This window comes from Streptomyces sp. NPDC014991 (assembly GCF_043080665.1).
In the GTDB taxonomy this organism is placed as follows: Bacteria; Actinomycetota; Actinomycetes; order Streptomycetales; family Streptomycetaceae; genus Streptomyces.
The window spans coordinates 18,874-72,709 of sequence record NZ_JBIBVY010000034.1 but is presented as its reverse complement, the minus strand read 5'-3'; the positions used below and the strand labels follow the sequence as shown (position 1 = coordinate 72,709).

51 protein-coding genes and 1 pseudogene are annotated in these 53,836 nt (G+C 72.8%); 14 read left to right on the top strand and 38 right to left on the bottom strand.

From position 1 onward, the window contains the following. Positions 1-91 precede the first annotated feature (91 nt). Positions 92-1,621, bottom strand: coding sequence for an aldehyde dehydrogenase (NADP(+)) (locus tag ACF1BE_RS33545; protein WP_392202771.1), 1,530 nt, complete (start codon positions 1,619-1,621; stop codon positions 92-94). A gap of 130 nt (positions 1,622-1,751) precedes the next feature. Here ACF1BE_RS33545 and ACF1BE_RS33540 point away from each other — a divergent pair, with 130 nt between their 5' ends. The 6 genes and pseudogenes from ACF1BE_RS33540 to ACF1BE_RS33515 all read left to right on the top strand — a co-directional run. Beyond that, positions 1,752-2,522, top strand: coding sequence for an IclR family transcriptional regulator (locus ACF1BE_RS33540; RefSeq protein WP_373910974.1), 771 nt, complete (start codon positions 1,752-1,754; stop codon positions 2,520-2,522). Positions 2,523-2,599: 77 nt separating this feature from the next. Then, the gene (locus ACF1BE_RS33535) at positions 2,600-3,070 is read left to right on the top strand and encodes a GNAT family N-acetyltransferase (protein ID WP_392202770.1); all 471 of its coding nucleotides are present in this window, start codon (positions 2,600-2,602) and stop codon (positions 3,068-3,070) included. A gap of 109 nt (positions 3,071-3,179) precedes the next feature. Further along, on the top strand, positions 3,180-4,634 hold the full coding sequence (locus ACF1BE_RS33530; RefSeq protein ID WP_392202769.1) for a peptidoglycan D,D-transpeptidase FtsI family protein: 1,455 nt from the start codon (positions 3,180-3,182) through the stop codon (positions 4,632-4,634). Between the two features lie 209 nt (positions 4,635-4,843). Further along, entirely contained in the window at positions 4,844-5,413 is a 570-nt protein-coding gene (locus ACF1BE_RS33525; RefSeq protein ID WP_392202768.1) for a SigE family RNA polymerase sigma factor, read from the top strand. Further along, positions 5,410-6,264, top strand: coding sequence for a hypothetical protein (locus ACF1BE_RS33520; RefSeq protein WP_392202767.1), 855 nt, complete (start codon positions 5,410-5,412; stop codon positions 6,262-6,264). The genes ACF1BE_RS33525 and ACF1BE_RS33520 overlap by 4 nt, the downstream gene beginning before the upstream one ends. 179 nt (positions 6,265-6,443) lie before the next feature. After that, a pseudogene (locus tag ACF1BE_RS33515) lies at positions 6,444-7,478 on the top strand (glycoside hydrolase family 43 protein); the annotation flags it as partial. 25 nt (positions 7,479-7,503) lie between these two features. Here ACF1BE_RS33515 and ACF1BE_RS33510 read toward each other — a convergent pair. The 15 genes from ACF1BE_RS33510 to ACF1BE_RS33440 form a co-directional block, all read right to left on the bottom strand. Continuing rightward, entirely contained in the window at positions 7,504-8,301 is a 798-nt protein-coding gene (locus ACF1BE_RS33510) for an HAD family acid phosphatase (RefSeq protein WP_392202766.1), read from the bottom strand. 154 nt (positions 8,302-8,455) lie between these two features. Beyond that, positions 8,456-9,562 carry a pectinesterase family protein gene (locus ACF1BE_RS33505; protein WP_392202765.1) on the bottom strand — a complete coding sequence of 369 codons (1,107 nt, stop codon included), beginning with the start codon at positions 9,560-9,562 and terminating at the stop codon, positions 8,456-8,458. A gap of 73 nt (positions 9,563-9,635) precedes the next feature. Beyond that, the gene (locus tag ACF1BE_RS33500) at positions 9,636-10,973 is read right to left on the bottom strand and encodes a polysaccharide lyase family 1 protein (protein ID WP_392202764.1); all 1,338 of its coding nucleotides are present in this window, start codon (positions 10,971-10,973) and stop codon (positions 9,636-9,638) included. Between the two features lie 24 nt (positions 10,974-10,997). Beyond that, positions 10,998-11,798, bottom strand: a complete 801-nt coding sequence (locus tag ACF1BE_RS33495) for a rhamnogalacturonan acetylesterase (RefSeq protein ID WP_392202763.1) — start codon at positions 11,796-11,798, stop codon at positions 10,998-11,000. A gap of 101 nt (positions 11,799-11,899) precedes the next feature. Continuing rightward, complete coding sequence (locus ACF1BE_RS33490) at positions 11,900-13,240, bottom strand: ABC transporter substrate-binding protein (RefSeq protein ID WP_392202762.1); 1,341 nt, start codon at positions 13,238-13,240, stop codon at positions 11,900-11,902. A gap of 71 nt (positions 13,241-13,311) precedes the next feature. After that, the gene (locus ACF1BE_RS33485; RefSeq protein WP_392202761.1) at positions 13,312-14,892 is read right to left on the bottom strand and encodes a family 43 glycosylhydrolase; all 1,581 of its coding nucleotides are present in this window, start codon (positions 14,890-14,892) and stop codon (positions 13,312-13,314) included. Next, positions 14,889-15,734: a PmoA family protein gene (locus ACF1BE_RS33480; protein ID WP_392202760.1), complete on the bottom strand. Its 846-nt coding sequence runs from the start codon at positions 15,732-15,734 to the stop codon at positions 14,889-14,891. Before ACF1BE_RS33480 ends, ACF1BE_RS33485 begins: the two co-directional genes overlap by 4 nt. Then, complete coding sequence (locus ACF1BE_RS33475) at positions 15,731-16,873, bottom strand: Gfo/Idh/MocA family protein (protein ID WP_392202759.1); 1,143 nt, start codon at positions 16,871-16,873, stop codon at positions 15,731-15,733. The genes ACF1BE_RS33480 and ACF1BE_RS33475 overlap by 4 nt, the downstream gene beginning before the upstream one ends. A 58-nt stretch (positions 16,874-16,931) precedes the next feature. Continuing rightward, the gene (locus tag ACF1BE_RS33470) at positions 16,932-17,813 is read right to left on the bottom strand and encodes a carbohydrate ABC transporter permease (protein WP_392202775.1); all 882 of its coding nucleotides are present in this window, start codon (positions 17,811-17,813) and stop codon (positions 16,932-16,934) included. After that, positions 17,813-18,748, bottom strand: a complete 936-nt coding sequence (locus ACF1BE_RS33465) for a carbohydrate ABC transporter permease (RefSeq protein ID WP_392202758.1) — start codon at positions 18,746-18,748, stop codon at positions 17,813-17,815. Before ACF1BE_RS33465 ends, ACF1BE_RS33470 begins: the two co-directional genes overlap by 1 nt. Positions 18,749-18,868: 120 nt before the next feature. After that, positions 18,869-20,602: an L-arabinonate dehydratase gene (araD, locus tag ACF1BE_RS33460; protein ID WP_392202757.1), complete on the bottom strand. Its 1,734-nt coding sequence runs from the start codon at positions 20,600-20,602 to the stop codon at positions 18,869-18,871. Next, complete coding sequence (locus tag ACF1BE_RS33455) at positions 20,599-21,510, bottom strand: dihydrodipicolinate synthase family protein (RefSeq protein WP_392202756.1); 912 nt, start codon at positions 21,508-21,510, stop codon at positions 20,599-20,601. Before ACF1BE_RS33455 ends, araD begins: the two co-directional genes overlap by 4 nt. Then, complete coding sequence (locus ACF1BE_RS33450) at positions 21,507-22,163, bottom strand: GntR family transcriptional regulator (RefSeq protein ID WP_392202755.1); 657 nt, start codon at positions 22,161-22,163, stop codon at positions 21,507-21,509. Before ACF1BE_RS33450 ends, ACF1BE_RS33455 begins: the two co-directional genes overlap by 4 nt. A gap of 132 nt (positions 22,164-22,295) precedes the next feature. Then, entirely contained in the window at positions 22,296-23,057 is a 762-nt protein-coding gene (locus ACF1BE_RS33445; protein ID WP_392202754.1) for an MBL fold metallo-hydrolase, read from the bottom strand. 300 nt (positions 23,058-23,357) lie between these two features. Further along, positions 23,358-23,939, bottom strand: a complete 582-nt coding sequence (locus ACF1BE_RS33440) for a TIGR03086 family metal-binding protein (RefSeq protein ID WP_392202753.1) — start codon at positions 23,937-23,939, stop codon at positions 23,358-23,360. Positions 23,940-24,077: 138 nt separating this feature from the next. Here ACF1BE_RS33440 and ACF1BE_RS33435 point away from each other — a divergent pair, with 138 nt between their 5' ends. Next, positions 24,078-25,310, top strand: coding sequence for an MFS transporter (locus ACF1BE_RS33435; protein ID WP_392202752.1), 1,233 nt, complete (start codon positions 24,078-24,080; stop codon positions 25,308-25,310). On the opposite strand, the gene ACF1BE_RS33430 is transcribed toward ACF1BE_RS33435, so the two are convergent. Continuing rightward, positions 25,247-26,410 carry a hypothetical protein gene (locus ACF1BE_RS33430; RefSeq protein ID WP_392202751.1) on the bottom strand — a complete coding sequence of 388 codons (1,164 nt, stop codon included), beginning with the start codon at positions 26,408-26,410 and terminating at the stop codon, positions 25,247-25,249. The genes ACF1BE_RS33435 and ACF1BE_RS33430 overlap by 64 nt on opposite strands. Before the next feature lie 34 nt (positions 26,411-26,444). Next, positions 26,445-27,386, bottom strand: a complete 942-nt coding sequence (locus ACF1BE_RS33425; RefSeq protein ID WP_392202750.1) for a 5-dehydro-4-deoxyglucarate dehydratase — start codon at positions 27,384-27,386, stop codon at positions 26,445-26,447. 238 nt (positions 27,387-27,624) lie between these two features. Between ACF1BE_RS33425 and ACF1BE_RS33420 the strand changes: the two genes are divergently transcribed. Then, positions 27,625-28,434, top strand: coding sequence for an NAD-dependent epimerase/dehydratase family protein (locus ACF1BE_RS33420; protein ID WP_392202749.1), 810 nt, complete (start codon positions 27,625-27,627; stop codon positions 28,432-28,434). A gap of 116 nt (positions 28,435-28,550) precedes the next feature. Continuing rightward, positions 28,551-29,699 carry a TerD family protein gene (locus tag ACF1BE_RS33415; protein ID WP_392202748.1) on the top strand — a complete coding sequence of 383 codons (1,149 nt, stop codon included), beginning with the start codon at positions 28,551-28,553 and terminating at the stop codon, positions 29,697-29,699. A 112-nt stretch (positions 29,700-29,811) separates the two neighbouring features. Here the strand turns inward: ACF1BE_RS33415 and ACF1BE_RS33410 are convergent, their stop codons facing one another. The 3 genes from ACF1BE_RS33410 to ACF1BE_RS33400 all read right to left on the bottom strand — a co-directional run bounded on the left by ACF1BE_RS33410 (position 29,812) and on the right by ACF1BE_RS33400 (position 33,635). After that, on the bottom strand, positions 29,812-30,390 hold the full coding sequence (locus ACF1BE_RS33410; RefSeq protein WP_392202747.1) for a TetR/AcrR family transcriptional regulator: 579 nt from the start codon (positions 30,388-30,390) through the stop codon (positions 29,812-29,814). A 179-nt stretch (positions 30,391-30,569) separates the two neighbouring features. Then, positions 30,570-32,021, bottom strand: a complete 1,452-nt coding sequence (locus ACF1BE_RS33405; RefSeq protein WP_392202746.1) for an alkaline phosphatase PhoX — start codon at positions 32,019-32,021, stop codon at positions 30,570-30,572. 186 nt (positions 32,022-32,207) lie between these two features. Then, positions 32,208-33,635 carry a hypothetical protein gene (locus tag ACF1BE_RS33400; protein WP_392202745.1) on the bottom strand — a complete coding sequence of 476 codons (1,428 nt, stop codon included), beginning with the start codon at positions 33,633-33,635 and terminating at the stop codon, positions 32,208-32,210. Positions 33,636-33,901: 266 nt separating this feature from the next. Between ACF1BE_RS33400 and ACF1BE_RS33395 the strand changes: the two genes are divergently transcribed. Continuing rightward, positions 33,902-35,728, top strand: a complete 1,827-nt coding sequence (locus tag ACF1BE_RS33395; RefSeq protein ID WP_392202744.1) for an endonuclease/exonuclease/phosphatase family protein — start codon at positions 33,902-33,904, stop codon at positions 35,726-35,728. A 55-nt stretch (positions 35,729-35,783) separates the two neighbouring features. On the opposite strand, the gene ACF1BE_RS33390 is transcribed toward ACF1BE_RS33395, so the two are convergent. The 3 genes from ACF1BE_RS33390 to ACF1BE_RS33380 form a co-directional block, all read right to left on the bottom strand. Further along, positions 35,784-36,320: a DUF3618 domain-containing protein gene (locus ACF1BE_RS33390; RefSeq protein WP_392202743.1), complete on the bottom strand. Its 537-nt coding sequence runs from the start codon at positions 36,318-36,320 to the stop codon at positions 35,784-35,786. A gap of 302 nt (positions 36,321-36,622) precedes the next feature. Then, the gene (locus tag ACF1BE_RS33385) at positions 36,623-37,318 is read right to left on the bottom strand and encodes a hypothetical protein (protein ID WP_392202742.1); all 696 of its coding nucleotides are present in this window, start codon (positions 37,316-37,318) and stop codon (positions 36,623-36,625) included. Beyond that, positions 37,315-37,455 carry a hypothetical protein gene (locus tag ACF1BE_RS33380; RefSeq protein ID WP_392202741.1) on the bottom strand — a complete coding sequence of 47 codons (141 nt, stop codon included), beginning with the start codon at positions 37,453-37,455 and terminating at the stop codon, positions 37,315-37,317. The genes ACF1BE_RS33385 and ACF1BE_RS33380 overlap by 4 nt, the downstream gene beginning before the upstream one ends. A gap of 168 nt (positions 37,456-37,623) precedes the next feature. Here ACF1BE_RS33380 and dapA point away from each other — a divergent pair, with 168 nt between their 5' ends. Further along, entirely contained in the window at positions 37,624-38,547 is a 924-nt protein-coding gene (gene dapA, locus ACF1BE_RS33375; RefSeq protein WP_392202740.1) for a 4-hydroxy-tetrahydrodipicolinate synthase, read from the top strand. On the opposite strand, the gene ACF1BE_RS33370 is transcribed toward dapA, so the two are convergent. The 11 genes from ACF1BE_RS33370 to ACF1BE_RS33320 all read right to left on the bottom strand — a co-directional run bounded on the left by ACF1BE_RS33370 (position 38,548) and on the right by ACF1BE_RS33320 (position 48,194). Continuing rightward, the gene (locus tag ACF1BE_RS33370) at positions 38,548-39,771 is read right to left on the bottom strand and encodes a WD40 repeat domain-containing protein (protein WP_392202739.1); all 1,224 of its coding nucleotides are present in this window, start codon (positions 39,769-39,771) and stop codon (positions 38,548-38,550) included. Next, complete coding sequence (locus ACF1BE_RS33365) at positions 39,768-40,319, bottom strand: SigE family RNA polymerase sigma factor (protein ID WP_392202774.1); 552 nt, start codon at positions 40,317-40,319, stop codon at positions 39,768-39,770. The genes ACF1BE_RS33370 and ACF1BE_RS33365 overlap by 4 nt, the downstream gene beginning before the upstream one ends. 178 nt (positions 40,320-40,497) lie before the next feature. Continuing rightward, positions 40,498-41,484: a 2,3,4,5-tetrahydropyridine-2,6-dicarboxylate N-succinyltransferase gene (gene dapD, locus ACF1BE_RS33360; protein ID WP_392202738.1), complete on the bottom strand. Its 987-nt coding sequence runs from the start codon at positions 41,482-41,484 to the stop codon at positions 40,498-40,500. 131 nt (positions 41,485-41,615) lie between these two features. Further along, entirely contained in the window at positions 41,616-41,948 is a 333-nt protein-coding gene (locus ACF1BE_RS33355; protein WP_121789386.1) for a metal-sulfur cluster assembly factor, read from the bottom strand. Next, on the bottom strand, positions 41,945-42,412 hold the full coding sequence (gene sufU / locus ACF1BE_RS33350) for a Fe-S cluster assembly sulfur transfer protein SufU (protein WP_392202737.1): 468 nt from the start codon (positions 42,410-42,412) through the stop codon (positions 41,945-41,947). The genes ACF1BE_RS33355 and sufU overlap by 4 nt, the downstream gene beginning before the upstream one ends. A gap of 16 nt (positions 42,413-42,428) precedes the next feature. Then, entirely contained in the window at positions 42,429-43,685 is a 1,257-nt protein-coding gene (locus ACF1BE_RS33345; RefSeq protein WP_392202736.1) for a cysteine desulfurase, read from the bottom strand. After that, positions 43,682-44,446: a Fe-S cluster assembly ATPase SufC gene (gene sufC / locus ACF1BE_RS33340; RefSeq protein ID WP_361994860.1), complete on the bottom strand. Its 765-nt coding sequence runs from the start codon at positions 44,444-44,446 to the stop codon at positions 43,682-43,684. The genes ACF1BE_RS33345 and sufC overlap by 4 nt, the downstream gene beginning before the upstream one ends. A 7-nt stretch (positions 44,447-44,453) precedes the next feature. Next, complete coding sequence (locus tag ACF1BE_RS33335) at positions 44,454-44,771, bottom strand: bifunctional 3-phenylpropionate/cinnamic acid dioxygenase ferredoxin subunit (protein ID WP_392202735.1); 318 nt, start codon at positions 44,769-44,771, stop codon at positions 44,454-44,456. Continuing rightward, positions 44,768-45,988 (bottom strand): Fe-S cluster assembly protein SufD, encoded by a 1,221-nt coding sequence (sufD, locus tag ACF1BE_RS33330; protein ID WP_392202734.1) that lies wholly within the window; start codon positions 45,986-45,988, stop codon positions 44,768-44,770. The genes ACF1BE_RS33335 and sufD overlap by 4 nt, the downstream gene beginning before the upstream one ends. 53 nt (positions 45,989-46,041) lie before the next feature. After that, positions 46,042-47,463, bottom strand: a complete 1,422-nt coding sequence (gene sufB / locus ACF1BE_RS33325) for a Fe-S cluster assembly protein SufB (protein WP_392202733.1) — start codon at positions 47,461-47,463, stop codon at positions 46,042-46,044. Beyond that, a complete protein-coding gene (locus ACF1BE_RS33320) occupies positions 47,460-48,194 on the bottom strand; it encodes a helix-turn-helix transcriptional regulator (RefSeq protein WP_392202732.1) in 735 nt (244 codons plus the stop codon). Before ACF1BE_RS33320 ends, sufB begins: the two co-directional genes overlap by 4 nt. 390 nt (positions 48,195-48,584) lie before the next feature. Between ACF1BE_RS33320 and ACF1BE_RS33315 the strand changes: the two genes are divergently transcribed. The 3 genes from ACF1BE_RS33315 to ACF1BE_RS33305 are packed head-to-tail and all read left to right on the top strand — an operon-like array spanning position 48,585 to position 51,320. Further along, positions 48,585-49,508 (top strand): ABC transporter ATP-binding protein, encoded by a 924-nt coding sequence (locus ACF1BE_RS33315; protein WP_392202731.1) that lies wholly within the window; start codon positions 48,585-48,587, stop codon positions 49,506-49,508. Beyond that, positions 49,505-50,275, top strand: coding sequence for an ABC transporter permease (locus tag ACF1BE_RS33310; protein ID WP_392202730.1), 771 nt, complete (start codon positions 49,505-49,507; stop codon positions 50,273-50,275). The genes ACF1BE_RS33315 and ACF1BE_RS33310 overlap by 4 nt, the downstream gene beginning before the upstream one ends. Positions 50,276-50,309: 34 nt before the next feature. Continuing rightward, complete coding sequence (locus ACF1BE_RS33305; RefSeq protein WP_392202729.1) at positions 50,310-51,320, top strand: heme A synthase; 1,011 nt, start codon at positions 50,310-50,312, stop codon at positions 51,318-51,320. A gap of 29 nt (positions 51,321-51,349) precedes the next feature. On the opposite strand, the gene ACF1BE_RS33300 is transcribed toward ACF1BE_RS33305, so the two are convergent. The 3 genes from ACF1BE_RS33300 to ACF1BE_RS33290 form a co-directional block, all read right to left on the bottom strand. Continuing rightward, positions 51,350-52,087, bottom strand: a complete 738-nt coding sequence (locus ACF1BE_RS33300) for a nucleotidyltransferase (RefSeq protein ID WP_392202728.1) — start codon at positions 52,085-52,087, stop codon at positions 51,350-51,352. 39 nt (positions 52,088-52,126) lie between these two features. Beyond that, positions 52,127-53,233: an amidohydrolase family protein gene (locus tag ACF1BE_RS33295; protein WP_392202727.1), complete on the bottom strand. Its 1,107-nt coding sequence runs from the start codon at positions 53,231-53,233 to the stop codon at positions 52,127-52,129. 158 nt (positions 53,234-53,391) lie between these two features. Next, positions 53,392-53,736, bottom strand: a complete 345-nt coding sequence (locus tag ACF1BE_RS33290; protein ID WP_392202726.1) for a hypothetical protein — start codon at positions 53,734-53,736, stop codon at positions 53,392-53,394. Positions 53,737-53,836: the final 100 nt, after the last annotated feature.

Genomic DNA, 53,836 nt, shown 5'->3' with positions numbered 1-53,836 from the left:
CACCCGCTACGACAAACGCGCCCGCCACTACCAGGCGCTGGTCACCCTCGCCTGCCTACGACTCTGGCTGCCCTGACTTTGCGGACACGACCTAGCGCTCCAGGACCCCGTTGAACCGCCGGGGAAGTCCCTGAGGGTTGTCGTCGCGGAGTTCCGCGGGCAGCAGGGCCTCCGGCGCGTTCTGGTAGGCGACCGGCCGCAGCCAGCGTTCGACGGCCGTGCCCCCCACCGACGTGGATGTGGAGGTGGTCGCCGGGTACGGACCGCCGTGGTGCTGGGCCGGTGCCACGGCCACCCCGGTCGGCCACCCGTTGACCAGCACGCGCCCGGCCAGCGGGGTCAGTTCGGCGAGCAGCTCCGGCCCCCGGCCGTGGCCGGCGGCCTCCTGGGAGGACAGCTGGACGGTCGCCGTCAGGTTGCCCGGCAGCCGCGACAGCACCGCCGTCGCCTCGCCGTCGTCCTCGTACCGGACCACCACGGTGACCGGTCCGAAGCACTCCTCCAGCAGCAGGTCGTGCGCCCCCTCCTCGGTGAGCCGGCTCGCCGGCACGGTGAGGAACCCGGGGCTGACGGTGTGTTCGCCGCCCGGGCCCGGTGTCACCGGGGACTCCACGCCCTCCAGGCCGGCCCGCTCACGCACCCCGGCGACGAAGTTGTCCCGCATGCGGTGGTCGAGCAGCACTCCGGCCTCGGTGTCGCTGACGGCGTCGGCCAGGGACTTCACCAGCCGGTCGCCGCCCGTGCCGGACGGCACCAGCACCAGGCCGGGCTTGACGCAGAACTGGCCGGTGCCGAGGGTCATCGACCCGGCGAGTCCGCCGCCGATCTCCTCGGCCCGCTCGGCCGCGGCGGCCTCGGTCACCAGGACCGGATTGAGGGAGCCGAGTTCGCCGTGGAAGGGGATCGGCACGGGACGCGCGGCGGCGGCGTCGAAGAGCGCCCGGCCGCCCCGTACCGAACCGGTGAAGCCGGCCGCGGCGACCAGCGGGTGCCGGATCAGCTCGATGCCCGCGTCGAAGCCGTGCACGAGGCCGACGACACCCTCGGGGATGCCGTGCCCGGCGGCGGCCCGGCGCAGCACCCCGGCGACCCGTTCGGACAGGGCCGGGTGGTCGGGGTGCGCCTTGACGACGACCGGGCAGCCCGCGGCCAGCGCGCTCGCGGTGTCCCCACCGGCGACGGAGAAGGCGAAGGGGAAGTTGGACGCGGAGTAGACGGCGACGACGCCGAGCGGGACCTTGTAACGCCGCAGGTCGGGGACGGGCGGGGTCGCCGTGTCGTCGGGGTGGTTGATGATGACGTCGAGGAACGCGCCTTCGTCGACGATGTCGGCGAAGGCCCGCAGCTGGTAGGCGGTGCGGGCGAGTTCGCCGGTGAGCCGGGCCGGGCCGAGCGCGGTCTCGGCGTCGGCGGTCTCCACCAGGGCGTCGCCGGCCGCCTCCAGGCCCGCGGCGGCCGAGCGCAGGAAGGCGGCGCGGACCGCGCGGTCGGCGAGGGCGCCGCGCGCGGCGCATGCCGCCCGGACCGCCGAGTCCACCTCCTGGGCTGTGGCCTCCACCGCAACCTGTTCGCGCTGCTTCCCGGTGCGCGGGTCGACACTCCAGACTGGTGCTGCTGCCACCGCGGGTCCCTCCAGTTAAGGCCGCATTACGGGGTCAACCATCAGCCGCGTTCGATATACTGAACGCTGTCTCTGATGATGAATACGCTGCTCGGAGACTATTTCCCGGCGATTGAAGGGGTCAAGCGCGATGTCGGCTGGCGAGACAGGCGGGGCGCAGGTCAAGTCCGCGGTACGGACGGTCGAACTGCTGGAGTACTTCGCCGGCAAGCCCGGTATGCACTCCCTCGCGGCCGTCCAGGAGGCGGTGGGGTACCCCAAGTCCAGCCTGTACATGCTGTTGCGCACGCTCGTGGAGCTGGGCTGGGTGGAGACCGACGCGACGGGCACGCGGTACGGCATCGGGGTGCGCGCGCTGCTGGTCGGCACGTCGTACATCGACGGCGACGAGGTGGTGGCCGCCGCCCGCCCGACCCTGGACCGGCTCTCCGACGACACCACGGAGACCATCCACCTGGCCCGGCTCGACGGCACCAACGTCGTCTACCTCGCCACCCGCCAGTCCCAGCACTACCTGCGCCCCTTCACCCGCGTCGGCCGCCGGCTGCCCGCCCACTCCACCTCCCTGGGCAAGGCCATCCTCGCCACCTGCACCGACGAGCAGGTCCGCGCCCTGCTGCCGCAGACGCTGCCCGCGCTCACCGAACACACCATCACCGACCGGGAGAAGCTCATCGAGGAGCTGCACCAGGTCCGGGAGCAGGGCTTCGCGGTCGACCGCGAGGAGAACACGCTGGGCCTGCGCTGCTTCGGCGTGGCGATCCCGTACCGCACCCCGGCGCGGGACGCCATCAGCTGCTCGGTGCCGGTGGCCCGGCTGACGCCCGCCCACGAACAGCTGATCAAGGACGCGCTGTTCGACGCGCGGGACCGGCTGACGCTGGCGACCCGCAGGCTCTGAGCCCCGGCGCCGGGAACCCCGGGCCCGCGCCGCGTCCGTCGGCCCCGCGCGCCCGCGGGGTCGTAGGCTCGGGCCCCATGAAGATCGTGCTGCGCGCTGTCGAGGACGACGACCTGCCGGTGTTCTTCCGGCAGATGACCGACCCGGAGTCCCTCCGGATGGCCGCCTTCGGTCCCGCGGACCAGGGCGACCGGGCCGCCTTCGACGCCTGGTGGCAGCGGCTCCGGGCGTCCGATGCCGTGTCCCGCACGGTGCTCGCCGACGGGCGGGTGGCCGGCAGCGCGGTCGTCTACGGCGAGCCGGGCGGGCGCGAGGTGACGTACTGGATCGACCGCGCCGACTGGGGCCGGGGGCTGGCGACGGCGGCCCTGCGGGCGCTGCTCGCCGAGGTTCCGGAACGGCCGTTGTACGCGCGGGCCGCGGCCGACAACGTCGGCTCGCTGCGGGTGCTGGCGAAGTGCGGCTTCCGGGAGACGGCCCGGGCCCGGGAGTTCGCGAACGCGCGAGGCCACGAGATCGAGGAGGTCGTCCTCGTCCTGGAGAGCTGAGCGAGTTGGCCGCACAGGACGTGCCGGACCCGGTCCTCCAGGATGAGCGGGGCATGAGAAAACGGGGGTACGGGAACGACTGCCCCGTCCCGCTCGTCTTCCGGGCGGGATGAACAAGACGATCAGGCGGGCGTCCGTCTTCGCGCTGCTGCTCGTGCTCGCTCTGCTGGTCAGGGCGACCTGGGTGCAGTTCTACGACGGCAAGGCCCTCGCGGACGACAACGACAACCGGCGGAACGCGATCGAGACGTACTCGCGCCCCCTGGGGAACATCATCGTGGCCGGGAACGCGATCACCGGCTCGGCCCGGACGAGGGGAAGCGACCTCGCGTACAGACGGACGTACACGGACGGCAGGCTCTACGCGGCGGTGACGGGCTACGCCTCGCAGGCCTATGCCCCCACCCAGCTGGAGGGCATCTACCACGACCTGCTCAACGGCACGGACACCAAGCTGAAGACCGTGCTGGACACGGTCACCGGGAAGCGCGCCGATCCGGGCGACGTGCTCACGACGATCGACCCGGCCGTGCAGAAGGCGGCCTACCGCGCGCTCGGTGACAACAAGGGCGCGGCCGTCGCGCTCGACCCGAGGACCGGCAGGATCCTCGCCGTGGTCTCGACGCCGTCGTACGACCCTGCCGCCCTCACCGACGCCGACACCGCCGGTGCCGCCTGGAAGCGGCTCACCGCGGACAAGGGCAAGCCGCTCACCAACCGCGCGCTGCGCCAGCCGCTGCCGCCGGGCTCGACGTTCAAGCTGGTCGTGGCGGCGGCCGCGCTGGAGGACGGGCTGTACCGGAACGTGGACGAGCACACCGACAGCCCCGACCCCTACACGCTGCCCGGCACGGTGCAGGAGCTGAGGAACGAGAACAGGTCGGCTCCGTGCCGTGACGCCTCGATCCGTGTCGCCCTCCAGTACTCCTGCAACAACGTCTTCGGTCACATGGCCGTCCAGCTCGGGCAGGACAAGGTGAGGGCCATGGCCGAGAAGTTCGGTTTCAACGACGACCGGCGGGACGTGCCGGTGCGGACCTACGCCAGTGTCTACCCCACCGGCATGGACAAGGCGCAGACGGCGCTGTCCGGCATCGGCCAGTTCGACGTCACGGCCACCCCCCTCCAGATGGCCATGGTGTCGGCGACCATTGCCAACGGCGGCAAGCTGGTCTCGCCGCACATGGTGTCGCGGATCACCGACAGCGGCGGTGATGTGGTGAAGGACTACGACGACGACGCCGGCACCGAGGAGGTCATCGGCTCCGCCACCGCCGAGCAGCTCCGGTCGGCGATGGAGACGGTGGTGAAGGAAGGCACCGGAACGAACGCGCTGATCGACGGGGTGACCGTCGGGGGCAAGACCGGTACCGCCCAGCACGGGGAGAACAACAGCAAGACGCCGTACGCCTGGTTCACCTCGTACGGCAGGTCCGACGGCGACGGCAAGGAGGTCGCCGTCGCGGTGATGGTCGAGCAGTCGGACGCGGCACGCTCGGAGGTCAGCGGCAACGGGCTGGCGGCGCCGGTGGCGCGGGCCATGATGCGGGCGGCGCTGAAGTAGGTTCGCCCGCCCGGGGCGTGCGGCCCCCTCGATTCGGGCGGTCCTTCCGTGTCACAGTCGGGTTCGGCCGGCCATACGATGTCCGGCCCCCCGCACAAGGACACGAAACGATCACTGCTACGCTTCCGGATCTCCGTCCGGGCGCTCCGCCGGACCCTCGCATGTCATTCACATGACACTCACGAAGCCGCACCGAGAAGAGGTCACCCGTGGGCACAGTCGTGGACGACGCCGCCTCCGTGGAGTTCCGTGCCTTCTTCGAACGGCACTACGCCGAACTCTCCCGGCTCGCGCACCTGCTGACCGGTGAGGCGGACGCCGCCGACGACCTGGCGGCGGACGCGCTGCTGGCGCTGTGGCACCGCTGGGACCGGGTGCGCGCGGCCGACCATCCGGCCGCGTACGCCCGGGGTGTGGTCGCCAACCTGGCCCGCACCCGGATCCGCAGCGCGGTACGCGAGCGGCGGCGGATCGCGCTCTTCTGGTCGCGCGGCGAGGAGCGGACCGACGGCCCGGACGTCGCCGGTGTGGTGGACGTCCAGGAGGCGCTGCGCAGGCTGCCGTTCCGGAAACGGGCGTGCGTGGTGCTGCGGCACGCCTTCGACCTGTCGGAGAAGGACACCGCGCTGGCGCTCGGCGTCTCGGTGGGTACGGTGAAGAGCCAGACGTCCAAGGGCATGGCCGAACTCCAGCGGCTGCTCGGCCCGCGGCACGATCCGCGGCGGGTGCACGCGGCGATGGCCGCCCGGGGCGGCGAGAGCGGAGGAAGGAACCGATGAGGCAGCAGGACGTGCACGACGAGCTGCGCGCCCGGCTGCACGAGGCGGCCGGGGCCCACGAACCCGACCGCGCGCGCATCCTGGCGCGTGTGGAGCGGGGCATGGGCGCGCCGTCCCGGGCCGGCCGCCGGGCCGGACGGCCGCCGGCGTCCGGCTGGTTGCGGGTGGCCACCGCCACCGCGGCGGTGGCCGGGGTGCTCGCGGTCGGCGGGTACGCGGTGGCGTCCGCGGTGAAGGACGGACCCCCGGCGCGGCGGACCGTGGCCGCGTCGCCGTCCTCCGCACCGACCCCGTCCCCGGACGCGCCGGCACGGCCGTCCGCCCCGGCGCGCCCGACGCCCGGCGAGCACAGCACCGGACCGTCCCGCACGCCGGCGCCGCCCCCCTCCCGCACGCCGGGCGCCACCGCGCCGGCCCGGCCGCCGGCGGCGCGCGCCGAGCAGGACGGCCCGCTGTGGTCGGACGGTTCCGTGGACCCGCACAGCAACGACTTCTGGGCGCAGAGCAATCTGACCCTGAGAACGACGGAGCCGCTCACCGCCCTCACGGTCCGGCTGAGGATCGCGCAGACCGGCGGGGTGACGTCCGCGGGCGCCTGGCGCTCCCTTCCCGAGGCGGACTTCAGCCAGAGCGTCGAGGAGCGGGACGGTTTCCTCGTCTACACCTGGACCCTGAAGGAGGGCCGCACGGTGCCGGCGGGCCGGTGGGTGTTCGCGGGGCAGTACGACCACGCGCGCGGCGGCCGGGACGCGAAGGACGACTCGTACACCATGACGGGCACGGCGGACGGCCACGACCGCGCCGTGGCCGGTGACTTCGCCCCGCACGGCGACGGTGCCGGCGACTCCTGAGCCGGGTGCCCGCCCGGGACCGGGCGCGGCCACGGTGGCCGCGCGCGACGGACGGCCGGCACCGAAACTTTCGGCTGTCCTCGGGGGCCGCACACCGGTTGACGCCGTGTTCCCCCGCCGACCACACTCCGGGAGCGCACAGCACCGAACAGGATCCCCCACGCTCCCACAGGACTGTCATGCGTCTCAGAACTCCGTTGGTCCCGCTGCTCGCCCTCCTCCTCACCCTGGCGGCGGCCACGCCCGGCGTGGCGCACACCGCGCGCGCCCGGTACTCCGGCTATCTCTTCGTCTACTTCACCGGCGAGGGCACGGCCGACGGCGAACAGATCCGCTACGCCCTCAGCCGGGGCGACGACCCGTTGCACTGGCGGGAGCTGAACGGCGGGAAGCCGGTGCTGACGTCGGCCGTCGGCGAGAGAGGCCTGCGCGACCCGTTCGTCATCCGCTCCCCCGAGGGAGACCGCTTCTACCTCATCGCCACCGACCTGCGGATGTACCGGAACAGCAGCGGCAGCTGGGACGAGGTGCAGCGGCACGGCAGCAGGTCCGTCATGGTCTGGGAGTCCACCGACCTGGTGCACTGGACGGACGGCCGGCCGGCGAGGGTCGCACCCGAGAACGCGGGCAACACCTGGGCACCGGAGGCCTACTGGGACGACCGGCTGCACGAGTACGTCGTCTTCTGGGCTTCGAAGCTGTACGCGGACGACGACCCCGGCCACACCGGATCGACGTACAACCGCATGCTGTACGCGACCACCAGGGACTTCCGCACCTTCAGCGCGCCCAGGATCTGGGACGACCCCGGTTACTCGGTGATCGACTCGACCGTCGTCAAGGACCGGGGCACGTACTACCGTTTCACCAAGGACGAGCGCGACCCGTCCTCCGGCTCGCCCTGCTCGAAGTTCATCACCGGCGAGAAGTCGCGCGACCTGACCAGCACGTCGTACCGCCTCGTCGCCGACTGCATCGGGAGCGGCTCGGTCCAGCGCGGCGAGGGCCCGACCGTGTTCCGGTCCAACACCGGTAAGAAGTGGTACCTGTTCGTCGACGAGTACGGCCTGCGCGGCTATGTGCCCTTCGAGACCACGGACCTGGCGTCGGGGAAGTGGACTCCGTCCGCCGACTACGAGCTGCCCGCCAGCCCCCGCCACGGCACGGTGCTGCCGGTGACGGGGACCGAGTACGAGCGGCTGCTCAGGACCTACGGCTGAGCAGCCGGGGGACGAACCGTCAGGAGACGAAGTACGTCGGGTTCGGGAGCTTGTACGTGCGGTCCGCGTAACCGCCGTCCAGGTCCGAGTACTGGTCGCCGAAGTTGGCGATGATCTCGTACCCGAGGTCCTTCTCTATGTGCCTGCGGGTGCCCGCCTTGTACTGCACGGTCGTGCAGGTCCAGGTGCCCGGGGTGGCGCAGTCCTTCAGGTAGGCCGGCGGAGCGGCCTTGTCCTTGAGGAACATGTGGTCGGCGTCGAGGTTCACATCGGCGCCGACCTTCTTCAGGTTCGCCACGGCGGCGGTGCGCTGCGCCTCGCTGAGACCGGAGTTGTAGAACACCTCGACGCCCCGGGACGCGGCGTACCGCACCAGCTCCGGACTGCCGAAGACGGCCGGGCGGTCGGCGCGGTTCACGTAGTCGGCCCATGTGGTGCCGTCGTAGGTGTAGTTGTAGCGCTTCTCGTAGTCGAGGCTGAGCAGCAGCGTGTCGTCGATGTCGAAGACGACGGCCGGCTTCTCGCCCCGGTGGTGCGCCTTGCGGGCGGCCTTGTCGATGGCGGACCTGGCGTCGGCGTCGACGCGCGCCAGGTCCCTGGCGTACGGGCTGTCGGGGGACGCCTGGTAGACGCCGTGACTGTCCGCGGTGGTGCCGTAGTACGTGTCGATGTCCTTCACCAAGAGGCCCACGTTGTAGGGCTCATGGGTGGAGTTCGCCGTCGACTGACCGGCGGTTGCCGCGCCCGCGCCGTAGAGCGCCGCACCGGCGACGACACAGGCGGCGCCGGCGGCGGCCGCCTTGAGGGACTTCCTCATGAATTCTCCGGGTCTGGTGGATGAGAGTGATGTACCAGGTCACGGACTGTCTACGCGCATCACACTCGGACGGCGAGCCCTTTTACCCGATCGATATGCACTCACGGCGGATTGACGGACCGTCAGACTTGTCCGACTTGGGACTTCGGCCCGCTCAGCACTCCTTCCAGGGCGTCCAGTCCCCCAGCCAGGCCGCCCTGGTCGCCGACGCGGCCTGTTCCCGGGTGAGCTGGGGACGGTTCTCCGGCACCGTGATCACCGCGCCCGGCCCCCTGTCGCGGTACTCGGCGAACCGCTGCCGCTGCCAGGGATGGGCGGCCGACATGTCGGTGTAGGGGGCGGCCGTGTCGATGCCGGGACCGAGCCAGGTCTCGCGGACGGTGAGCATCGGGCGGGCGGTCGGGTCGGAGCTGGGCACCCAGGGGCGGGCCAGCTTGTAGCAGCCGTCCGGGGCCTCGCTGGTGACCCGCCCGCCGAGGACCAGGTAGCCGCGCGGGTTGGCGACGGCCGTGGAGGGCGCGAGGACGAAGCCGTACGGGGCTGAAGCGAGGTCGGTGCGGTCCAGGGTGCGGAAGCGGCAGTCCTCGTAGACGGCCGTGGCCCGGCCGAAGACGAAGTCGACGTCGCCCTCGACGTGACAGTGCGCGTAGTACTGGCGGGCGAAGACGCCGAGGGCGGTGGAGTCGGCGTAGAGGGTGTCCTGGTGGCCGAGGAAGCGGCAGTGCAGGAAGGCGCTGCGGTCGCCCTGCACCTTGGCGGCGACGGCCTGGGTGCCGGTGGTCTCCGGGTGGTCGGCGCGCAGCCAGTCGTTGGCGAAGGTGATCCAGCGGGCGGTGAAGCCGTCGGCCTGGACGGTCGTCGTCGCGGAGCCGGAGGTGCCGTACGTGCCGCCGCCCGGCTTGGGAGTGCCGGCCGCGTTGTCGTACACGATGACGACGTCGCGGGGGTTCTCCGAGGCACCGATCCAGGTCATCTCCGTACGGCCGGCGTCGACGGCGACCGTCTCCCGGTAGGTGCCGGGCGCGATGACCAGGGTCCGTCCGCTGCCGGTGGCGGCGGTCACCGCGGCCTGGACGGCGGTGAAGTCGCCCCGGCCGTACGGGTCGACGTACAGGGTGTCCGGGGTGAGGCGGCGGACCGGGGATCCGTACCGGCCGAACGGGCGCGGTGCGGCGGCGGCCCGGGCGGGCGCGGACGCGAGGCCGGGCGCGGCGGCGGCCACGGCGCCCGCGGTGAGGAAACCCCGTCGGGACAGGGGCATGGGTGTGCTCCTTCGGATGCGGCTCGGCCGGGAGGACGGGGGCTGGGGGCCGGGCCCGGCCCCCGGGGGGTGGTCAGCGCAGGCGTCCGGCGCCCGCGCGGTGGTCGACGAGTGGGGGCACGGCGCGCGGCCGGTCCACCCGGGTGCGCAGGACCGGCGTCCAGCCCGCCCCGGGCCGCAGGATCTCGCCGGGAACCTGGGCGTTGTGGGCGGCGATGAGGTCCGCCGGCGCGCCGTTGACGTAGTTGTCGGCGGCCGTGACCGGCGCCTCCTTCCACTTCTTCAGCACCGCCCCGGCCGTGACGCCGTCCGGCAGGGTGAAGGCGTTGTGCTCGGCGACGAGCTGGGACTCCATGCCGATGCCGTAGCTGTAGGAGTAGCCGTCGCCGGCGACGAAGTGGTTGTTGTACGAGTCCACCTGACCGAAGCGGACGCGCGGGGCCCGCTCGACCAGGTTCCGGAACAGGTTGTGGTGGAAGGTGGCCTTGAGGTGCCCACGGTCGACGGCGGCCGTGGCGGCGCTGTCGCTGTTGCCGACGAGGATCGTCTTGTCGTGGTCCCCGAAGACGTTCCAGGAGGCCGTGACGTAGTCGGCGCCCTTGACGATGTCCAGCTCGCCGTCGTGCTGTTCGTAGATCCGGCCGTAGTAGGACGGCAGGGTGCTGTCGGGGTGATCACCGTCGGTGAAGGTGTCGTGGTCGATCCACACATGGGCCGCCCCGTGGACGACGGCACTGTCGTACTCGGAGTTCCAGTTGCCGTCGGCGGTGTCGGTCGGATCCCACTGGGGGAAGCAGTCGAGGGGGCTCTCGAAGGTCAGGTTGCGGACGATGACGTTGTCGGCGTCCTTGATCTGGAGGCTGGCGCCCTGGAAGCCGGCGTCGCGGCCGATGCCGAGGATCGTCGTGTTGGCGGGGACGGCGGCCTTGACGAAGGCGTCCTGGCGGGCCGCGGAGGCGCGGCGCAGGCCCTCGGGGCTGTCGTCGGGCTCGTCGTCGAGGGTGCGCGCCCGCCCCCAGACCGCCGGGTCGTAGGTCTTCAGATAGGTGGCGAAGTCGTAGCCGGGGACGGCGAACGAGTCGCAGCCCGGCCCGTCGGCGTCGATCGTCCCCCTCACCCGGACGATCTTCGGCGCGCTGCCGCCGTCGGCGAGGGCGGCCTTGAACTGCTCCCAGGTGGTGACGGTGTACACGTGCGCGGAGTCGGCGGCGGCCCCGCCGGTGGTGCCGGTGCCGTAGGACGCCCAGCCGTCCCGGGCGGGCAGGACCTGGCGCTCCGGGCCGGTGTGGTGGGCGGTGCGGTGGCCGGTGGCCGTGCCGGACGCGGCGGCGGTGCCGGTGAGGGACAGCACGAGGGCCGTGCATCCCGCCAGCGCTGCTATGGCACGTCCATGACAGTTCGGTGTGCGCATGGTGCGGCTCTCCTCGATGACGGGTCAGGACCGTGGTGCGGGCGGCCAGGTGATCCAGGACGCCGGAACGTCCTCGTCCAGCCGGACGACGTCGCGCCGGGCCAGTACCCGGGTGCGCAGCAGCTCCCGCGCCACGAGCCGGGCCACGGCGATGGCGCCCGGCGGGTTGAAGTGGGTGTTGTCCTGTTCGGTGGCGGTCCAGTTGAAGTAGGTCTTCGTCTCCTCCACGCCGAGCCGCTGCCACAGCGCGAGCGAGAGCGCTTCGACGTCGAGCAGCGCCACCCCCTCCTCCCGGGCCAGCGCCCGCATGGCCGCCGGATAGTCGCCGTGGGTCGGCAGCGCGTTGCCGTCGGCGTCGAACCTGCGGCGCTCGACGGGGGTGGCGAGGACGGGGCGGGCCCCCCGGGACCGGGCGCCCGCGACGTACCGCCGCAGGCACTCCTGGTACGTCGTCCAGGGCTCGGTGTACCGGGCGGGGTCGGTGGCCTTCTCGTCGTTGTGCGCGAACTGGACGAGCAGCAGGTCACCGGGCCGGATCGAGGCGAGGACCGCGTCGAGCCGCCCCTCGTCCAGGAAGCTCTTCGAACTGCGGCCGTTCACCGCGTGGTCGGCGACGGCGAGACCCTTGTGGAGGAAGAAGGGGAGCGCCATGCCCCATCCGGTCTCCGGGGCCTCGCCGGCGTCCTTCGGGGCGGCCGTGGAATCACCGGCGATGTACAGGGTGCGGGTACGGCGCCCGGCGGCCCGGGCCGTACCCGTCGAGCCGAGGGCGAGGGGGGCGGCGGCGACAGCGGCGAGCCCGAGCTGTCTGCGTGTGAGGGACACGGGGGATGCCTTTCGGACGCGGGGAACCATCAGGGGTGCGGGGCGGTGTCCGGGCGCGGTTCCGGTCCGCTGCGGTCCGCCGGCCGGAACCGCCCGGGCGCTCAGTGGTTCTTCCTCCAGTCGGCCTGGGCCTTGTCGAGCTGGTCGGCCAGCGTGTCCAGGAACTCCTTCGCGCTCAGCTTGCCGAGCAGCACCTTCTGGAAGTTCGGCTCGTTGTCGGCCTTGGAGATGGTGTTCCAGTCCGGCAGGTAGTACGGCAGCTGCACGACCTTGGTGCTGGCGCCGTTCAGCGCCTCTGCGGCGAGCTTCGTCGGCTCCGACGCCCGCACCCACGCGTCCCGCGCCGCCTCGGTGTTCGCCGGCACCTGACCCGCGACCCGGTTCCACCTGCTGTTGGACTCGTGCGAGGCGGCGAACTCGATGAACTTCCAGGCGGCGGCCTTGTGCCCGCTGGACCTGAACAACGCGAGCCCGTCGACAGGGTTGGACACCTGCACCCGGGTGCCGTCGTCCAGGGTCGGGTTGGGCACCCCCTTGAACCTGCCCTTCAGCGCCTTCTCGTGGTCGGCGTAGGACCCCAGGTTGTGGCTCAGCATCCCGATGGTGCCGGAGTCCCACTGCGCGACCATCTTGGTGAAGTCGTTGTTGACGTCGGCGGACGGGGTGTCCTTCTTGTACAGGCCGGCGTACTTCTCCAGCGCGGCCACGTTCCTCGGGTCGTTGACGGTGGTCCGGTCGCCCTTCCAGAAGGACGTGATCCCGCTCTGCCCGTACATCGCGTCCAGGGCCTGCGCGATGGACCCCTCGCCGCCGCGGATGGTGTACCCGAACCGGTTGCGGCCCCGGTCGGTGAGCTTGCCGGCCGCCGCGTAGAACTTCGTCCAGGTGGTCGGCGGGTCCAGCCTGGCCGCCGCGAACAGGTCCGTGCGGTACCACAGCGTGCCGTTGTTGGCGGAGGTCGGCACGGTGTACGTCCGGCCGGCACCACCGGCGGCCTTCACGCTCTCCAGAAACTTCGCGTTGAGCCTGCCCTTCAGGGAGCTGCCGGAGATCCGGTCGTCGAGCGGCTCCAGCGCGCCCTGCGCGGCGACCTCTGCGAGCATGGCCGTCCCGACGCCGCCGACGTCGGGCAGGCCGCCGCCCTGGATGGCGGTGTCGTACTTGGACTGGACGCTCGCGGCGGGCACGCCGACGTACTCGACCTTGATGTCGGGGTACTTCTTCTCGAAGTCGGCGATGATCTGCTTCCACACGTCGGTGCGGACACCGCCGTTGTTGTCCCAGAACGTGATCGTGCCCTTGCCGGAGCCTTCGCCCCCCTTGTCCCCCGCGCTGCCGCTGCCGTCGTCGCCGCAGGCGGTGGCGGCCAGGGCGAGGACGCAGGCCAGGGCGGCGGCCGAGGCGGCGCGTCTGCCGGCACGGATACGGATGCTGCTCTTCATCGGTCGGCTCTCTTCTTCTCTTCTGGATCCAACGGAGGAATGAAACGGTGGGACGCGTGGCGGGACCGGGCCTACAGGGGGGTGATCCGGAACCGGGTGAAGGTCGCCGTGCCCGCGGGTCCCGGCCCCCCGGGCGCGGTGGCGAACAGGCCGAGCAGGGCGCCGACCCAGCGCCAGGGGGTGGCCGCGAAGACGGGCCCGGACGGGCGCGGGCCGTCCCCGAGGTCGTAGCGGAACCGGCAGCGCGCCCCGGCCCCGGCCTCGATCCGCAGCCGCGCCCGCCCCCCGGGCGCGGGGCACGGCACACCGGCGTCGCGTTCGCTCCCCCACGGCCCCGCGATGGGGGCGGGCACCGCGCCGGCGACCGCCTCCGCGAACCGGTGCACGAGCCGGACCGTCCCGTCGGCCCCCCGCTCCAGCCCGATCCAGGCGTACGCGTCCCCGAGCACCACCAGACCCGCCCGCGCGCCCGGCTCGGTGCCCTCCAGCCGCAGTTCGACCTCGACCGCGCGGGGCGGGCCGGGCAGCCGCTGGGTGAGGATGTTCGGCAGCCGGCGCAGGTCGTCGGCGTCGTCCGAGCGCACGCAGGTCAGCCGCAGGCCGTCCCCGGAGTGCTGGGTGGCCCAGCCGTCGCCGGGGTTGGCGGTCCACTGCCACTGCCGGCCGTACCGGCCACCGGGGAAGTCGTCGTCGGTGGCGGGCGCTGCGGGCGGCTGCGGCGGCAGGGCGGGCCGCCGGTGTACGGCGACGGGAGCGCCCTCCTCGCCCAGTACGGGCCAGCCTCCCCCGCTCCCGGCCCCGCTCGAGCGGGAGGTGCCCCCATCGTCCCAGCGCATCGGCTGGAGGTGGACGACCCTGCCGTACGCGCCGCGCTGCTGGAAGTGCAGGAACCAGTCCTCACCGGCCGCGGTGCGCACCCAGCCGCCCTGGTGCGGCCCGTTGACGTCGGTGTCCCCCTGCTCCAGGACGATCCGCTCCTCGTACGGGCCGAAGAACCCGCGCGAGCGGAACGCGCCCTGCCAGCCCGTCGCCACTCCCCCGGCGGGCGCGAAGATCCAGAACCAGCCGTCGTGCCGGTACAGCTTGGGCCCCTCCAGCGTGAACCAGCCGGGGATGCGGTCGCCGTCCACGATCACCTTGCCCTCGTCGAGCAGCGAGGTGCCGTCGGGGTGCATCCGGTGGCCGGTGAGGCGGTTCTTCACGCCGGAGCGGGACCTGGCCCAGGCGTGCACCAGGTAGGCCTCACCGGTCTCCTCGTCCCACAGCGGGCACGGGTCGATCAGTCCCCGGCCCGGCTGGACCAGGTGCGGACGGGTCCAGGGGCCTCTGACGTCGGGGGCGTTGACCTGGAAGATCCCCTGGTCGGGATCGCCCCAGAAGATCCAGAAACGGTCGTCGTGGTACCGCAGGGACGGTGCCCATACCCCGCAGTCGTGCCGGGGCGTCGCGACCTCCTCCTCGGGCTCCAGGCGATCAAGTGCGTGGCCGACGAGGGTCCAGTTGACGAGGTCCCGTGAGTGCAGCAGGGGCAGGCCGGGGACGCGGCCGAAGCTGGAGGCGGTGAGGTAGAAGTCGTCACCGGCCCGGACGACGTCCGGATCGGACCAGTCGGCGTCCAGCACCGGGTTCGTGTAGGTCTCCGGAGTGCTCACGGGCCGACCGCCTTCCGGACCAGGGCCGCCGCCTCGTCCCGTCGCAACCGGCCGTCGGCGACGACGGTGACGATCCGACGTACGACGGTCCCGCCGGGCGCGACGGCCAGCCGCTCGCCGTGCGCCAGGGAGGAGCCGACCCCGGGGTACTCGGCGGCCCGCACGAACCACGGGTCCCGCCGGGTCTCCTCGGTGGCCCCGGCGAAGACCAGCGTCCAGTCCGCGCCCGCCAGCGCCAGCCAGCCGGAGCGGGTGCCGTGCACCTCCGTCTCGCCCTCCCGGCCGGCGGTGAACACCCGTGGCGTCTCCTCCTCCTTGCGGGCCCGCCAGAAGAAGCCGCCGTAGGCCGCGCCGGGCCGCCCGTTGGTGGCGGGGCTGCCGATCGACACGGGGCCGGGGGTGACATTGGTGAGGGAGAAGGTGAAGTCCAGCGCCCACGCGGTGGCGGTGAGTCCGGTGGCGGCGACGGTACGGCGCTCGCGCAGCAGCTCCGTCCCGGCGGCGGTCCAGCGCAGCTCCTCCACGAAGCCGTCGGGGTCGCGGAGCTGGAAGCCGGTGTGCCGCTGGACGCCGTGGTTGTCCAGCTCGGCGGGCCCCCGGCCCCGGACGAAGGTCCGCCCGCCCCAGAAGTTGTGCCCCTCGACGTCGGGAACGGCGACACCGACGCCGAGGTGGTGGGCGTGGTCGGCGGGGGACACCTCGGTGACCGCCGTGCCGGCCAGGGTGGTGACGGGGTGCAGGTAGGGGCGCGGGGAGAGCCGGGCGGACAGCTCGGGCCGGGTGACGTACCGGCCGACCGGGCGGCCCGCGGCCCGCAGGACCAGGGTGTCGGTCGACGTCATCGGGTGCTCACCTCTTTCGGCGGCGCCCAGGAGGCGCCCAGTTCGGAGTAGAGGGCGAGACGGTCGGCCGCCGCCGCGACCAGGTCCTCGACGCCGGGCACGATCCGGCGCCGCTCGGCGGGCAGCAGCCGCCAGGCGTGTCCGGGCAGCGGCGAGGGGTCGGGGGCCGTCCGGACGGCCTCGACGACCCGCATGAAGGCGCCCGTCTCGGCCGGCGGCACCAGCAGGGCGTCGCCGCCGGCCAGGTGACCGGCCAGGTTCTCCAGCAGGTCGGTGCGGCCGTACGCCAGCTCCTCGGGGCCGTGGCCGGCCCGCTGGAGCAGCACCCGGTCCTGCTTGTACCAGAAGGTGATCCGGCCGGTGCTCCCGTGCACCACCACGTACGGCTCCCCGGGCCGTTCGGCGCACAGGGTCGCCGCGACCGTGACCGGGCCGCGCGGGGTGCGGACGCGGACGCAGGAGGTGTCGTCGGACTCGATGGCGTTGGCGCGCAGCAGCTCGGTCTCGATACCGGTGACGTCCTCGGCGCGGGTGGTGCCGAGCACGGCGAGGCCGGTGGCGACGGCGTGCGCGAGGGGGTTGGTGAGCACGCCGTCGACCACGTCGGTGCCGTGCAGGCGCCGCCGGCCCGCCCAGGGCGCGCGCCGGTAGTAGGCCTCGTCCCGGGCCCAGGCGCCGGCCCCGCCGACCCCGGCGACCTCGCCGATCGCGCCCTCCGCGACGAGGCGGCGGATCGCGGGCACGGCGTGCGAGCCGAGGGACTGGAAGCCGATCTGGCAGGCCACCCCGGCCTTCGCGAGCCCGTCGGCCATGCGGCGGAACTCGGCGTAGGAGGGCGCGGGCGGCTTCTCCAGCAGCACGTGCGCCCCGTGCCCGGCGGCGGTGAGGGCCAGGCCGGTGTGGGTGGGGATCGGTGTGCAGATGACGGCGATACGGGCGCCGGTGGCCTCCAGGAGTGCCCCGAGGTCGGTGGACTGTGCCGGTGTGCCGAGGCCGTCCGGGATCTCGTCGGCGGTGAGCGGGGTCAGTTCGCAGATCCCGGCCAGCCGGACGGCACCCCGGGCCTGGAGCCGGTGGATGTTGTCCAGGTGCCGGCGGCCGTGTCCGCGCGCGCCCGCCAGGACGACGGGTACGGTCATGGGGTCCTCCCCGCGCCCGCACGGCGGGCCGCCCGCCGGGAGGTGACCGGGTGGCGTGTCATCCCTTCACCGCCCCCGCGCTGAAGCCGGTGATCAGCCACTTCTGGATGAAGGCGAACACGATCACCACGGGTACGGCGGCGATGATGCCGCCCGCCGCCAGGGCGCCCAGGTCGACGCTGTCCGCGCTCATCAGGGTGTTGAGACCGACCGGGACGGTCTGCTTGCTCTGGTCGGAGAGGAACATCAGGGCGAACAGGAAGTGGTTCCAGGCGTGCACGAAGGCGAAGGAGCCGACGGCGATCAGCCCCGGCCGCAGCAGCGGCAGCACGACGATCCGGAAGGCGGTGAACCGGTTGCAGCCGTCCACCCAGGCGGCCTCCTCCAGCGCGTAGGGCACGTTCCGGATGAACCCGCTGATCAGGATCATCGACAGCGGCAGCTGGAAGACGGTCTCGGCGAGGACGACACTGCCGAGGGAGTTGATCATCGACAGCTCGGCGAAGATCTGGAACAGCGGCACCAGCAGCAGGGCGCCCGGCACGAACTGGGAGCACAGCAGGGCCAGCATGAAGCCGCGCTTGAGCCGGAAGTCGAAGCGGGCGAGGGCGTAACCGCCGGCCAGGGCGACCACGGTGGTCAGCAGCAGGGTGGCGACGCCGACGTAGACGCTGTTGACGAAGTAGGTGCCGAAGCCGCGTTCGGTCCACACCTTCTGGAAGTGCTCGGAGGTCATGGGCCAGGGCACGAGCGAGGTGGAGCCGGCCGGGCGGAGCGCGAAGAGCAGGATCCAGTAGAAGGGGATCAGGGTGAAGAGAAGGTAGATCCCCAGCGGGACGTAGATCCGCAGGCGCGGCACCTCGTCCCAGGCGCGCCGTTTCCGGCCGGCCGGCGCGGGCCCGGGCGCCACGCGCTCGGGTGCGGGAGCGATCTCGGTGATCACTTGGACTCACCTCCGAACTTGCTCAGCCGCAGATAGACGATCGAGCAGAAGAGCAGGATGACGAACGCCACCGTGGTCAGGGCGGAGGCGTAACCGAAGTTGTGGGCGTCGACGCTGGTCCTGGCGATGTAGAGCGGCAGCGTCGTGGTCTCGCCGGCCGGGCCGCCACCGGTCAGGGTGTAGAGCAGGTCGACGTTGTTGAACTCCCACACCGCGCGCAGCAGGGTGGCGAGGACGATCGCGTCCTTCAGGTGGGGCAGCGTGATGTGCCAGAACTGCTTGAGCCGGCTCGCCCCGTCGACCTCGGCGGCCTCGTACAGGTCCCGGGAGACGGACTGGAGGTCGGCGAGGATGAGGATCGCGAAGAAGGGGACACCGCGCCACAGGTCGGCGGCCACCGCCGCCGGGAAGACCGTGGAGGTGTCCGACAGCCAGCTGGTGCCGTAGGAGCCCAGGCCCGCGTCGGCGAGGTAACGGGTCACACCGGTCTGGGAGTTGTACAGGAGCACCCAGATCGCGGAGGTGAGGACGCCGGAGACGGCCCAGGGCGAGAAGACGAGGGCGCGGGCCACCGCCCGCCCCACGAAGGTCTGGTTGACGATGAGCGCCAGGGCGAGGCCGAACAGCAGCTGCAGCCCGACCTCCACCACGACCCACTTGGCGCTGAAGGTCAGCGTGTCCCAGAACTGCGGGTCGTGGGAGAAGGCCTGGGTGAAGTTGCCGAGGCCCGCGAAGCCGTTCCGCCACGGTTTGGTGGGGTTGTAGTCCTGGAGGCTGTAGTAGAAGACGTTGAGCACCGGGTAGGCGATGAAGCCCAGCATGAGCAGGGCCGCCGGGGCGATCAGCAGGTACGGCAGCCTGCGCGGGGTCGCGGAGGCACGGCGCCGCCGGGGTGGCGCGGGCGGTTTCGCCACGGCTGCGGCTTGGGCCATGACTGTTCTCCGTTCACAGGGGGCGGGTGCGGCGGGTGGACCGGGGTGGGCCGGGAACCCCGGCTGCAGGAAGCGCTTGCTACATACACATGGGTGAAGGCCTCCACCCGGGGTGGGGCGTCAGCCGGCGTACGGGTCCGGGACCGTCCCCGGACGGGCCAGGAACTCGAAGTCGCAGCCGGTGTCGGCCTGCGTGACCTGCTCCTCGTAGAGGGCGCCGTAGCCGCGCTCGAACCGGGCGGGCGGCGGGGTCCACGCGGCCCGCCGGCGCTCCAGCTCCTCGTCGTCCACGTGGAGGTGCAGACTGCGGGCCCCGACGTCGAGGGTGACGAGGTCGCCGTCCCGCACCAGGGCCAGCGGTCCGCCGACGTACGACTCCGGGGCGACGTGCAGGACGCAGGCGCCGTAACTCGTGCCGCTCATCCGGGCGTCGGAGATCCGGACCATGTCCCGCACGCCCTGCTTCAGCAGGTGGTCCGGGATCGGGAGCATGCCGTACTCGGGCATGCCCGGGCCGCCCTTGGGGCCGGCGTTGCGCAGCACCAGCACGCTGTCGGCGGTGATGCCGAGCGAGGGGTCGTTGATGGTGCGCTGCATGGTCCGGTAGTCGTCGAACACGACGGCCGGGCCCGTGTGCCGGAGCAGGTGCGGCTCGGCGGCGATGTGCTTGATGACGGCGCCGTCCGGGCAGAGGTTGCCGCGCAGCACCGCGACCCCGCCCTCGCTCGCGACCGGGTTGTCCCGGGGCCGGATGACGTCGTCGTCGTGGACCCGGGCGCCCGCGATCTGCTCGCGCAGGGTGTCGTGCGACACGGTCGGCCGGTCCAGGTGGAGCAGGTCGGTGATGCGGGAGAGGAAGCCGGGCAGGCCGCCCGCGAAGTGGAAATCCTCCATCAGGTACCGCTGCCCGCCGGGGCGGACGTCGGCGAGGACCGGGACCGTGCGGGCGACGCGGTCGAAGTCGTCCAGGGTGAGCCGTACGCCCGCCCGGCCCGCCATGGCGATCAGGTGGATCACGGCATTGGTGGAACCGCCCAGGCCCAGCACGGTGGTGACCGCGTCCTCGAACGCCTCCCGGGTGAGGATGTGGGACAGTCTCCGGTCCCGGTGGACCAGTTCCACGACGGCCAGGCCGGCCCTGGCGGCCATCCGGTCGTGCCCGGAGTCCACCGCCGGGATGCTGGACGCGCCCGGCACGGTCACGCCCAGCGCCTCGGCGGCGGCCGTCAGCGTGGACGCCGTGCCCATGGTCATGCAGTGGCCGGGTGAGCGGGCCAGGCCGCTCTCCAGCTCGGTCATCTCGCAGTCGCCGATGAGGCCGGCCCGCTTGTCGTCCCAGTACTTCCACATGTCGGTGCCGGAGCCCAGCACCTCGCCCCGCCAGTGGCCCGGGAGCATGGGCCCGGCCGGCACGAACACGGCGGGCAGGTCCACGGAGGCGGCGCCCATCAGCAGGGCGGGGGTGGACTTGTCGCAGCCTCCCATGAGCACCGCGCCGTCGACCGGGTACGAGCGCAGCAGCTCCTCGGTCTCCATGGCGAGCATGTTGCGGTAGAGCATGGGGGTCGGCTTCTGGAAGGTCTCGCTGAGGGTGGAGACCGGGAACTCCAGCGGGAAACCGCCCGCCTGCCACACCCCGCGCTTGACGGCCTGGGCGCGGTCGCGGAGGTGGACGTGGCAGGGGTTGATGTCGGACCAGGTGTTGAGGATCGCGATGACCGGCTTGCCGAGGTGTTCCTCGGGCAGGTAGCCGAGCTGGCGGGTACGGGCGCGGTGGCTGAAGGAGCGCAGTCCGTCGGTGCCGTACCACTGGTGGCTCCTCAGGTCCTGGGGGCTCCTGCGGGGTGCGTTCATATCGACCACCCGGCGGCGATGGCGGCGACCTCGGCGCGCTCGTCCTCGGGCAGCGGCCGGCTGGGCGGGCGGACGTCCCGGCGGCACAGGCCGAGCGCGGCGAGGGCCTCCTTGACGACCGTGACGTTGTTCGCGTTGCCGTGCGCGGCGCGCAGTTCCTCGAAGCGGCGGATCTGCTCCCAGACCTTCATGGCGGCCGGGTGGTCGCCGCAGCGGAGCGCTTCGAGCATGTTCCGGGAGACGGCCGGGGCGACGTTCACCAGCCCGGAGGTGAAGCCGGTGGCGCCGGCGGAGAAGTAGGAGGGGGCGTACGGTTCGGCGAGGCCCGCCACCCACACGAAGCGGTCCAGGCCCGCGTCCCGGGCGAAGGCCGCGAACCGGGCGGCGTCCGGGACGGCGTACTTGACCCCGATGACGTTCGGGCAGTGGTCGGCGAGTTCGGCGAGGCGGGCGCCGGGCAGCTGGGCGTTGCGCAGGTAGGGCACCACGCCCAGCTCCGGGACGGAGTCGGCGATGGCGCGGTGGTAGTCGACCCAGCCGGCCGCCGACACGTACGGGTGCACCGGCTGGTGGACCATGACCATGCCGGCGCCGAGGTCACGGGCGTGCCGTGCGGAGGCGATCGCGGTGGGCAGGTCGTGCCCGACGCCGACGAGGACCGTCGCGCGGTCGCCGGCCTCCTGGACGGTCCACTCCGTGACCAGGCGGCGTTCCTCGGGGGTGAGGGCGTAGAACTCGCCCGTGTTGCCGTTCGGGGTGAGGGTGGTGATCCCGCCGTCGAGCAGGCGACGCAGCAGGGCCCGGTGGGTGTCCCGGTCGACGGAGCCGTCCTCGGCGAACGGGGTCACCGGGATGGCCACCACGTCGGCCAGGGCCGCCCGTCGGGTCTCGAACGTCACGGTGCTCATTGCTGACCTTCCGCTGGGAGGAGCTCGGGGAAAGCACGGCGTACGAAGGACCCGATGTGGGCGTGCAGGGCGCCCGCCGCACCGTCCGCGTCGCCGTCCAGCGCGAGCCGCAGGATCTCCCGGTGCTCGGCGGCCTCCCGCTCCCAGGAGGGGTCGGCCGCCCAGGCCACGGCGGAGACGAGGGCGGCCTGGTCGCGGACCTCGTCCAGCATCCGGCCGAGCAGCGGGTTGCCGCACGGCAGATAGAGGGCGCGGTGGAACTCGCGGTTGGCCAGGGAGCGTTCGGCGGTGTCGGTGGCGTTGTCGGCGCGGGTGAGCGCGTCGCGGGCGGCGTCGAGGGAGGCACCCCGCCCGACCGCCCGCCGCAGGGCCTCCGGTTCCAGCAGCAGCCGCACGTCGTAGACCTCGCGCGCCATGTCCGCGTCCACCATGCGCACCGTGACGCCCTTGTACTGGCTCATCACGACCAGGCCGGTTCCGGCGAGCGTCTTCAGGGCCTCGCGCACCGGGGTCTTGGACACCCCGAACTGCGCGGCCAGCTCGGTCTCGACCAGGGCCTGACCGGGTGTCAGCAGGCCGGTCAGGATGCGGTGTTTGATCGCGTCGAGCACGACTTGCGTGCGGGACGGGATCGGGGTGGGCACAGAGGTCATGCGGCCCTCTCGGATCTCACATATCGCGTCTCATATATGACGTACGAAGTACGACGCGTCGAAGGTAGGAGGGGGCACGTGTTTCGTCAATGCTTCTGACAAAGGAAACCGCGACGGTGCGTGGACGCGGTGTCAGAAGGTGTGCCGGTCGCCCTCGCGGGCCGTACCGGTGGGCCGGCCGGAGACGGCGGCGGCCCGGGCGGTGGCCGACTCCCGGGTGAGGGCGGGCCCCACATGGGTGACGAGCAGTTCGCGCACGCCGGCGTCATGGGCGACACGGCCGGCGTCCTCGGGCGTCAGATGCACCGGCCCGGGATGTTCGCCTTCGCGATGTTCCCCGATGTCCGCCTCGCACAGGAACAGGTCGGCCCGGGTGGCGAGTTCGGCGAGCGCGGGACAGGGACCGCTGTCCCCGGAGTACGCGAACACACTCCCCTGGCACTCGGCGCGCAGCCCGTAGGCCTCGGTGCCGTGAGCGACGGCACGCGCGGTGAGGCGCAGGTTCCAGTGCCGGACGTCGTGGCCGTCGTACAGGCCCCGGAAGTCGAGGACGTCCTTCAGGAAGCCGACGTCCGCGCGCCCGAGGAAACCGGCCAGCCGCCGTGCGCAGTCCGGCGGGGCGTACACCGGGACCGGCGCGGGCGGGGTCATCCCGCCGAAGGCGAACGCGTAGGCGGCGGCGAGCAGGTCGGCACTGTGGTCGGCGTGCAGGTGCGAGACCCAGATCGCGGTCAGCCGCGCGGGATCGGTGTACTGCTGCAACGCGGCGAACGTACCGGGCCCCGCGTCCACCCACACCTCGGCACCCCCGCCGGACAGCAGGTATCCGGAACAGGGCCGGCCCGGGCCCGGGTGCGGCGAGGCGGTGCCGAGAACGGTGAGGGTGAGGGGCATGGAAGTGAGCGTACGACGCGACCCACGGCCGGGGCGCGGGAAGGGCGCCCCCGGAGGCCGTCCGGCCCCCGGGTTCCCGCCCGCCCCCACCGGTGCTCACGCCGGGCCCGCCCGTCCGTTCGGCCCGGGACAACACACCTAGGGTCTTTCGTTCGGATCGGGCCGGATCAGGGAGCGGGTCCTGGTGCCGTGCATCGCAAGGCGGAGGAGGGCGCCATGGCGGAGCCATGGCAACCGACGACAACGCGGCGAGGCGCGGTGCCAGGACCCGCGAGCCCGGCATGATCCGAACGAGAGGGCCTAGGGCCGCCACCCCGGCTCCCGCCCGCTCAGCCCCACCGTCCGCTCCAGCAACGGCGCGTCCGCCGGGAGGGGGACGACCGGGCCGAACGGTCCGTTCCCGCGGTCCGGGTCGCCGGCCGCGGCGAGCAGGAAGCCGTGGGCGGCGTCGAGGGCGGCCGGATCGGGGGTGTAGTCCTGGCCGGTCGCGCGGGCCAGGTCCCAGCCGTGGATCACCAGTTCGTCGGCGACGACGGCGCCCGCGACCACGCCCGGCAGGTCCACGCCGCCGGCGCGGGTGCCGCCGGTCCAGGCGGCCGGCTCGCGCCAGGCGCCGGCCAGCTCGTCGAGCGCTCTGGGCAGCTCCTCCCGCCAGCCGGGACCGATGTCCGGGACGACGGCGTCCGGGCTGGTGTCGGTCGTCACCCCGAGGTCCTTGCGGGCGGCGTCACGGAACGCCACGGACAGCGCCAGGAGGTGACCCAGCAGGTTCCGCACCGCGAGGCCCGGGCACGGTGTGGCGCCCGCCAGCTGGTCGTCGGTCACGGACCCGGCGAGCCGGGCCACGATCCTGGTCTGCGGGCCGAGATCCACCCCGGTCATCTCATCACTCCCTCGGTGTCGGATTCCCCGTACGCAATGCTGACCGGTCGGCTCCCCGGAACTCATCGCTCACGTGCCACCGGTACCCGGCACCTTGCCGATCCGACGGGGGACGCCTTAGACGCACGATGAGCCGGTATGACGACTTCCTGGACCGTGGTGCGTGTGCTGCGGGATCGCACGGCGGGGCTGTATCTCGCCGGTGTGGTGGTGTCCGCGTTCGGTACCTCCTCGCTGTGGCTGGCCTCGGGTGTGTGGGTGAAGGACCTCACCGGGTCGGACGGCCTGGCCGCCCTGTGCCCGCTGGCCCTGTGGGCGCCCACCCTGGCGGGGCCGGCCCTGGGCACGCTCGCCGACCGGACGCGCCGCAGGCCCCTGCTCGTCGGGCTGGACCTGGGTCTGGCGGGCCTGCTCCTCGTGCTCCTCGCCGTCGGCTCCCCCGGCCGCGTGTGGCTGCTGTTCGCCGTGCTGTTCCTGTACGGCGCCGCCGACGCCGTCCACGACGCGGCCGAGTCGGCCCTGGTCGCCGCCGCCGTCGGCCCGGATCTCCTCGCCGACTTCAACGGGCTGCGGATGACCGTGACGGAGGGCATGAAGCTCGTCGCCCCGCTGACCGGGGCGGCGCTGTACACGGCCGCCGGCGGCCGGGCGGTGGCCTGTCTGGACGCGGTCACCTTCGTCGTGGCGGCCGGGCTGTGCGCGCTGCTGCGCGTACGGGAGGAGCCGCCCGTCCGGTCCGGCGACGGCTGGCGGAGGCGGACCGCGGAGGGCGTCCGGCATCTGTGGGGGCAGCCGGAGCTGCGCACACTGGTCCGGGCGGGCGGTACGACGATGCTGCTGACCTCGCTCGGCAGCGCGACCGTGTACGCCGTCGTCGGCCGCCTCGGACACTCCCCCGCCTACACGGGGGTGCTCTACGCCGCCCAGGGGGCCGGCTCGGTGGTGGCCGGGCTGCTCGCCGGGCCCGCGCTGCGGCGGTTCGGCGAGCACCGGTGCGCGGCGGCCGGGATCGCGCTGACGGGGGCCGCGGCGATCGCGCGGGCCGTGCCGTCGGACGCGACGGCCCTGGCGTCCGGCGCCGCGGCCGGTCTGGGACTGCCCTGTGTACTGGTCGCCGTGCTCACCGCCGTGCAGCGCCGTACGCCCGGCCCGCTGCTCGGCCGGGTGACGGCCACCGCCGGCACGCTGGTCCTCGCCCCGAACGTGCTCGGGCTCGCCCTCGGGGCCGGCCTGGTGGAACTGGCCGGACCCGGGCTGCTGCTGCCGCTCTACGGCGTGGCGCTGCTGCTGACGGCGATCGCGCCGGCTCAGCGGGCGGCCAGTGCCTCCCGCACCGCGGCCAGGTCCCCGTCCGACGCCAACCCGGCGTGATACAGCCGCAGTTCCGTCGCGCCCTGGGCACGGGCGCGTGCCGCGTCCGCGGCGAGGGTGCCGGGGCTGCCGCCCATCCCGGCGACGACCGTGAGGTTGGCGGCCAGCACCGTCCGCTCCCCCGCGTGCGCGGCGAACGGCGCCAGCAGGGCCGTACCGCCCGTGCAGGGCACCACCACGCCGTCGGCGACCAGGAGGATGCGGGCGGGGTCGACGCCGGCGTTGGCGCCGCAGTGGTAGGACACCGGGTCGGCGTGCAGGAGCACCTGGAAGCCGTCGGGTGCGCCGGCGCGTACGGCGGTGACGGCCTCCTCCTGGAGGGTGGCGGCGGTGGTGTCGCGCCACGCGCGCGTGGCGGCCGCCGTGTCCGCACCGAGGAGCCTGCCCACCGTCGGCCAGCCCCCGTCGTCCGCCGCGCCCCGCCACAGCGGCTCCAGCGCGGTCCGTACGGCCGCCGCCAGCTCGTCGGCGTCGAGGCCGTGTGCGCCGTAGCCGGCGCGGCAGGACGGGCAGAAGCACAGGGACATCAGGTACTGCCCGGCCTCGCCGAGGCCGACGCCGGCGGTCTTGTCGTGGGCGTGCAGGTGCGCCAGCCCGTACCAGCCGAGGGACTCCAGTTCGGTGCCGTGCGCGCCGGGGCGCACGGCGGCCTCGGCGGCCAGGTCGACCAGGTACGCGCGCGTGGCGGGCTGGGCGATGCAGGGCGCCCACGGGTAGCGGTCACCGTAGGCGTTGACGACCGAGGTGTCGGGGTGATCGGCGCCGAGGCGGGAGTTGTGGGCGAGGACGACCCAGGTGTGCACCTCCAGACCGGCCGCGGCGAGGGCGTCGGCGGCCTCGCCGTAGGCGTTGCCGGGGGCCCAGCGGCCGGCGGGGTAGGGCCGCAGGCCACGGCCCGTCCAGCGGTCGCCCGGCGGGTAGAGGACGGACGCGTACTCGGCGGTGACGATGCGGTGGCGGGGGTGGCGGGGGGTCAGGGCGCGGGTGGAGTGGTAGGCGGCGGCCAGGGTCACCTGGTCGACACCGAGTTCCGCGATGCGCGCCGGGGCCCCGGGGTCCCCGTTGACGTCCCAGGGGTACACGAACGCCGACGCCTTCACGCGCCTCCTCCTCTCGAAGCCCGGCCGTGCTCGCTCACGCTTCCTCCTCCAGCAGGGCGTAGCCGCGTTCGATCAGCCGGGCGAGCTGTTCGACGTGGTCCTCGGCCGGCTCGTGCAGCGGGGGCCGCACCTCGCCGACGTCCAGGCCGCGCAGCCGTACGCCTGCCTTGACGAGGGAGACGGCGTATCCGCGGCCCTGGGCGCGCAGTTCGACGAACGGCCGGTAGAAGCCGTCCAGCAGGCGGTGCGCGGTGTCCAGGTCGTCCGTCTCCAGGGCCCGGTGGAAGGCGAGGGCGAGTTCCGGCGCGAAGCAGAACACGGCCGAGGAGTACAGGGTGATGCCGAGGGCGCGGTAGGCGAGCTGGGTCTGCTCGGCGGTGGGCAGGCCGTTGAAGTACAGGAAGTCGCCGGGGGCCTCGGTGCGGACGGCGCTGACGATGCGCTGCACGAGGTCGAGGTCGCCGAGGCCGTCCTTGAGGCCGATGACGCCGTCGGTGCGGGCGAGTTCGACCACGGTCGACGGTGTGAGGACGGCGTTGTCGCGCTGGTAGACGATCACGGGCAGGGCTGTGGCCGCGGCGATCTCGCGGTAGTGCCGCAGCAGGCCGCTCTGGTCGGCGAGGACGAGGTAGGGCGGCATGGCGAGGAGGCCGTCGGCGCCCGCGTCCGCGGCGAGGCGCGCGTAGCGCACGGCGAGCGCGGTCCCGTAGCCGGCGCCCGCGACGACCGGGACGCGCCCCTCGGCCGCCTCGACGGCCACCCGCACGCACGCCTCGAACTCCTCCGGCAGCAGCGCGTGGAACTCCCCGGTGCCGCAGCAGGCGAACACGGCGGCGGCACCGGCCGCGACGCCCCGGCGCACATGCGTGCGGTAGACGTCGAGGTCGAGTGAGCCGCCGGGGCCGTAGGCCGTGACGGGGAAGAACAGCGGCCCGCTCGGGTCACGGAGCCGGGCGGCGAGAGGGGCTGGCGTCACGGGCGCTCCCTGTCGGTGCATGCTTCTGATCGACGTCTATATTTCTGAACAATGTCACGCTACGGGCCGCCATCGGAGCGGGTCAAGCGCGTGAACGGGCAACACAGCAACCGAATTCACCCTGTCACAGCACACTTGACGAGGCGCACCGCCCCTCCCTAGCGTGTCCACACATGTGAATGCCGTCCACGCACGCGGCGTGTCGCAGCGGCACCGAGGACCCCAAGGAGATCGAAGGATGCCCGCTCCCCGTACCCTCCTGCTCACCGGTGCCGCCGGCGGGCTCGGCACCCTGATGCGGTCCCTGCTGCCGGAGTACGGCTACACGCTGCGCCTGTTCGACGTGCGCCCCGTCGAGGGCGCGCCCGACGCGGTCACCGCGGACCTCGGCGACGCCGAGGCGCTGCGCGAGGCGGTGCGGGGCGTGGACGCCGTCCTCCATCTCGCGGGCATCTCCCTGGAAGCGCCCTTCGAGAAGATCCTGCGGTCGAACATCGAGGGCACCTACAACCTGTACGAGGCCGCCCGCCAGGAAGGTGTGCCGCGCATCGTCTTCGCCTCCTCCAACCACGCCGTCGGCTTCACACCGGCCCCGCGCGCGGGCGAGCCGCTGATCCCCGTCGCCACCCCGCGCCGCCCGGACACCTTCTACGGCCTGTCGAAGTGCTTCGGCGAGGACCTGGCCCAGCTCTACTGGGACAAGCACGGCCTGGAGACGGTCTCGGTGCGCATCGGCTCCTGCTTCCCGGAGCCGACCAGCGTCCGCATGCTCTCGGTGTGGATGAGCCCGGCCGACGGCGCCCGCCTGTTCCACGCGGCCCTGACCGCCGAGGACGTCGGCCACACGGTGGTCTACGGCTCGTCCGCCAACACACGCCTGTGGTGGGACCTGGGCAGCGCGCGGGCGCTGGGTTACGAGCCGCGGGACGACTCCGAGCCGTACGCCGCGAAGCTGATCGCCGAACAGGGCGAGCCGGACCCCGGGAACCCGGCCCACACCCACCTGGGCGGGCACTTCGTGAACGACCCGCCGATCTGGCCGTACTGAGGTCGCGGCGGTTCCGGCAGCGGCCGGTGACGGCCGTCGCGGCGGTGGTGCCGTGACCCGTTCGGCCGGTAAGGGAACGGTAAAGCGGCGCCGTTCGTTCACCCGGCATGACAGCTATGACCCCTGGCTCGAACATCTCCCTCTCGGCCGCGCGTGTGACGGTGGACGTGGCCGCTCCGGTGCGGCTCGACGTGTCGGGCCTGCTGCTCACCGCCGACGGCAAGGTGCGTTCCGACGACGACTTCATCTTCTACAACCAGCCGGCGGGCCCGGGCGTGGCCTACCGCTCCGGTGGCGGCTCGGCCCCGGACGCGGTCACGGTCGACACCACCGCCGTGCCGCCGGACATCGAGAAGATCGTCGTCACGGCCAGCCCGGACGCGGCCGGCCAGACCTTCCAGGGCGTCGAGCCGACGGCGACGATCAGGGACGCGGACGGCGGCGCGGTGCTGGCGACGTTCACCCCGCCGCAGCTCGGCGCCGAGACGGCGCTGGTGGTCGTGGAGGTCTACCGCCGGGGCGGCGCGTGGAAGGCGCGCGCCGTCGGCCAGGGGTACGCCGACGGCCTGGCCGGCATCGCGACGGACTTCGGTGTGACGGTGGAGGAGCCCGCCCCGGCCCCTGGCCCGGCTCCGGCCGCGACGCCGTCCCCGGCCGCCACCCCGGCCGCTGCCGCACCGGGCGCCGGCAAGATCAACCTGGACAAGGGCCGGGTCAGCCTGGAGAAGAAGCAGACCGTGTCCCTGGTCAAGGGCGGCCGGCCGCTGCTCTCCCAGGTGCGGATGGGCCTCGGCTGGGAGCCGGCGTTCCGCGGCAGGGACATCGACCTGGACGCCTCGGTCATCGCCTACGGGCCGCAGCGCGACCACATCGACAGCTGCTACTTCGGCAAGCTGAGCATCCTGAACGGCTCGGTCAAGCACTCCGGTGACAACCTCACCGGCGAGGGCGGGGGCGACGACGAGGTCATCGTCGTCGACCTCGGCCGCCTCCCCCAGGAGGTCTCCGGCCTGGTCTTCACGGTGAACTCCTTCTCCGGCCAGAAGTTCACGGAGGTCGCGAAGGCCTATTGCCGCCTCGTCGACGCCGCGACCGACGAGGAACTGGTCCGCTTCGACCTCACCGGCGCCGAGGCGCGGACCGGCGTGCTGATGGCCAAGCTGGTCCGGCAGTTCTCCGGTGAGTGGGACATGACGGCACTGGGCGACTTCGTGAAGGCGCGCACGGTACGGAACATGGTGGAACCGGGGGCGAAGTCGCTGTAGCGCGCCGGCACGGCGTGGCGCCGGGGCGCCGCCGTCCCGCGACGGCTCCTTCCCCGGCCGCGGCGCCGTGGGGGCCGATCACGCGGTTCCCCGCGCCCCTCCGGGCGCGGGGCTACGGCCGCAGGCCCTCCGTCAGCAGGGTCAGGCAGCGGCGGATCTCCCTGCCGGGCTCGTCCGCCAGCTCCGATGCCGTCGCCATCCCGTGGGCCAGCCGCAGGACCTCGACCGGCTCCAGGTCGGCCCGCAGCACGCCGTCCGCCTGCGCCGCCGCCACCAGCCGGCCCGCCGCGCCCCTCACCGCCGTACCGCACGCCGCACCGCACCCCGTCGGCGCCGTCGGCGCACCGTCCGTGACCGCCGCCCCCAGCAGGGCCTTCATGCCCCGCAGCTCGATCGTGGCGATGCACAGCTCGTGCAGCCACTCCGTCAGCGCCTCGCCCGGCGGCAGCTCCCCGGCGAGTTCGTCGGCCCGCCTGCCCAGCGCTTCGATCCGGTCGACGTACGCCGCCTCCAGCAGCGCCTGCCGGGTCGGGAAGTGCCGGTAGAGCGTGCCCGAGCCGACGCCCGCCCGTCTGGCGATCCGGTCGAGCGACGCGTTCTCCCCCTGCTCGGCGAAGGCCTCCGCCGCCACCGCCAGCAGGCGCTCGTGGTTGCGCCGGGCATCGGCGCGCATGGGTCTGACCCGCGTCATCCAGCAACTCCCTGCCGAACCGCCGAACCGGCGACTTCCCCCGGATCCTATCGAGCGCCTGCCGGCCGAGCCGCACCGGCGGTGGCGGGGGACGAGCCCGCGGCCTCCCCGTGCGCGGTGGGCGCCACTGGAGGGGGAAAGGCCGCGGAACGGGCGGGCGGACATGCGCGGCGTGCGGGTCAGCCGCGCTTCTGCCGCTTCCAGGGGCCGGTGACGGCGAGCATGATGCCGGGCGTCTGGATGTTGGCGAACAGGGTCTGGCCGTCGGGCGAGAAGGTGACGCCGGTGAACTCGCTGTACTCCGGCTCCTCGGCGGTGCCGATGTTCAGCTCGTTGCGGGCGATCGGGTAGGTCCGGCCGCTCTCCGTGGCGCCGAACAGGTGCTGGACGCCCTCGCCGTCCTCGGCGATGACCAGGCCGCCGAACGGCGAGACGGTGATGTTGTCGGGACCGTCGAAGGCGCCGTCGGCGGCCGGGTCCGGGTTCACGCCGAACAGCACCTTCAGGGTCAGCGTGCGGCGCTCGGGGTCGTAGAACCAGACCTGGCCGTCGTGCTGGACCGGGCTCTCCTCGCGGGCGAAGGAGGAGACGACGTAGACGCCGCCGTCGCCCCACCACATGCCCTCCAGCTTGCGGGCGCGGGTGATCTGGCCGTCGGTGAACTGCTTGCGGGTGGGTACCGTCCTGGCGTCGCGGTCAGGGACGTCCACCCAGTCGACGCCGTAGACGGTGCCCGTCCTCGTGGCGCGGGAGAGGTCGTCGACGAACTTGCCGCCGGAGTCGAAGCACTTGAAGGCCTGGAGCACGCCCGCGTCGTCGGCGAGGGTGCGCAGCCGGCCGCGGCCGTGGCGGAAGCCCTCCGGCGGGGTCCAGCGGTAGAACAGGCCGTTGGGGCCGGCGGCGTCCTCGGTGAGGTAGAGGTGGCCGCGCCGGGGGTCGACGACGACGGCCTCGTGGGCGTACCGGCCGAGGGCCTTGACGGGCTTCGGTCCGCGGTTGGCCCGGCGGTCCTCCGGGTCGACCTCGAAGACGTAGCCGTGGTCCTTGGTCATGCCGTTCTGGCCGGCCTTGTCCTCGGTCTCCTCGCAGGTCAGCCAGGTGCCCCACGGGGTGCTGCCGCCCGCGCAGTTGGTGGAGGTGCCGGCGATGCCGACCCACTCGGCGACATGACCGCGGCGCACCTCGACGACGGTGCAGCCACCGGAGGCGGCGGGGTCGTAGACCAGGCCCTCGGTGAGCGGCACCGGGTACTTCCAGTTGGCGCGCGGGCCCTTCAGCTCGTGGTTGTTGACCAGGAGGGTGGCGCCGCGGGGCCCGTCGAAGGTGGCGGTGCCGTCGTGGTTGGACGGGGTGAACTCGCCGGACTCCAGCTTGGTCCGGCCGCTGTAGGTGACGATCTCGTACCTGAAGCCCGCGGGCAGGGCGAGGATGCCGTCCGGGTCGGGGATCAGCGGGCCGTAGCCGACGGCGTGGTGGTGGCCACCGTGGGCGGACTGCGCCTCCGCGCCGTCGGTGTCCGTGGCGGCCAGGGCGTTCGGCGCGGTGGCGAGCGCGCCGACGCTGCCCGCCAGGGCGACCCCGGCACCGGTGATCGCGGATTTTCTGGCGAAGTCCCTGCGGGTGAGCGACATGGTGTCTCCTGTGACGACGGTGGCGGTGCCGTGGAGGGTGGCGGACCTCGGTTCGGCGCACACGCTCCCGCCCGGCGGTGAACACGGGCTGAACGCCGGGCTACTTCGGCGCTCCCTGTTCAAGAACCCGTGCGCACCGCCTCGGGGCCGGTCGGAGCCCAGGTCGGGCCCGGCCCCGGCCGCGTCTCAACCGCCCTGCTGGGAACGGGCCTTGAACGCGGCCTTGCGTGCCTCCTTCGCCACCTTCTTGTCCGGGTGCAGTCGTCCCATCGCCTCCAGCACGTCCGCGGTGGCGGGGTGCTCCACCCGCCAGGCCGCGGCGAAGAACCCGCTGTGCCGGGAGGCCAGACCCTCCACCAGCGCCTGGAGTTCCTCGGAGTTGCCCTCGGCCGCCAGCTGCGCGGCCACCGTGTCGACGGTGAGCCAGAACACCATGTCCTGCGACGGTGGCGGCACCTCGGCGGCGCCCCGCTCGCTCAGCCACACCCGGGCGAGCCCGCCCAGTTCGGGGTCGTCCAGCACCTCCCGCAACGCGGGCTCGGCCTCGATGCCCACCAGCGACAGCGCCTGCTGGCAGCGCAGCCTGCGCAGCGGCGCCCCGGCGTCCGCACCCCGTGCCGCCCCCAGCAACTCCCGTGCGGCGGCCAGGGGTTCACGACGGCCGAGCCACTGCTCGGTCTCGGCCCGGGCGGCGTGCTGCCCGTACCGGGCGGTGCCGTCGAGCAGCGCGTCCGCGCTCGCGTCGGCCAGGTCACCGACGGCGGGCGCGTCGAACCCGGCCTCCAGCAGCCGCGCCCGCAGTCCGTACACACCGAGCGGGGTGAGCCGGACCATGCCGTAGCGGGAGACGTCGGTGTCGTCCACCGGCGCGGCGGGTTCCTCGTCGGCGTCCACCATCAGCGCCTCGTCCACCGGCTGGTACTCCACCAGTCCGACCGGTTCCAGCACCCGGAACTGGTCGTCCAGCCGCATCATCGCGTCGGACACCTGTTCAAGGACGTCGTTGGAGGGTTCACCTCTCCCGCCGGGCAGGATCACGGAGGCGGCGAGGGCGGGCAGCGGCACGGGTCCCCCGCCGGGATTGTCCTCACCGACGGTCAGGAGGTACAGGTTGCCGAGGACGCCGTCGAGGAACTCCGCCTCGGCCTGCGGGTCCCAGCCGAGTGACGAGAAATCGACTTCGCCGCCCTGGTCCAGCGCGTCGACCAGGTCGTCCAGGTCGGGCACGCTCGCTTCGGCGAGCGCGGTCTCCAGCGCGGCGAGCCACACGGTGAGCACGTCCTGCGGGGAGCCGGCGGTGAGCAGCTTCAGCTCCTCACCCTCGCGGACGGTGCCGGCCTCCTCGTCCGCGATCTCGACCAGTCCGGTGTCCAGGGCGACGCGCCAGGCCTCACCGGCGTACGCGGCGGCGTCGTCGCCGCCGAGGCCCAGCAGCTCGACGGCGGCCGGCAGCTGCTCCTCGGCCAGTCCACCGCCGGCGTCCACGCGGGTGTCGGGGCCGGCCCAGCGGGCGAGGCGGGCCGCCCGGGAGAGCAGCGGTGTGGACAGCGCGGCACGCGCCAGCTCCGCTTCGGGGTGCAGCCGCGCGGGCGGCAGGGGGGAGCTGTCTGACATCGGCTGGTTCTCCTCGGACCGTGAACGGACTCAACCCCTCAGCCTAGACGGATTTCCACCCATGCCACCCGGTTCATGTCCGCGCCGGTCGCCGCACATGGCCGAAACCTTGACAACTTCCCGCACCAGGCAGGAGATTGACGCGCGTAGAAGTTGGGGGGACAACTGTTCACTCGGCTCTGCGCGTGTCACAGAGGGCCACCGGCCCGGCACGCTCCCGTTCCACCCTCGTCCCGGCGCTCACGCACGTCCCCGGAGGGATCCCCTTGCCGAGCAGGTCTTCCGCGCGCCTCGCCGCGCTCACCGTCGCCGCTGTCTGTTCCGCCGCGTCGGCCGTCGTCCTCACCTCGCCCGCGCACGCCGACGCGGTGCGCATCCACGACATCCAGGGCACGACCCGGGTGTCCCCGTTCGCCGGGCAGAAGGTGACGGACGTGCCTGGCATCGTCACGGCCACGCGCACGTACGGCTCCTCCAGAGGCTTCTGGATGCAGGACGCCACCCCCGACGACAACTCCGCCACCAGCGAAGGCGTGTTCGTCTTCACCGGCACCGCGCCGAAGGTCGCGGTCGGCGACTCGGTGACGGTGACCGGCACGGTCTCCGAGTACGTCCCGGGCGGCACCTCCTCCGGCAACCAGTCGCTGACGGAGATCACCAAGCCGGTGGTCGCCACCGTCTCCTCGGGCAACGCCGTCCCGGCGCCGGCCGTCGTCGACGAGGACACGGTGCCGGACGCGTACAGCCCGGCCGGCGACACCGCGGCGAACGGCTCCGTCAACGGCCTCCCCCTCGACCCGTCGGCGTACGCCCTGGACCGCTACGAGTCCCTGGAGGGCATGACCGTCCGGATCCAGGACGCCCGGGTGGTCACCGCGACCGACCCGTACAGCGAGCTGTGGGTCACGGTGAAGCCGCACGAGCACCGCAACCGCCGCGGCGGCACGGTGTACGGCTCCTACGACTCCCAGAACACCGGCCGGCTCCAGATACAGTCGCTGGGCGCCACCGCCGACTTCCCGAAGGCGAACGTCGGCGACACCCTTGGCGGCACCACCACCGGCCCGCTGGACTTCAACCAGTTCGGCGGCTACACCCTGGTGGCGAGCACGCTCGGCACCCTGGAGAGCGGTGGCCTCCAGCGCGAGACGACGCGGCGGCAGTCGGGCCGTGAGCTGGCGGTGGCGACGTACAACGTCGAGAACCTCGACCCGTCGGACACCACCTTCGCCTCGCACGCCTCCGCGATCGTGAACAACCTGCGGTCGCCCGACATCGTGTCCCTCGAGGAGATCCAGGACGACAACGGCGCCAAGGACGACGGCACGGTCGGCTCCGGCGAGACCGTGCGCAAGCTGATCGACGCGATCGTCGCGGCGGGCGGCCCCGAGTACGACTGGCGCACGATCGACCCGGTCAACGACCAGGACGGCGGCGAGCCCGGCGGCAACATCCGCCAGGTGTTCCTGTTCAACCCCGGGCGGGTGTCCTTCACGGACCGCGCGGGCGGCGACGCGACCACCGCGGCAGGCGTCACCAAGGTGCACGGCAAGGCGCGGCTGACGCTCTCCCCGGGCCGGATCGACCCGGGGAACGCGGCCTGGAAGAACAGCCGCAAGCCGCTCGCCGGCGAGTTCGTCTTCCGCGGCAGGACCGTCTTCGTGATCGCCAACCACCTCAACTCCAAGGGTGGCGACCAGGGTCTGGCCGCGCAGTACCAGCCGCCGGTGCGCAGCTCGGAGATCCAGCGGCACGCACAGGCCACGGCGGTGAACGCGTTCGTCAAGGACATCCTGTCCGCGCAGAAGAACGCCGACGTCATCGCGCTCGGCGACATGAACGACTTCGAGTTCTCCGGCACCGCGAAGATCCTCGAGGGCGACGGCGAGCTGTGGTCGGCGATCAAGTCGCTGCCGCGGAGCGAGCGGTACACGTACGACTACCAGGGCAACGAGCAGGTCCTGGACCAGATCCTGGTCAGCCCGGCGATCCGGCGCGGCTGTGACTTCGAGTACGACAGCGTGCACATCAACTCGGAGTTCAACGACCAGATCAGCGACCACGACCCGCAGGTGCTGCGGTTCCGTCCGTGATACGGCGGCGGGGCCGGCGGGACACCTCGCCCGGGCCGGCCCCGCCGTACCGCGGTCACCTGTGGCGGCCGGACCGGCGCCGGAGCACGGCCGCGGCGACGACGGCGACGCCCGCCGCGCCCGCGGTCAGCGTGGGCACCGGGTGCCGCAGCGCGGCGCCCACGGCGGACCGCATCGGGCGCGGCACCCGCGGGTCGTCCTCCACGGTGCGGCCGGCCCGCGCCGCCCGGTCGTGGAAGGAGTGCCCGCTCTCCACGGCCCGCTCCTGCACCAGGTGCCCGGCCCGTGTCATCCGTTCCTGTGCACCGTGGCCGGCCCGCACGGCACGGTCCTGGACCTGGTGCCCCGCCCGGGCCGCCCGCCCCTGCACACCGTGCCCCGCGTGCGCGGCGCTCTCCCGCAGCTGCACGGTCATCGCCCCGGCCTTGTCCCTCAGGTCGGCGGCCCGCGCCCGGGCCCGGCCCTTCACATCGGCCCTGTCCGCCAGCTGGGCGACGGTGTCGCCGAGCCGGCTCCTCGTCGTGTGTCCGATCTGCTGCCGCAGCTCGTCGGGGCCCTTGGCGCCCGAGCCGTGCGGGTTCCTGTCCGTCATCGGTGTGCCCTTTCCCTGATCACGTCGGCGTCCGCACCGGCACTGCCGGACGGCCTCTCGGGTGCGGGGGGAGCGGCGGGACGAGGCCGGGCGCGTCCGCCGGTCCGCCGCCGAGTCCGGTACGGCACGGCCTCCCGGCCGGCTTCCGGCCGGCGGGGCCGGCGTCCCCCCGCGGCGCCCGGGAACGCTCCGTGCCGCCCGGGCCGGGGCGCCCGCCGGGCGGGGGCCGTGCGTACGGGGTCACGGTCACGGTGTGCGCCTCCTTCCTGTGCGCGGCTTACGGGTACCCGGGCCGAGGATCCTCAGCCGTGCGCGCCGCTCCCGGTGCCGCGTTCGCCGAGACGTGCGAGTTGGGACTGCAACCAGTCGAGGCGTGCCTGCAACAACGCGGCCTCCGCGACGAGTTCGGGCACGCCCGGCTCGGTGGTGGGCGTCAACCCGTCCGGTGTACTGCCCGTACCACCGTCGCCCGCGACCACCCGCAGGCCCTGACCGGCCAGCCGGGCGAACTCCGCGAGGGAGACGGACGGACGGCCCCGCACGCAGCCCGCGCAGGCGGGGACGAGGGCCCGACGGCCGGGCCGGCCCCAGCCCGCGTCGGCGAACGCGAAGGCCCGCATCCCGCAGGCGCACGGGCCCACCGTTGCCGTACGGACCCGCTGGCGGGCGTAGCGGAAGCCGCGCTCGAAGCGGATGTAGGCGCCGAGGACGGAGACCTCCAGCAGGACGGCCGCCCGGTGTTCGGCTGTGCACAGCAGGGCTTCGGCCGCCGCCCGGTCGTGCACGCAGTGGAAGCCGCAGTCGCACCGGCGCGCGGGCGGGCGGTGCCGGCGGCCGTAGACGCAGGCGGCGTCGTCGAGCACCCCGTACGGCAGCGCGCCGCCGAGCGACACGCCGGTGAACCCGGCCCGGGTGCCGTCCTGGGACAGCACCGGGTGAGCGATCTTGTATCCGGTCGGCGGCTCCGTGGGGCGTTCGGCCGGGAGCCGCAGTCTCATCGGGCGGCCGGGACCTCTTCGCGGGCCGGCTCGGCCGGTCCGGGGCGGACGGCCTCCTCGCGGGGCCGCGGTTCCTCCTCGTGGACGAGCGGCCGCTCCTCGGCGGTCCCGGTGGCCAGTGCCTTGCCGAGCTTCATGGCGCCTCCCATGACCTGACGCAGGTGACCCTCCGCCCATAGTGACCCATGAGGGGCGGAGTGCGACACAGGGCGTGCGGCCGACGACGCCATCGCTCAGCATTGCTTATCAATACTCCGTAGAGAAATTAAGTAGAGCTTCACGGACGCGGTGCCGAGACTACTCCCATGACCACGACCACCACGCACACGACCACCACCCGCAAGCCCGCCGCGCCCTTCGGCCGCTCCCTGTGCGCGATGATCACGCCGTTCACCGAAGAGGGCGCGCTCGACCCGGAGGGCGCCCAGCGGCTGGCCGTGCGCCTGGTGGCGGAGGGCTGCGACGGCCTGGTCCTCAACGGCACCACCGGCGAGTCGCCCACCACCACGGACGACGAGAAGGCGCGCCTGGTCGCGGCCGTGCGGGAGGCGGTCGGCGACCGGGCCGCGCTGGTCGCGGGCGTGGGCACCGCCGACACCCGGCACACGGTGGAGCTGGCGCGAGCGGCCGGGAAGGCGGGCGCCGACGGCGTGCTGGTGGTGACGCCGTACTACAGCCGGCCCCCGCAGGAGGCCGTGGCCGCCCACTTCCTCCAGGTCGCCGAGGCGAGCGGACTGCCCGTCATGCTCTACGACATCCCGGGCCGCACCGGCACCCGGATCGAGCCGGACACCATGATCCGCCTCGCGGCGCACCCGCGGATCGTGGCCGTCAAGGACTGCTCCTACGACTTCCTCGGCACGCAGAAGGTGCTGGTGCGGACCGGGCTGGCGTACTACGCGGGCTGCGACGAGCACGTGCTGGCGCTGTACGCGGTCGGCGCGGCGGGCTGTGTCAGCACGGTCGCGAACGCCGTACCGGCGCACATGGCCGCGATCCTGGACGCGTTCGACGCGGGCGAGACCGCCCGCGCGACCCGGCTCCAGCTGGCCGCCGTGCCGTTGACCGAGGCGATGACGGGCGCGGGACTGCCCGGCACGGTCACCGCCAAGGCCCTGCTGGCCCGCCTCGGACTGCCCGCGGGCCCGGTGCGCGCACCGCTGCTGCCCGCCGGCCGGGAGACGGCCGACGGGCTGCTGGCGCGGTACGGGGCGCTGGTGGGGGCGTGATCACCGCTGGGCGAACACCGGCTGCCAGTCCTGCCAGTGGTAAGCGGCGTCCGGCTTCTGGTAGCCGCTGAGCGGGACGACGTCCTTGCTGCCGATCGTGACCAGCACCAGCCGGGGCCGGTACTCCACCGTGTCCGGATCCCGCTCCCAGGCGATGAGCCGCTTGTCGTCCGCCCAGGCGAGCAGATCCGCGCCCCGCACCCGGGTGATCTCCTTGCCGGTCAGCGGATCACGGATCGCCGAGTACGACGTGTGGTGCGGCTCCGCGACCAGTCCCCAGGCGGCGAGCCGCCCGTCCGGGGAGAGCCGGGCGCCGACGTCCGACCTCAGGTGGCGCTCGTTCGCGGGCGGGGCGACCTTCCGCCCCGTGAGGCCGTAGAACTGCTGCATGCCGTCCCGGGGCCCCGCGACCCGCGCGTACAGCAGGTCACCGGTACGGCTGAAGGAGAAGTCCGCGTCGCCGAGGACGTTGCGGTCCGATGCGACGGGAACCCACGGGCGCTTGCTGCCGGAGGCCACGTCCAGGATCTGGAAACCCGTCCGGGGCCGGATGCCGAACCGCGGCGCCAGGACGGTCTCGCCGGTCCCCGGGTCGGTGGAGCGTTCGTACAGGTCGGGGTTCTCGTTGTACGTCGTGGCGACCAGCCTGCGGCCGTCGGCCGAGAACGCGAGCCCCCCGACGCCCCGGGCCACCGGGATCCACCGCTCGACCTCCCCCGTCGCGAGGTCGAGCAGGCCGATCCGCGAGGCGGGCAGCCTCCGTTCGAGAACGGCGGCGGTCCGCAGGCCCGGGGCGACGGCGACGGACGACCACCGGTCGTCCTTCTCGTACCGGCCGGTGCGGGGGTCGAGCAGCCAGTACGTACGTACGCCGGCCACCCGGTGGCCGGACTCGGGCACGATCCGGCGCGTGTAGTACGCGGCCAGCACCGTGCGCCCGGCCGCGATCGCCTCCCGCGGCGGCGACTGGTCCGGGTGGGCCCGGACCGCACCGGAGTCCAGCACTCTCGACGGCCGTACGTCTCCCGGTCCGCCGGAGTCCAGGAGTGGCACCGCGACGGCGATCCCGACCACGGCGGCGGCGGCCGTGGCGACCGACGCCAGCCTGCGGTTACGGCGGCGCCGGCGCACCCCGAGCACCCGGTCGGCCAGTCCCGGCGGCGCGGGCGGCACACGGTCGGCCTGCTCCCACAGCGTCTCGCGCACAAGTTCCTCGACGTTCACGGACGCACCTCCACGGGTGAGAAGTCACGGGACGGCCGCTGCGGCCGGGGGCCGAGCGCGGCCAGCTCGGGCGCCAGCTCGCGGAGCCTGGCCAGGGAGCGGTGGGTGGTGGACCGTACGGTGCCCACGGAACAGCCCAGGATCCGGGCGACCTCCGCCTCCGGCAGGTCCTCGAAGTAGCGCAGGACGAGCACGGTCCGCTGGCGCGCGGTGAGCCGGGACAGCGCCGCCCGCAGCACCATCCGCAGCTCGGCGGCGTACGCGGCGTCCGGGGCGTGACCGGCCTCCGGGGGCTGAGCGACCGAGACCTCCCGGCGCCGCCACTTCAGCCGCCAGCGGCTCACCTGCTGCCGGTACAGGATCTGCCGGACGTACGCCTCCGGCTCGTCGATCCGCTGCCACCGGCCGGCCGCCCTGACCAGCGCGTTCTGCAACAGGTCCTCGGCGGCGTGCCGGTCCCCGCCGGTCAGCAGGACGGCGGTCCTCAGCAGTGCGGACGACCTGCCGGCCACGAAGTCCCGGAAACTCTCCTGCGCCTCGGCATCCATCGTCACCTTCTCTTCCCCCGGGCCGCACCTGTTGTCCGGGCCCCACACCCCTTCTGACGTGCGTACCGGCCCGCCACTATGCCTGCGGCCCGGAAAAAGTCCGCCCGGCCTCCCCTCGGACACGACGGAGCGCCCCCGCGCCGGGATGCCGGCGGGGGGCGCTCGGGTCGGGGGTGCATCAGTTGTGGCTGTGCAGGATGTCGTTCAGGCCGCCCCAGACCGCGTTGTTCGGGCGGGCCTCGACGGTGCCGGTGACCGAGTTGCGGCGGAAGAGGATGTTCGAGGCGCCGTTCAGCTCGCGGGCCTTGACGATCTGGCCGTCGGGCATGGTGACGCGGGTGCCCGCGGTGATGTACAGGCCGGCCTCGACCACGCACTCGTCGCCGAGCGCGATGCCGACGCCCGCCTCGGCGCCGACCAGGCAGCGCTCGCCGATGGAGATGATCACGTTGCCGCCGCCGGACAGGGTGCCCATGGTGGAGGCGCCGCCGCCGATGTCCGAGCCGTCGCCGATCACGACACCCGCGGAGATGCGGCCCTCGACCATCGACGTGCCCAGGGTGCCGGCGTTGAAGTTGACGAAGCCCTCGTGCATGACGGTGGTGCCCGCCGCGAGGTGCGCGCCCAGGCGGACCCGGTCGGCGTCGGCGATGCGCACGCCCTTGGGCACGACGTAGTCCGTCATGCGCGGGAACTTGTCGATCGAGGTCACCTGGAGGTGCAGGCCCTCGGCACGGGCGTTCAGGCGCACCTTCTCGATGTCGTCCACGGCGACCGGGCCGAGCGAGGTCCAGGCGACGTTGGAGAGGTGGCCGAAGACGCCTTCCAGACTCTGGCCGTGCGGCCTGACCAGGCGGTGCGAGAGCAGGTGAAGGCGCAGATAGACGTCGTGCGCGTCGATGGGCTTGTCGTCCAGCGAGGCGATGACCGTGCGGACCGCGACCACCTCGACGCCCCGGCGGGCGTCCGGGCCGGTCGCCGCGGTCGCTCCGCCGCCCAGCAGCTGCGCCGCCCGCTCGGCGGTCAGCCGCTCGGTGCCGGCGGGGCCGGGCTCCTCGACCAGCTCGGGGGCCGGGAACCAGGTGTCGAGCACGGTGCCGTCGGCGGCGATCGTGGCGAGGCCGGCGGCGACGGCGCCGGTGGTACGGGAAGCAGAGTCGGTCATGGGGGAAAACCTAACGCGGGCGGGCCACCGAGGGCGAACCGCGTCTCACGTGCCGGTTGCCCGGGCATGCGGAAGAGGCCACGGCACGCTGCCGTGGCCCCTCTCACCGCTTCGCTGCGAAGGCAGGCGGCTCAGACGTTGAAGCCGAGTGCCCTCAGCTGGTCGCGGCCGTCGTCCGTGATCTTGTCCGGCCCCCACGGCGGCATCCACACCCAGTTGATGCGCAGCTCGTTGACCAGGCCGTCCGTCGCGGACTTCGCCTGGTCCTCGATGACGTCCGTCAGCGGGCAGGCCGCCGAGGTCAGGGTCATGTCGATCGTCGCGATGTTCGCGTCGTCGACGTGGATGCCGTAGATCAGACCCAGGTTGACGACGTCGATGCCCAGCTCGGGGTCGACCACGTCCATCAGGGCCTCACGGAGTTCCTCCTCCGAGGCCGGCTTCATCTCGACGGTGTCGCTCATGCGGTCTTCCTTTCGGCGTCGGCGCCGTTCAGTGCCTGGGCCGTCGCGTCCTTCCACGCCATCCAGCTCAGGAGGGCGCACTTGACCCGCGCGGGGTACTTGGAGACACCGGCGAACGCGACCGCGTCCTCCAGGATCTCCTCCATCGCGTCATCGGGCTCGACCCGGCCCTTGGACTGCATCAGCTCCAGGAAGGTCTCCTGGATCTTCTGCGCCTCGGCGAGTTCCTTGCCGACCAGCAGCTCGTTGAGGACCGACGCGCTGGCCTGGCTGATGGAGCAGCCCTGGCCCTCGTACGAGACGTCCGTGATCTTCGAGCCCTCGTACTTCACGCGGAGGGTGATCTCGTCGCCGCACGTCGGGTTCACATGGTGCACCTCGGCGTCGCCATCCCTGAGACCACGCCCGTGCGGGTTCTTGTAGTGGTCCAGGATGACTTCCTGGTACATCGAGTCCAGCTTCACCTTTTCAGCACGCCCCTCAGCCGAAGAAGTTCCGTACGTGCTCCAGACCGTCGACCAGTGCGTCGATCTCGGCCGGCGTGGAGTACAGATAGAACGACGCTCGCGTGGTCGCAGGAATTCCGTAGCGCAGGCAGACCGGACGGGCGCAGTGGTGGCCGACCCGGACCGCGATGCCCTGCTCGTCGAGGACCTGGCCCACGTCGTGCGGGTGGATGTCACCGAGGGCGAAGGAGATCGCCGCGCCTCGGTCCTCGGCCGTGGTGGGGCCGATGATCCGCAGGCCGGGGACCTCCGCCAGGCGCTGGACGGCGTACTCCGTCAGCGCGTGCTCGTGGGCGAGGATCCGGTCCATGCCGATCGCGTTCAGGTAGTCGATCGCCGCGCCGAGGCCGACCGCCTGCGCGATCGGGGGCGTGCCCGCCTCGAACTTGTGGGGCGCCGGGGCGTACGTGGACGAGTGCATCGAGACGGTCTCGATCATCTCGCCGCCGCCCAGGAACGGGGGAAGGTCCTCCAGCAGCTCCTGGCGACCCCACAGGACGCCGATGCCCGTCGGGCCGCACATCTTGTGGCCGGTGAAGGCCACGAAGTCGGCCTGGAGGGCCTGCACGTCCAGCGGCATGTGGGGGGCGGCCTGCGAGGCGTCGATGCAGACCAGGGCACCGACCTCCTGGGCGCGGCGGACTATCGCCTCGACCGGGTTGACCGTGCCCAGGATGTTCGACACCAGCACGAAGGAGACGATCTTCGTCTTCTCGGTGATGATCTCGTCGATGTTGGACAGGTCCAGGCGGCCGTCGTCGGTGAGGCCGAACCACTTCAGCTTCGCGCCCGTGCGCTGCGACAGCAGCTGCCACGGCACGATGTTGGAGTGGTGCTCCATCTCCGTGATGACGATCTCGGTCTCGTGGTCCACCCGGTAGGGCTCGTCGGCCCAGCCCAGCATGTTCGCCACGAGGTTCAGCGACTCGGAGGCGTTCTTGGTGAAGATCACCTCGTCGCGGCTCGGCGCGTTGACGAACTCCGCGACCTTGTCGCGCGCGCCCTCGTACAGCGCCGTGGCCTCCTCGGCGAGCACATGCACACCGCGGTGGACGTTGGCGTTGTAGCACTCGTAGTACTCGCTCAGGGCGTCCAGTACCTGGCGCGGCTTCTGGCTGGTCGCCGCGTTGTCCAGGTACACGAGCTTCCGGCCGTCGTGGACCACGCGGTCCAGGATGGGGAAGTCCTTGCGGATCGCCTCGGTGTCGAGGAGGCCCGGCAGCTGTGTCACGCGGATGCGCCACCCTTCACGTATGCCTCGTAGCCCTCGTTCTCCAGCTTGTCCGCCAGCTCCGGGCCGCCCGACTCCACGATGCGGCCGGCGGTGAACACGTGGACGTGGTCGGGCTTGATGTAGCGCAGGATGCGCGTGTAGTGCGTGATCAGCAGGGTGCCGACCTCGCCGGTCCCGTGGACGCGGTTGACGCCCTCGGAGACGATGCGGAGCGCGTCGACGTCCAGGCCGGAGTCGGTCTCGTCGAGGATCGCGAACTTCGGCCTGAGCAGCTCCAGCTGGAGGATCTCGTGACGCTTCTTCTCACCGCCGGAGAAGCCCTCGTTCACGTTGCGCTCGGCGAAGGACGGGTCCATGTGGAGACGCTCCATGGCCTCCTTGACCTCCTTCACCCAGGTGCGCAGCTTGGGGGCCTCGCCGCGGACGGCGGTGGCGGAGGTGCGCAGGAAGTTGGAGACCGAGACGCCGGGGATCTCGACGGGGTACTGCATCGCCAGGAACAGGCCCGCGCGGGCACGCTCGTCGACGGACATCGCCAGGACGTCCTCGCCGTCGAGGGTGACGGTGCCGCTGGTGATCGTGTACTTAGGGTGACCCGCGAGGGAGTAGGCGAGCGTCGACTTGCCGGAGCCGTTGGGGCCCATGATGGCGTGCGTCTCGCCCTGCTTCACGGTGAGGTCGACGCCCTTGAGGATCTCCTTCGTGGCGTTGTCGGCCTCGACGGTGACGTGCAGGTCTCGGATTTCAAGCGTTGCCATGGGTGCCTCAGGACTCCTGGGTGACGGAGACGAGAACGTCGTCCCCTTCGATCTTTACGGGGTATACGGGGACGGGGCGCGTCGCGGGGAGACCGGACGGCTTGCCGGTGCGCAGGTCGAAGGCGGAGCCGTGCAGCCAGCACTCGATCTGACAGTCCTCCACCTCGCCCTCGGAGAGGGAGACGTTCGCATGGGAGCAGATGTCGTGGATGGCGAACACCTCGCCCCCGGTCCTGACGACCGAGACCGGCGTGCTGTCGATCTCCACGCGCTTGGGGGTGTCCTCGGCCAGTTCGTTCAGCCCGCAGACGCGTACGAAGGTCATGCGACCGAAGCCTCCAGCTCGTCCTCGATCCTGGCGAGCAGGCGCTCCTCGATGTCGGTGACACCGATCTGCTGGATCAGCTCGGCGAAGAAGCCGCGGACCACCAGGCGGCGCGCCTCGTGCTCCGGGATGCCGCGGGCCATCAGGTAGAAGAGCTGCTCGTCGTCGAAGCGGCCGGTCGCGGAGGCGTGGCCGGCGCCCACGATCTCGCCGGTCTCGATCTCCAGGTTCGGCACCGAGTCGACGCGCGCGCCGTCCGTGAGGACCAGGTTGCGGTTCATCTCGTAGGTGTCCGTGCCCTCGGCGCTGGCCTCGATGAGCACGTCACCGATCCAGACCGCGTGCGCGTTGTCACCCTGGAGCGCGCCCTTGTAGACGACGTTCGACGTGCAGTGCGGGGCGTTGTGGGTGACCAGCAGGCGGTGCTCCTGGTGCTGTCCGGCGTCGGTGAAGTACAGGCCGAACAGCTCGGCCTCGCCGCCGGGGCCGGCGTACGCCACGCGCGGGTGCAGGCGGACCACGTCGCCGCCGAAGGTGAGGACCACGGACCTGTAGGAGGCGTCGCGGCCGATCAGCGTGTTGTGCTGGGCGACGTGGACGGCCTTGTCGTCCCAGTCCTGGACGCTGACGACGGTCAGCTTGGCGCCGTCGCCCAGGACGTAGTCGACGTTGGCCGCGAGCACCGCGTCACCGGTGTGGTCGATCACCACGACGGCCTCGGCGAAGGCGCCCAGCTCGATCACCTGGTGGGCGAAGGCGGTGCCGCCCCGGCCGTGCACCGCGATGCGGATCGGCTCGGTGAGGACGGTCTCCTTCGGGACGGTCACGACCGAGGCCTTCTCGAACGCGGAGTACGCCTGCGCGGCGATCCGGTCGACCGGGGTGCCCGCCCTGCCGATCCGCGCGTCGTCGCGGCCGACGGTCTCGACGGTGACGCCCTCGGGGGCGCGGACGTCGACCTTCACACCGTCGCCGTCAGCGACGGCGGTGCCGTCGTGCAGTCCGCGCAGCCGCTCCAGCGGGGTGAACCGCCACTCCTCCTCGCGGCCGTGCGGGACCGGGAAGTCCGCCACGTCGAAGGACGGGGGCGCGCTCATGCGCGAGACGACGGTCGACTCCGCGGCGACCGCGATCGAGCCGGCGGTGGTGGAACCCGCCGGCGGGGGTCCCCCCGCTCGAGCGGAGCCGAGAGTGGGGGAGTTCTGGGCCTCAGCCATGGCTGTCGTAGTGCTCTCTTTCTGAGTGAGACGTCTGCCGGTGATGGGGCGGGTCAGCCGACCGCGCCCTCCATCTGAAGCTCGATCAGCCGGTTCAGCTCCAGCGCGTACTCCATGGGCAGCTCCTTGGCGATCGGCTCGACGAAGCCGCGCACGATCATCGCCATGGCCTCGTCCTCGGAGAGGCCGCGGCTCATCAGGTAGAAGAGCTGGTCGTCGGAGACCTTGGAGACGGTGGCCTCGTGGCCCATGGACACGTCGTCCTCGCGGACGTCGACGTACGGGTAGGTGTCCGACCGGGAGACGGTGTCCACCAGCAGCGCGTCGCACAGCACGTTCGACTTGGAGCCCGAGGCGCCCTCGCCGATCTCGATCAGGCCGCGGTACGACGTACGGCCGCCGCCGCGCGCCACGGACTTGGAGACGATGTTGGACGAGGTGTTCGGCGCCATGTGGACCATCTTGGCGCCGGCGTCCTGGTGCTGGCCCTCGCCCGCGAACGCGATGGAGAGGGTCTCGCCCTTGGCGTGCTCGCCCATCAGGTAGACGGCCGGGTACTTCATCGTCACCTTGGAGCCGATGTTGCCGTCGACCCACTCCATGGTCGCGCCCTCGTAGGCCACGGCGCGCTTGGTGACCAGGTTGTAGACGTTGTTCGACCAGTTCTGGATGGTCGTGTACCGGCAGCGGGCGTTCTTCTTGACGATGATCTCGACGACCGCGCTGTGCAGCGAGTCCGACTTGTAGATCGGGGCCGTACAACCCTCGACGTAGTGCACGTAGGCACCCTCGTCGACGATGATCAGGGTCCGCTCGAACTGGCCCATGTTCTCCGTGTTGATGCGGAAGTAGGCCTGGAGCGGGATCTCGACGTGCACGCCCTTCGGCACGTAGATGAAGGAGCCGCCGGACCACACCGCGCTGTTCAGCGACGCGAACTTGTTGTCGCCGACCGGGATGACCGTGCCGAAGTACTCCTTGAAGAGCTCGGGGTGCTCCTTCAGGGCGGTGTCGGTGTCGAGGAAGATGACGCCCTGCTCCTCCAGGTCCTCGCGGATCTGGTGGTAGACGACCTCCGACTCGTACTGGGCGGCGACACCGGCGACGAGACGCTGCTTCTCGGCCTCCGGGATGCCCAGCTTGTCGTAGGTGTTCTTGATGTCCTCGGGCAGGTCCTCCCAGGACTCCGCCTGCTTCTCCGTGGAGCGCACGAAGTACTTGATGTTGTCGAAGTCGATGCCCGAGAGGTCCGAGCCCCAGTTGGGCATGGGCTTCTTCTCGAAGAGCTTCAGGCCCTTCAGGCGCAGCTTCGTCATCCACTCCGACTCGGACTTCTTGCCCGAGATGTCACGGACGACGTCCTCGTTCAGGCCACGCCTGGCGGAGGCACCGGCCACGTCGGAGTCGGCCCAGCCGTATTCGTACTTGCCCAGGCCCTCGAGTTCGGGGTGAGCAGTCTCCGTGGGGAGAGTCATGCGGGGTTCCTCCCGGCCGTGTTTGCAGGTGCGTCAGTGGAAATCTCGGGGATGAACGTCGTGCAGACGCCGTCGCCGTGGGCGATGGTCGCCAGTCGCTGGACGTGGGTACCCAGCAGCTCCGCGAAGACCTCGGTCTCCGCCTCGCACAGCTGCGGGAACTGTTCCGCGACGTGGGCGACCGGGCAGTGGTGCTGGCAGAGCTGCTCGCCGACCGGTGCGCTGCGCGCCGTAGCAGCGTACCCGTCGGCGCTCAGGGCCCTGGCGAGCGCTTCGGCGCGCTTGTCGGGACCGGCGGCCTCGATCGCCTCGCGGTACGCGCTCGCCTGCGCGGTGAGCCGGGCGCGGGCGAAGGCGGTGACCGCCTCGGCGCCGCCGCCCTGCTCGGCGATCCAGCGGAGCGCGTCCGCGGCGAGCTTGTCGTAGGACTGGTCGAAGGCGTCCCGGCCGCAGTCGGTGAGCGCGAAGACCTTGGCGGGGCGGCCGCGCGTGCGCGTGCCGTAGACCCGCTGCTCGCGTGCCTCCACGACGTCGTCGGCCACCAGCGCGTCCAGGTGACGCCGTACGGCCGCCTGGGTCAGTCCCAGCCGGCCGGCGAGTTCCGCGACCGTCGACGGGCCGTGGTCCAGGATGGACCGCGCGACCCGGTTGCGCGTCGAGCGCTCACCGGTCGCTAGCTCCTCCTGCGGGGTCCCCTGGGGGGTCTCCCGAGCCTCGCCGACGTTTTTCACAACACCATTGTTGCGTAATTCCTCGGAGACTGACAAGCGGCGTCCGGATCACCGGGCGGTGCCCTGCGTCACTTAGGGGAACCTAATCCGACCTGCGGAAACGATCTCGATCGATCGTCCGGGGCGCTCCCCCGCGGATCGGACCGGTGGCGCCGGCCCGCCCCGTCGGGAGACTCCCGGACCATGCCCACCCCCTCCCACCGGCCCTCCTGTCACCCGGGACGCCATCGCCACGGGCCTGCGGCCGCTCGGTGGCGAGACCGGCGAGATCCTCCTCGCGCGACGCCTGGCCCACGCCCGAGCGGTGGCGGCCGCCGCACCGTCCCCGGGAGGAGGAGTTCCCGCACCCGGCCGCCTGAGGGGCCGGCGCTCTCCCTAGACTCTGGACTCATGCGAAGTGAGCCCGTGCTCCAGGTCCAGGCCCTGGTGAAGCGGTACGGCACGAAGACCGCGGTGAACGGCCTCGACCTGGTGGCCCAGCCGGGCGTGACCGCCGTACTCGGCCCCAACGGGGCGGGGAAGACGACGACCGTCGAGACCTGCGAGGGCTACCGGAAGCCCGATGGCGGCACGGTGCGCGTCCTCGGACTCGACCCGGTACGGCAGTCCGCGCGGCTGCGGCCCCGCATCGGCGTCATGCTCCAGTCCGGCGGGGTCTACTCCGGCGCCCGCGCCGGCGAGATGCTGCGGCACATCGCGCGGCTGCACGCGCATCCGCTGGACGTCGACGCCCTGATCGAACGCCTCGGCCTCGGCTCCTGCGGCCGGACCGGCTACCGCCGGCTGTCCGGCGGCCAGCAGCAGCGGCTCGCGCTCGCCATGGCCGTCGTGGGCCGCCCCGAACTCGTCTTCCTGGACGAGCCGACCGCCGGGCTCGACCCGCAGGCCCGCCGCGCCACCTGGGACCTGGTGCGCGACCTGCGCGCCGACGGCGTCTCGGTGATCCTCACCACGCACCACATGGACGAGGCCGAACAGCTCGCCGACGACGTGGCGATCATCGACGGCGGCCGGGTCATCGCCCAGGGCTCGCCCGAGGAGCTGTGCAGGGGAGGCGCCGAGAACACCCTGCGCTTCACCGGCCGTCCCGGCCTCGACGTCGGCTCCCTGCTCAAGGCCCTCCCGGCCGACAGCACGGCCGCCGAGCTGACCCCGGGCAGCTACCGCGTCGCCGGCAAGGTCGACCCGCAGCTGCTGGCCACGGTGACCTCCTGGTGCGCCCAGCACGGGGTGATGCCGGACCGGATCTCGGTGGAGCGGCACACGCTGGAGGACGTCTTCCTGGAGCTGACCGGCAAGGAGCTGCGCGCGTGACCACCACGGGTACCTACACCCCCGCCCCCGGAGCCGCACCGCTCCCCCGCATGATCGCGGCGCAGGCGGCACTGGAGACGAAGATGCTGCTGCGCAACGGCGAGCAGCTGCTGCTGACGGTCGTCATCCCGGCCCTGCTGCTGGTGCTCTTCAGCTCGGTCGACATCGTGGACACCGGCGCGGGCGAGGCCGTCGGCTTCCTCGCTCCCGGCGTCCTGGCGCTCGCCGTGATGTCGACGGCGTTCACCGGCCAGGCCATCGCGACGGGTTTCGAGCGCCGCTACGGCGTCCTGAAGCGGCTCGCCTCCTCCCCGCTGCCGCGCTGGGGCCTGATGACCGCCAAGACGCTGTCGGTGCTGGTCACGGAGGCCCTCCAGGTGATCCTGCTGACGGCGATCGCCCTCGCCCTCGGCTGGTCCCCGCACGGCAACCCGTTCGCGGTGCTCCTGCTGCTGCTCCTGGGCACGGCGGCGTTCTCGGGCCTCGGCCTGCTGATGGCCGGCACCCTGAAGGCGGAGGCCACGCTGGCCGCCGCCAACCTGGTCTTCCTGCTGCTGCTCGTGGGCGGCGGGGTGATCGTCCCGCTGGAGAAGTTCGGCCCGGCGGGACAGCAGGTGCTCGGCCTGCTGCCGATCTCCGCCCTGTCCGACGGGCTGCGCGACGTCCTCCAGCACGGCGCCGGCACGCCCTGGGCCGACCTGGGTGTCCTCGCCGTGTGGGCGGTGGCGGGGCTCGCCGCGGCCGGGAAGTTCTTCCGCTGGGAGTGACCCTCGTGAACGCGTGCACAAGCGGCGGCCTACGATGGTGGGCGTGCCAAAGCTGAACCACGCCGACGCCCGGGCCGCCCTGCGCAACCCGCTCGCCTTCATCGCCGACCGCTGGACCCCGGATCCCCGGACCGTCCGGCGGGCGGCGCTCGCCGCGCTCGTGATGTCGGTGGTCATCGTCGTGACCGGCGGCGCCGTCCGCCTGACCGGCTCCGGGCTGGGCTGCCCGACATGGCCCACCTGCACCGACGACTCGCTGACCACCACCCGGGCCATGGGCTTCCACGGGGTCGTGGAGTTCGGCAACCGCATGCTGACGTACGTGCTGTGCGCGGCCGTCGGCTGGGCCATCGTCGCGGCCCGGGCCCAGAAGCCGTGGCGGCGCCCCCTGACCCGGCTGGGCTGGGCGCAGTTCTGGGTGGTCATGGGCAACGCGGTGCTCGGCGGCATCGTGGTGCTGGTCGGCCTCAACCCGTACACGGTCGCCGCGCACTTCCTGCTCTCCTCGGCGCTGATCGCCGTCGCCACGCTGATGTGGCAGCGCGCCCGGGAGGGCGACGGGGCCCCGCGTCCGCTGGTCGGCGCGGCGGTGCGGCAGCTGGTGTGGGTCCTGGTGGCCGCGTCGGCGCTGCTCATCGCGGTGGGCACGGTGGTGACCGGGGCCGGCCCGCACGCCGGTGACTCCAGCGAGGTCGAACGCATCCCGATCGACTGGGAGACCGTGGCCAAGCTGCACGCGGTGCTCGCCTGGATCGTGGTCACGCTGACCTTCGCGCTGTGGTTCGTGCTGAAGGCGGTGGACGCCCCTAGGGAGCCGGCCGCGCGGACGCGGGAGCTGTTCGTCGTCCTGCTGTGCCAGGGAGCCCTCGGGTACGTCCAGTACTTCACCCATCTCCCCGAGGCCCTGGTCGCCGCGCACATGGCGGGCTCCGCCGTGATGTGGATCTGGGTCCTGCGCGTCCTGCTGTCGCTGCGGGAGCGCCCCGCGCTCGTGGCGGACCTGCCGGGTCCCGCCGCCGAGGTGACGGCCGGCTCCCGCGCGTGACCTGACCCGTACGCGGCCACGCGGGGGTCTCACCCGTGGGCGGCCACGAGGGCGTCGATCGCCGGGCCCAGGTAGGCGCGGGTCAGCCCGGCGCGGCGGGCCCGCCAGGCGGGGTCCTGCGGGGCCGGTGTGCCGTAGCGCCGCCGGGCGATGTCCTCGACGACCTCGGCGGGCGCGCCCAGTCCGCGCAGCTCGCCGAGCGCTTCCTTCTTGGAGATCAGCCGCCCCTCGCGCAGGGTGACGCCGGCCCGGGCGTACGTCAGCAGGCCCAGGTCGACCCAGACGTCCTGCCGCCACCGCCGGGGCCGGTTCACCGCCGGCCGCCAGAAGTCGCGCTGGTCGCGTACGACGAAGTCGGTGAGCTGCCGGTCCGGCACCGCGGGCAGCAGCGCGTCCGGTGCCTGCCCGTACAGCACCCGGCCGAAGGTGTGCAGCTCGCGCCGGGTGACGGGGGTGACGGGACGGCGCAGCAGTCCGTCGTGCGCCCAGGTGAGGTGCGACCGCCCGGGGTCGTCCAGGCCGGCCGGGGTCGAATAGCTGCAGTGGAGCTTCGCTGCGAGCGGCGTGCCGCGCAGCTCGCGGTGCAGGCGTGCCACCTGCCGGATCCGCCCGAGGCCGAGCGGCCCGGGCAGCACGGCGATGAGGTCCAGGTCGCTGCGTCCCTCCTGGTAGTCCCCGCCGGCCAGGGAGCCGTGGGCCCACAGGGCGAGGGGGCGAAAGGGTGCGAGGTCGCGCAGGAAGCGGTCGAGCAGGGCGGCGGTCCGCATCGCCCCAGTCTCCGTGGCCGGGCGTACCGCCGTACAGCCTCATTCCAGCCCGTACACCCGGCGCGCGTTGTCCGCCGCGATCAGCCGGGCCACCCGCTGGGCGTCCGCCCGCACCCAGGCGCCCTCCGCGACCCAGGTGCCCAGGACCCGGGAGAGGGCCTCGCGGAAGAGGCGGGCGCCGACGACGTGGAGTTCGGGCAGGCCGTGGGCGCCGGTGGAGAAGAGGATCTTGCCGAAGGGGGCCAGCTCCAGGGTCTCGGCCAGGACGGTGGCCGCACGGGCGCCGGTGCGCACCAGGGCGGCGCCGGAGTCGGCGTAGACGTGCGGGAAGACGCAGGCCAGGTGGGCGGTGTGGCGGTGGTACGGGTAGCCGTGCAGCAGGACGAGGTCGGTGCCCAGGCCGGCCGTGGCCCGGACGAAGTCGGTGAGCAGCACCGGGTCGGTGCGGTCGATGCGGGAGCCGGGCTCGCCGAGGCCCGCGTGCAGCTGCAGCGGCAGGCCCGAGGCGACCGCGTTCCACAGCAGGTGCCGCAGCAGCACGGGGTCCGTGAGCGCGCCGCCGACCCGCCGGCCGGCCAGCCAGCGGCCCGCCGCGCCGCGCACCTCTCCCGGCCCCGGTGGTTCCGGCGCGAGGGCCAGTCCGTGCCGCAGGCCCGCGACGGAGGTGAAGGCGACGGCGGTGGCCGCGGCTCCGTGCACGGACTCGGCGAGGTTGGCGAGGAAGGACTCGACGGTCCCGGAGGTGTCGGCGACCTGCTCGGCGAGCGGCTCCAGGCGGACGATCTCCCGGGCCTCGGCGTTCCCCGCCAGGGCCATCTCACCGGGGCCGGTGAGGTCCCCGGGCAGCCCCGTGTCGACCAGGTAGGTGGTGATGCCGCTGCCCCGCAGCAGCCTGCGGCCCGCCTCCACGGCGCCCAGTTCCCGGCGCCGGGCCAGGTAGCGGGCGGGCGCGCAGTGCGGTTCGAGGCCGAGCAGGGGCGGGCACCAGCGGCGTACGGCGAAGCCGGTCTGGGTGTCGAAGAGGGTGGTGCCCGGCGCCGGGGGTCCCTCGGTGCGGGACAGCTGGGCCTCGAAGGTGCCGAGGCCCAGCTCCGTCCGCAGTACGCCGTGGCAGTACTGGTCCACGAGGGACGGCGTTTCGATCATTCCGGCTCCCCCGTCAGGACGCGCTGTGCTGTCTTGCACGTCCTAACGGGTGAACGGGGTCCGAGGTCGCGGCCGGGCCCGGCGTCTCGGTCCGTCACGCGCGTACGGGCCGCGGGCGGCCCGCCGCGGGGCTGCCCGCACTCCTCGGGGCCGGCGGCTCAGCCGTTGGCGGGGCCGCCCACCTGGATGCCGGCCATCCGCTTCCACTCGTAGGGGCCCGTGCGCACCTTCGCCGCGAACTCGCCGTCGAAGGACTCGTGGACCGTGATCCCGGACGCGCGCACCGCCTGCTCGGCGACGGCGCAGGTGGGGGCCACCAGGTCCCCCCAGCCGCCGTCCTCGCCGACGAGGACGATGCGGGCGCCGCGCTCGCCGATGTAGGCCACCTGGCCCTCGGCGCCACCGTGGGCCTTGGAGAAGGCGCTGATCCGCCGGACGAGCTTCGCCACCGTGCGCTCGGTCCTGGCGTCGGCCTTCGGGTCAACCTGCTGCGTGTCTGCCATGGCCAGGATGCTACCGACGGGTAGATCGAACGGCGACGGGAGGGGTGCGTGGCCTTGGCCACGTGCCCCGCCCGTCGGCGCGCAGGCGTGCGTCTCAGCG

Excerpts from the sequence above, each read along its gene's own strand:
- ACF1BE_RS33405 (WP_392202746.1), bottom strand. The coding sequence starts at position 32,021 with ATGTCGCTCACCCGCAGGGACTTCGCCAGAAAATCCGCGATCACCGGT.
- sufB (WP_392202733.1), bottom strand. The coding sequence starts at position 47,463 with ATGACTCTCCCCACGGAGACTGCTCACCCCGAACTCGAGGGCCTGGGC.
- ACF1BE_RS33420 (WP_392202749.1), top strand. The coding sequence starts at position 27,625 with ATGCCCGCTCCCCGTACCCTCCTGCTCACCGGTGCCGCCGGCGGGCTC.
- ACF1BE_RS33530 (WP_392202769.1), top strand. The coding sequence starts at position 3,180 with ATGAACAAGACGATCAGGCGGGCGTCCGTCTTCGCGCTGCTGCTCGTG.
- ACF1BE_RS33465 (WP_392202758.1), bottom strand. The coding sequence starts at position 18,748 with ATGGCCCAAGCCGCAGCCGTGGCGAAACCGCCCGCGCCACCCCGGCGG.
- ACF1BE_RS33505 (WP_392202765.1), bottom strand. The coding sequence starts at position 9,562 with ATGCCCCTGTCCCGACGGGGTTTCCTCACCGCGGGCGCCGTGGCCGCC.
- ACF1BE_RS33490 (WP_392202762.1), bottom strand. The coding sequence starts at position 13,240 with ATGAAGAGCAGCATCCGTATCCGTGCCGGCAGACGCGCCGCCTCGGCC.
- ACF1BE_RS33365 (WP_392202774.1), bottom strand. The coding sequence starts at position 40,319 with ATGGATGCCGAGGCGCAGGAGAGTTTCCGGGACTTCGTGGCCGGCAGG.
- ACF1BE_RS33400 (WP_392202745.1), bottom strand. The coding sequence starts at position 33,635 with ATGTCAGACAGCTCCCCCCTGCCGCCCGCGCGGCTGCACCCCGAAGCG.
- ACF1BE_RS33315 (WP_392202731.1), top strand. The coding sequence starts at position 48,585 with ATGCGAAGTGAGCCCGTGCTCCAGGTCCAGGCCCTGGTGAAGCGGTAC.
- ACF1BE_RS33475 (WP_392202759.1), bottom strand. The coding sequence starts at position 16,873 with ATGACCGTACCCGTCGTCCTGGCGGGCGCGCGCGGACACGGCCGCCGG.
- ACF1BE_RS33390 (WP_392202743.1), bottom strand. The coding sequence starts at position 36,320 with ATGACGGACAGGAACCCGCACGGCTCGGGCGCCAAGGGCCCCGACGAG.
- ACF1BE_RS33410 (WP_392202747.1), bottom strand. The coding sequence starts at position 30,390 with ATGACGCGGGTCAGACCCATGCGCGCCGATGCCCGGCGCAACCACGAG.
- sufD (WP_392202734.1), bottom strand. The coding sequence starts at position 45,988 with ATGGCTGAGGCCCAGAACTCCCCCACTCTCGGCTCCGCTCGAGCGGGG.
- ACF1BE_RS33435 (WP_392202752.1), top strand. The coding sequence starts at position 24,078 with ATGACGACTTCCTGGACCGTGGTGCGTGTGCTGCGGGATCGCACGGCG.
- ACF1BE_RS33380 (WP_392202741.1), bottom strand. The coding sequence starts at position 37,455 with ATGAAGCTCGGCAAGGCACTGGCCACCGGGACCGCCGAGGAGCGGCCG.
- ACF1BE_RS33335 (WP_392202735.1), bottom strand. The coding sequence starts at position 44,771 with ATGACCTTCGTACGCGTCTGCGGGCTGAACGAACTGGCCGAGGACACC.
- ACF1BE_RS33300 (WP_392202728.1), bottom strand. The coding sequence starts at position 52,087 with ATGCGGACCGCCGCCCTGCTCGACCGCTTCCTGCGCGACCTCGCACCC.
- ACF1BE_RS33385 (WP_392202742.1), bottom strand. The coding sequence starts at position 37,318 with ATGAGACTGCGGCTCCCGGCCGAACGCCCCACGGAGCCGCCGACCGGA.
- araD (WP_392202757.1), bottom strand. The coding sequence starts at position 20,602 with ATGAACGCACCCCGCAGGAGCCCCCAGGACCTGAGGAGCCACCAGTGG.
- ACF1BE_RS33295 (WP_392202727.1), bottom strand. The coding sequence starts at position 53,233 with ATGATCGAAACGCCGTCCCTCGTGGACCAGTACTGCCACGGCGTACTG.
- ACF1BE_RS33450 (WP_392202755.1), bottom strand. The coding sequence starts at position 22,163 with ATGACCTCTGTGCCCACCCCGATCCCGTCCCGCACGCAAGTCGTGCTC.
- dapA (WP_392202740.1), top strand. The coding sequence starts at position 37,624 with ATGACCACGACCACCACGCACACGACCACCACCCGCAAGCCCGCCGCG.
- ACF1BE_RS33540 (WP_373910974.1), top strand. The coding sequence starts at position 1,752 with ATGTCGGCTGGCGAGACAGGCGGGGCGCAGGTCAAGTCCGCGGTACGG.
- ACF1BE_RS33415 (WP_392202748.1), top strand. The coding sequence starts at position 28,551 with ATGACCCCTGGCTCGAACATCTCCCTCTCGGCCGCGCGTGTGACGGTG.
- ACF1BE_RS33445 (WP_392202754.1), bottom strand. The coding sequence starts at position 23,057 with ATGCCCCTCACCCTCACCGTTCTCGGCACCGCCTCGCCGCACCCGGGC.
- ACF1BE_RS33305 (WP_392202729.1), top strand. The coding sequence starts at position 50,310 with ATGGTGGGCGTGCCAAAGCTGAACCACGCCGACGCCCGGGCCGCCCTG.
- ACF1BE_RS33455 (WP_392202756.1), bottom strand. The coding sequence starts at position 21,510 with ATGAGCACCGTGACGTTCGAGACCCGACGGGCGGCCCTGGCCGACGTG.
- sufC (WP_361994860.1), bottom strand. The coding sequence starts at position 44,446 with ATGGCAACGCTTGAAATCCGAGACCTGCACGTCACCGTCGAGGCCGAC.
- ACF1BE_RS33440 (WP_392202753.1), bottom strand. The coding sequence starts at position 23,939 with ATGACCGGGGTGGATCTCGGCCCGCAGACCAGGATCGTGGCCCGGCTC.
- ACF1BE_RS33520 (WP_392202767.1), top strand. The coding sequence starts at position 5,410 with ATGAGGCAGCAGGACGTGCACGACGAGCTGCGCGCCCGGCTGCACGAG.
- ACF1BE_RS33500 (WP_392202764.1), bottom strand. The coding sequence starts at position 10,973 with ATGCGCACACCGAACTGTCATGGACGTGCCATAGCAGCGCTGGCGGGA.
- ACF1BE_RS33535 (WP_392202770.1), top strand. The coding sequence starts at position 2,600 with ATGAAGATCGTGCTGCGCGCTGTCGAGGACGACGACCTGCCGGTGTTC.
- ACF1BE_RS33480 (WP_392202760.1), bottom strand. The coding sequence starts at position 15,734 with ATGACGTCGACCGACACCCTGGTCCTGCGGGCCGCGGGCCGCCCGGTC.
- ACF1BE_RS33355 (WP_121789386.1), bottom strand. The coding sequence starts at position 41,948 with ATGAGCGACACCGTCGAGATGAAGCCGGCCTCGGAGGAGGAACTCCGT.
- ACF1BE_RS33510 (WP_392202766.1), bottom strand. The coding sequence starts at position 8,301 with ATGAGGAAGTCCCTCAAGGCGGCCGCCGCCGGCGCCGCCTGTGTCGTC.
- ACF1BE_RS33290 (WP_392202726.1), bottom strand. The coding sequence starts at position 53,736 with ATGGCAGACACGCAGCAGGTTGACCCGAAGGCCGACGCCAGGACCGAG.
- dapD (WP_392202738.1), bottom strand. The coding sequence starts at position 41,484 with ATGACCGACTCTGCTTCCCGTACCACCGGCGCCGTCGCCGCCGGCCTC.